The sequence below is a fragment of the Paenibacillus ihuae genome (assembly GCF_001368795.1).
Classification (GTDB): domain Bacteria; phylum Bacillota; class Bacilli; order Paenibacillales; family Paenibacillaceae; genus Paenibacillus_AQ; species Paenibacillus_AQ ihuae.
In genome coordinates, this window is the sequence record NZ_LN831205.1 from 81,112 (window position 1) to 136,244 (window position 55,133).

The following is a 55,133-nucleotide window of genomic DNA, read 5'->3' on the forward strand; positions in this document are numbered from 1 at the left end:
TCCCGAATATCGGAGGAATCATTGACAGTAAGCAATTTGATAAATTTAAAGAAGTACATCCAGATATTAAGCCATTAAAGTATGGACCGGAAATGAAGCGTCAATGGAGAAAAACGTTAGATGAAGTCATTGTACCTTTGAATGATGAGTTGAGATGAAATTGCAGATATTATTAAAGGCATTCAATTCTTATTGAAGCTAACTTATTCTATGAAGAATTAAAAGATTAAACATGGTTTTATGAAAGAGCTAGGAGATAGTGAGAGCTTTAAGTGGGGACGGATTGGGGACGAAAGCCGTCAGTGATGGTCCAATTGCGGCCAAACAGAACAATACAAGGATGAAGAAAACCCTTATATATAAAGGCTTAAGCAGACTTTAACAAATGCCAACAAACAGCCTGATGTTCCCGCATACGGTGCATGTGGAGTGCTGTGTGTCGCTCGTAAGAAAGTAAGATTATAAGAGCCACATTTACCTACTATATTAAACTGTTAGAGCCTAAGCGGAGTCAGCGCTTGGGCTTTCCTTATGAGGAGATACTGTAGTAGAGCCAATTTGAAAGATGTTCAGGAAATGGAAGGGGATTGAAGAAATATGTCGAACTGTTATGAGGGTAATCATTATTTGTAACAATCTGGCACGAGGCTGGAAGTATACTCATGAAGGATTGAGAGGTTTGAGTATGAGTAAATTAATTGATAGCAGTATAACAATATACGAGGCTTTACAAAACATCAAAAACGGCAAGTTTGTTATGCCTGCATTTCAAAGACAGTATGTTTGGAGCATTGAGCAAATTGAAAAGTTGTGGGACTCCATTCTGCTTGATTACCCAATTGCCACATTCCTGTTCTGGCACGTGGATGATGACAATGTGACATGGGATACATACTTCTGCAACTTCCTGTCTGAGGTAACGTTCGATAGCAGAAAACAGGCAGACAGCGTAAATTATGAACTGACCAGCATAGATGTGAAGATTACTGATACTGCGGTGTTGGACGGACAGCAGAGATTGACTTCTCTGTTTCTGTCCTTGTTAGGAGGTGCCTATATTCGGCAAAAACACTCAAGGAAGCAAAATGGTGGTGGATTGGTCACAAAGCTATTGATTGAATTGAATAAGAATAAGCTGACAGTTGATGAAGAGGAATATAATAGTAAAAAGTATGACATCAAGTTCAGTGAAAAGGTAGGTAAGCTGAGTCCGACACAGTTTGAAATTAAGAGTATTCTAGATGAGAAGTTCCAGGATGGATCAACCAGAGACCAAGCAATCGATGAAGCCATTGCCAATGTTCCGGCAGACAGTAAACAGTATGCAAGGGATATTCTAAATAAGCTGTATAATAAAATCTTTGTAGAAAAGCTGATTCGTTTTACAGAAATCCAGGACATGAAACAGGATGATGCCCTTGAGATGTTCGTAAGATTTAACAGCGGTGGCAAGGCACTCCGCAAATCGGAAATTACGATGTCCATCCTTGAGGCATATTGGCCAAGTGCAAAGACGGAGTTCGGAAAACTACTTGTGGAGTCTTATGATGGATTCGGTTCCGATTTTATTATCCGTTCTGCTCTTATGCTTTATGGTGATGTTGTAAAGTCAAATATTAACAAGCAGATAGCAGAGGAACTGAAGAATAACTGGAGTGCTTTCAGAAAGGCACTAAAGGATCTGGAAACTGTGCTGAAGGGCATGAAAATCGGGGTCAGCCGTTTTTCAAGCAGCTGGAACGTACTGTTACCTATAATCTACTTTATTTATTACAACCCAGAATATAATAAAAACCTTGATGGCATTCGTGCTTATTTGATTAGAGCCGTTCTGTTCACGTATTTCCAATCTGGCACAACTAGCAAACTTCAACAGATGAAGAGTAACATCAACAGCTATGATTATGAAATCAATGTGGATATGCTCAACCAGATGAATGAACTCAGAGTAACGGACGGCAAAATTGAAGATGTACTCAATGCAGAAAAAGGCAGTAGAGTTGCTGGAGAGGCACTATATTATCTGTCCCTTGACTGGATGAACAGAAACTTTAAGTATGAGCAAGACCATCTGCATCCATATGACAGATTTGAAGGTAACAAGCCTGTGTCTGTTTCTATGGAAGATTGGAAAAGGTGGCGTGGAAATCGTAATCGACTACCTAATCTACATTTGCTTGAAGGTAGAAGTAACGGGAGCAAAAATAATATGCGACTTGTTGATTATTACAATGATATGAATGATCATCAGAAAGCGGAGTTTCTGAAGCAGGCTATGATTGCAGATGGTGTTTCACTTGAAATTGAGGATTTTGAAAAGTTTTATGAGGCAAGAAAAGCAATACTCTCGGAAAGGGTACGAGAGTTGCTAGGGTGATTAACTTTTGTTAGGTCAAATAGATATATTTACGAGTGGTAAGGTTGAATGTGAAACATATCGTATTGACAAATAACATGGACCCAAACCACTTTTATTTTTAACAATAACTAATACCTCCTTAGGAAAAATTAACCGTTTGGTTCCCGACGTTACCCACTTTTTTAGATCTATTATGTGTTGACACTGTATACTCATCCCATGTGGAGGCTGTTTGTTCCTTGATCTATAAAGGTGTATCCAACAAATAAATCCCTGATATTACAAATATACTCGTGCTAAAAATCGAATAAAGCCATGATAAAACCATCTAATCGCTAAATGGAGCACGGTGTAAACCCAGATCCATGCGATTCCGCAGAGCCGACCGATTTTCAGGATTTTCTCCTGCATTTCGCTCGGTTTTTTTCTCTTTTTCCTATTTCTCAGCCCCCTCGCCTTATCACCCCAATCTTTTTTCACATCCATTTTCCCTCTCTCTTTTTTTTAACTTAACCTCTGGAATCCCTTTCCACACCTGCATTCTCCATTTTTATCGACTCTTTCCCTCCAGTTTTTAAGCATATCTCAAGTGTTTCCTCGGCTTTTTAATCGATCATTTACCCTGATTATGTTCTTCCTAAACCCGGCACTTTACCTATGTTTTCTCCTGCTCTGACGGTAGATGGTTAGGTATTTGACGTAGAGAAGAAAAAAGGCGAGAGAAGGCTGAGATGCTTGTTGGAAGTGGAGTTTGGGCGATTGGAACGGGAGGAGGCGGCCCCTGTTTTTGTAGCAAGAGTTTATTTATTCAGGTAACGGTGGAATGCGGGTTTGAGGATTGTTTTTTAACAGAAGTTTATTCATTTTGACGTCAAGCGTTGAAAATTAAGGGGGTTAAGCACAAGTGAAATGTGGATATTTGAGAGTGTCCCGAATTTTGTGTTCATTACTATTTCTGAAGTAAACACAGCTGTGATGAGCTTATATCCAGTTTACATTTCAGTTTGCTTATTAGTGAGAGTTATAATATTTTTTCCAAGTCGTGGTCAATCTCCTCGAATTTCCTGTACTCATGCAGGATATTCAACGAATCCAAATATAAATGTAAAATTTCATTATCGCAAAATAATATGTCAGCTGTGCCGATATGAATGTCGATTTTTAGTTTACCGCGAATTTTTTCCGCATTTTGCCGTACCAAGCATAAAATATTGTTTTCCTCCAAATACCATTCTTCTCTCATCATATCTTCGTATAACTCGATGACTTTTTCCGGTGCTACCCCCACAGTACGGAATTCTTTGAGATAGAGATGGTGATAGGTTCCTGCGTAAGGGGTTACGGAACCAAACAGCTCGGGGTGCTTAACTGCATAATAAAACGCCATGTTGCCGCCCATCGAAAACCCTGACAGCATTCTGTTCTCACGGGTTGTGTCCGTTCTGTACTGACCGTCGATATGGGGAATCAGTTCCTTAATAAGGATGGACTCAATTTGCAATAAGGCATCGAAATAATTGTCTTCCGACGAAATAGCGTTGATAAAAACAGTAATGACTCGTCTGTTTTTATAGACCTTTTCCAGCGGCCATATCTCGGAAGATTCGTTGCCCGTCCATCCGTGAATGTGGTACGCAACCGGATATTTTTCGCCGCAGTCTTTGTACCCAGACGGAAGATAGATATTATAACCTACTTCATGATTTAATACTTGGCTGTAAAATGTTTTATGAGTAACATATTGAGGTGATTCTGCTGGTGGGTTTACAAAGTTCATTCAACACTCCTCCGATGCCGACTAATATAAATTATTGACCTTAAGAAAACAATTACATCTTAAAAAATATTTCTACTATTTGATTATATTGCTAGACAGACAGTTATTCAAAGAATGAGATAGGACTAAACAAAATGTGACGGTAGCAGAACCCTTCCAGCATGGCGGATGGGTTCTTAGGTTTATATGGTTCTACGAGTTAATGAATTCTATCCAATGACAGCATAACGAAGAGATGTGCGGGAATCCCCACGTCTCTTTTTTTTGTTACCACGCGTGAATTCCGGCTGGAAAATGAAATGAAGGTAATAATTCTATAAAGGTATATTTTTCAAATAAAAACAAAAAAATATGTGCAAGGATTCTTATTGGTCAATCGTATCCAGTATAGAAAGGAGAAGCAATGGCCCAATTACCGATTGATATCAACGATAATATTTCAGCTGCACTCACCAAATATTCTGACCTTGTACGCCGAATATGCTTTCTATATCTACATAATAGCGCAGATGTGGATGATGTTTTTCAGGAAGTGTTCTTAAAGTTGTTGCAGAATAACTCCCGCTTTGAAAGTGATGAACATGAAAAGGCATGGCTAATAAGAGTTACGATCAATAAATGCAAGGACCTCTTAAAAAGCTTTTGGCGAAAGAAAATGGTTTCAATTGAAGGCATAGAATTGCCATTTGAAGATCAAGCCGAAAATGAACTCCTGCAGGTCGTTTTATCGCTTCCGGACAAGTACAAGGATGTTATCTATCTATTTTATTACGAGGAGTATACCGTGCCTGAAATGGCTCAGTTACTAAATAAAAAAGTAAATACCATTTATTCTCACTTACACAGAGCAAGGGAACTTATGAAACAAAAGTTAGGAGGTAAAGAACATGATTTCACGTTTTAAATCTGCGATCAATCAAATCAAAGCCGAAGACGACTTAATAAGCAGAACGGAAGGTTTTCTAAAGGACGCATTAATAAATGAGAATACTAAAAACATTAAATTCAATCATTGGAGGACATTCATTATGAAGAAAAAGTTAGTAGCAGCTTGCATGGCAACCTTATTAGTTGGTGGAAGCGGTTCGGCATACGCCTATTATCAAACACCGGTATCATACCTTAGCCTGGACATTAACCCTAGCGTAGAAATAGGCGTTAACGCATTTGATAAAGTTGTAAAAGTTAAAGGAATGAATGACGACGGCATCAAGATATTGGCTAATGTAAACATAAAGGGTTCTAATGTTACTGTAGCTGTCAGCACACTGGTTTATTCTGCCGTTGATAATGGTTTTATAGCTGATGACGGTTCATCTGTTGTTTCTCTTACCTCTGAAACAGATGATTCAAATACTGCAGCCGAACTTGAAAATGATGCTGAAACCGGAGTAAATCAGGCTTTACAGGAAACTGACACAACAGCAACTGTTATAAAAGATAATGTTGCCCTTGCCCGCAGGGATCAGGCGAGAGCTATAGGTATCAGCCCTGGAAAGCTTAATCTTATAAATAAGCTTCAAAAGGTTGATCCAACCGCTACTGTGGATGAATATAAAGATGCAAGTGTCAAAGATATAATGAAAACTATAAAAGATAGTAAAGACAAGCTTAAGAATAACGCTGATAATAAGGATGAAAATAAAGATCAAACCAATAGTACAACCGACAATAGTACAACCGACAATAATACCAATACTAGCACCACTAACACCGGCACTGCCGCAGACTCAAGCGATGCAAATAATACAAATGCAGCTAAAACAAATAATGCATCTAAACCTAATGAAAAAGAAGATAAGATAAGCGATGAGGACAAGGATAGTAAAGGTAAAGATAATAATGCCGCCAGCGTGACCAATAAATCTAATAAAGCTGAAGATGAAGTTAAGGATAAAAATGAAGTAGAAAACAAAAACCAGGGCGCAACCAAAAGTAATGCTGCAGCTCATGGAAATAATAATGATGCAAATGCAAATAAGAATAGTGATGAAAAAGATAAGAATGAAGATAATTAACTAAAGCAAAATCCTACCTTGAGAAGAAGTATGGGCTATGTTGTTCTGGAAAAAATTTCAATTAAACTTACAGCCAATCAATAGATAGCATAAAAAACTGCCTGATTCTTTTAACCAAAGAGGATTAGGCAGTTTTGTACTTTGAATTAAATCGATACTCCTAACTCAAATCATAACTTAGGAATAAAGCGAGCAATATAGTTTCCAGATTTGGATTTAATTTTACGGGAACAAAAAGTGGACCCTAAGAATTCGAAAGACACGTTTGAATAGTTTCCTTTTCGGTTAGCATCTTTGCAATAAACAATTTTAGTTTTTTGTGGATGGGTGGCAAGTTTGTGATTTCTGAATCTTTCTTGGATTTGGGACAGTAACTCTTTCGCGCTGGATTCACTTTTGCAATGACAAATTATATCATCAGTGTAACGTTCGAAAGGAATATTAGGATGATTCTTTTGCATCCACTCATCAAATATATAGTGCAAATAAAAGTTGTTCAGTAAAAAGTTTAGTTTGTTACCTTGTGCGAGCCCCTTCTTTGTCTTGATTAATGCCCCGTTTTTCGTTTGGACAGGTGCTGTCATCATTCGGTGTGTGTATAACAATACCCATTTATCCCTTATGTGTTTCTCTAACATATTCATTAGTATCTGATGGTCAATGTTATCGCCAAATTTTTCAATATCCAGTACAAGAGCCCAATCATATCGTAAACACCGTTTTCCGGCCAGTTCTATAGCGTCTTCCCGTGCCTGTGATTTTTGCTTATACCCATAAGAGTTCGGATGAAAGAGAACCTCCAATTTGGGGGAAAGTTTATTCTTTAAGACAGTTTGTACAATAAAATCTTTCACAGTTGGAATGCCTATAGGCCTCCATCCACCCTTTTTTTTGCGTATATAGACCCTGCGAACAGGGGAAGGAATATAATTGCCGGATGTCATCTGATCCCACTGTTCATGTACAAGTTTTATTCGATTCCGATTATAGTTTTGTATTGTCTGACCATCTACGCCTACTACTTTGGTTTTTTTTGATTGTTTGAATGCCTCCCAGAATACTTTCTTTGGTATTTGAAATCGTCCAGTTCTCTCCATTTTCCCCCTCCTTATTGATCAATGGATAACTATAAGAATGTTATATGTACTGGTGTTTGTTTTGCTTGTGTAGCAGCCTATCATGGGTTCGTCTTTTTCGTTTAGAGATAAAATTATGATATACTTTGCTTTAACATGCTGTAGGTGAAGAAGCAAGGGAATAAACAGGTTAGTTTACTATTACGGGATAAAGAGTGTCCCGGCATTTATAGAGAGGTTATTAATATGACAAATAATTTTTGGCGTGATTTACCACGTCCTTTTTTCATACTGGCGCCCATGGAGGATGTGACGGATGTTGTTTTTCGCCATGTCGTAAGCATTGCTGCCAGACCAGATGTGTTTTTTACGGAGTTTGCGAATACAGAGAGCTATTGTCACCCGGAGGGGCACCATGCAGTGCGCGGGCGTTTGACTTTTACAGAGGATGAACAGCCCATTGTAGCGCATATCTGGGGAGACAAGCCGGAATACTTCCGTCAGATGAGCATCGGGATGGCAGAGGAAGGCTTCAAAGGCATCGACATCAATATGGGCTGTCCTGTAGCGAATGTAGCAGAGAACGGGAAGGGAAGCGGCCTGATCTGCCGTCCCGAACTCGCAGCGGAGATTATCCAGGCTGCCAAAGCCGGGGGACTGCCCGTCAGTGTAAAAACAAGGCTCGGTTTCACTGACATCGACGAATGGCGCGGCTGGTTAACCCATATTTTGCAGCAAGACATTGTGAATCTGTCCATTCATCTGCGCACCAGAGAAGAAATGAGCAAAGCAGATGCCCACTGGGAGCTGATTCCGGAGATCAAGAAGCTTCGTGATGAGGTGGCACCGGGCACACTGCTGACCATTAACGGGGACATCCCTGACCGTCAGACCGGCCTCAGGCTCGCTGAGCAGTACGGTGTGGATGGGATTATGATCGGACGCGGAATTTTTCATAATCCGTTTGCTTTTGAGCAGGAGCCGAAGGAGCACAGCAGTGAGGAATTGCTTGATCTGCTAAGGCTGCATCTGGATCTCTATGATCAATACGCAGGACAGGCACCACGTTCGTTCAGCCCTCTTCAACGATTCTTCAAAATCTATGTACGCGGATTCCGCGGGGCAAGTGAATTAAGAAATAACTTAATGAACACTAAGTCCACAAGTGAAGTGCGGGCGCTGCTCGATGAATTTAGAAACAAGGAGCATGACATAGCGGAAGAACGTGAGGATTAAGCAGCCAAGTTAAAATGGATAAAAGACGCGAAAAGATTGAGGATCGGCGGAATGGAGAGGGGACAAGCCCGGAGCCAGCAAGCCTTTCCTCTGTATGTTTTGGGGTCCCCGCAAAGTACCTGAGTCATCTTCGAAGCTAAAGCCCCACTTTGTGGGGTTCAGGCTGTCGAGAACGTCTCGACAGCTTTATTTATGTGTAATTAATTTAAGACGACACCGCGTTAATGTTGTATAATATAGGTAACTATTTATAGAACGGATGGTGTGTTGAATGTTGCGTCCCAACCGAGAAAAACAACAATCTTATGAGTTTGTTTCCATCGAAGATTTGGTTCCCGGAGATCACTTGCTCCGCAAAATAGATAAGTATATTGATTTTTCATTTATCGATGAGAAAGTTCGACCCCTGTACTGCGCAGATAACGGTCGTCCAGCCATCGATCCGGTGATCTTGTTTAAGATGATTTTTCTTGGATACTTTTACGGTATTCGTTCCGAACGTCAATTGGAGCGGGAGATCCAAACCAATTTGGCCTACCGCTGGTTTTTAGGGCTGGGGCTGATGGACAAGGTTCCAGATCATACGACCATTAGCTGGAACCGGCGGACCCGGTTTAAAGATACGAATATCTTCCAGGATATTTTCGATGAGATTGTTCTCCAAGCCATTTCACACCGAATGGTCGGCGGACGTGTCCTTGTTACGGATTCGACTCACGTCAAAGCCAATGCGAATAAGCACCAGTACACCAAACAAATGGTTTTGCAAAATACAAAGGACTATGTGGACGAGCTCAACGCTGCTGTGGCCGAGGACCGGAAGGCACATGGAAAAAAGCCCTAAAACCTAGAGAGGAAGTGAATGAAGAAAAGGAAATAAAAGTGAGCAAGACCGACCCCGATAGTGGATATATGATTCGCGACGGCAAACCCGAGGGCTTCTTTTATCTGGACCACCGAACGGTGGATACGAAATACAATCTCATAACCGATGTGCATGTTACGCCCGGAAATGTCCATGACTCCGTGCCCTATTTGTCGCGTTTAGATCGCCAGCAAGAACGATTTGAATTTAACGTTGAAGCCGTTGCGCTAGATTCGGGTTATTTAACGACGCCCATTTGCAGAGGACTACAAAGCCGAAAGATTTTCGCGGTGATCGCTCACCGAAGATTTCATCCCAAGCAAGGATTGTTTCCAAAATGGAAGTTCACCTTTGATGCCGAGCGAAATCTGTATATTTGTCCAGCGAGTCACGAATTAAATTACCGAACCACCGACCGAAAGGGCTACCGGCAGTATGCTTCCGATCCCGAACAGTGCAAAAATTGTCCGCTGCTGGGTCAATGCACGCAGTCCCGAAACCACCGAAAGGTAGTGACGCGGCATGTCTGGGAGGACAGCAAAGAATGGGTGCGAAATAACCGGCTAAGTAAGTCCGGCAAGAAGTTATACCGCAAACGAAAAGAGACGATTGAGCGAAGCTTCGCGGATGCTAAAGAGCTCCATGGGTTTCGCTATTGCCGTTTGCGCGGACTTCCAAACGTCAGGGAACAAGCACTGATGACGGCAGCCGTGCAGAACATGAAGAAGATGGCGATCCACTTGGATCGCCTAGAAAAACGGGGGTAATCCCCTCGTTTTCCGATTGTAACTTCTGCCTGAACGTAAAAAGAAACCCAAGGTCGTAAAAATGACCTGGGTTTCTCGACAATCTGAGCCCCACTTTGTGGGGTTATTTATTTATGGAGGGATCACATGTCCTGGAGCAAATTGAAGCAGCAACTGGAGGGCTTTCTCAGCCCTGCGTTACATGGAAGGGTAGAATACCGCGCACCCGGTTACCGTTATCTGCCTGATAAATCAGGGATTTGTTATATTTCGGTAGATAAAAAGAACGTGCTCAATATGAGTGATAAAAGTAACCCTATCAGATGGTATCAGACTGAGCTGGAGATTAAGAATGATCCGGATATCCAGATTCCTATCGCAAGTAGCGACATTGAAGCGGTCAGACAAGCTACCAAGGGGCCAGTGCCAGAGGACCGCTTAATCGTAATGGCCAGAAGCAGAAAAAGTTCCGAACATGCAAAAGAGCTTTTGTCAGCCCAGGCTGCATTAAGTAAGTCGAATTTTATCGTGGTGGCTAATAAGTTTTTAACTACTCCTATAGAGGAGAGCATAGAGAGCGATGATATGGTGCTGAATATTCTGGCTTTGGTGGATAGACGAGTCGGCAAAAAGCGGATCTTGAGCATGGCTGAGAAGATGAAGTTAAAGCATCCGGTTGTGCAGTATTTTTATGAACTACGGCGTGGTACATTATGAAGTAAATGCGTGAGGATTGAAAGGCTGAAAGATTGATGAATATGGGATGAGGGTTTATGTTATGCCAAAAAACGATAATATGCTGGCCATTCTTTGGATGCTGAATTCGGGTGTGAAATTGACTGCAAAACAAATATCCGAAAAGTTAGAAATAAATATACGGACAGTTTATCGGTATATTGATGCACTATGTGCCAGTGGAGTGCCTATCATATCCGATACAGGTCATAATGGCGGGTATAGCTTGCTGAATAATTTTATCAGAGCACCTCTGCTATTTGATATTGAGGAAAAAAAGGCACTCCTTCATGCTGCTGTTTTTGCAAAAGAAGCCGGATACCCTTTGAGTGAGGCCTTAGGCAATGCAACATCAAAATTGAAAATGTATTCGAATCAGGAGCAGGAAAGTATACTTAGCCGTCATTTAGCCGGATTTGAAGTTATAAACCGTATGGGAGACCCTTCTGTTCAGCCGGTATTGGCGGAATTGGAGCAAGCTGTAGCAAACGAATTCTCTGTAGAAATTGATTATTGCACAAGGCATAAAGAACAACCCGAGAATAGGGTGATAGACCCCTATGGAATGGTTTACTGGAACAATAAATGGTATATTGTTGCATTTTGCCACCTAAGGAATGAGATGCGCTGCTTTAGGGCAGATCGGATTCTACAAATCAAGCGTACTCAAATGATATTTAAGCGTTCCGAAGCTTTTTCGGCCCGTGAATTTTTTAAGCAACATCTGTTACCTGATGTAGTGGGCAAGGACGGATTAATTTCTTTAACTGTCAAAGGCGGGTCAGAGGCATTGGATGACTTATGCCTGCATTGGTTTTTGGGGCATCATCTGAAAGAGAGGACATCAAATCAGGCTATCTTTTTACTTGAGGAACAATCAATTCATACATATGTCCCTTATCTTCTCCTAACCTACGGGAAATCCATTCAGGTAATCGAACCGCAGAGTTTGAAGGAAAAACTTGTTGCTGTTGCGTCGGAGTTAGTGGAATATTATCAACTTTAATAGCTTCACTGACAGTAGATGTCAGTGAAGCTATTTTATAATGAGGATAATCATTGATTACCGATGGATGCCTGGTAGCACTTGATGAGTTGTAAAATAAGGAGAAAATAGCAAATGAATAATACGATATATCTTTATGTCTTTGACACAATGGCAGACTGGGAAATAGGTTACTTAACAGCCGAACTGAACACGGGAAGATACTATAAAAAGGGGCTGGCCCCATCAAAAATAGTTACCGTGGGAATTGAAAAAACTCCTGTAACTACAATGGGCGGACTTACAATACTGCCTGACATCAAGCTGGATGAGTGCAGCATTGAAAGCACAGATACCTTGATTTTACCCGGTGGAGAGACATGGACAGAAACCATTCATGAGCCCATCTTAACAATCGTAGAGAGGTGCTTAAAGGAAGGTACATTGGTTGCGGCGATTTGTGGTGCTACAATGGGACTTGCCCAGGCAGGATTGCTGAATTCACGCCCGCATACAAGCAATGATCTGGAATACCTTAAAATGATCTGTCCCACTTACACAGGCGAAAAGTATTTCAAAATGGGGTCTGCTGTAACTGATGGAAAACTGATCACTGCATCTGGAATAGCTCCGTTGGAATTTTCTGTTCACGTCTTGAAGGCTATGGGTGTGTTTTCTTCACAAACATTAGATGCCTGGTATAGTCTTAATAAGAGTCATGAATCCAAATATTTCTATGAGTTGATGAATTCAATCCAGTGAAGGTATGAGCAGGGAGGGGGGCGCCCCTTCTTTTTTTGAATCTATTGGGTGAGTATGCTTGTCACGGGGTTGTGATATACTTTGCTTTAACATGTTGTAAGTGAAAAGAAGTAAGGGCATGAACAGGTTAGTTTACTATTTCGGGATAAAGATTTGTCCTGTATTTATAGAGCGGTTTTTGATATGACAAACTTTTGGACTGTCCATGCGACAGTTCTTTTTCTTGTGTGTATGTTTGGAAGGGATACATTCCCATATTGTCGAATAACCATACATAATGTAAATCTAGATGATACGAGGTTTTGCTATGTTTAAAGCGCTATTGTCTCTTTTCAAAAGATCCGACACTAAGCCGCCCCAAGCTGTGCGTAAGGCACCAACTCACAAGTCGAAACCGAAGGTTGCTTCCACGCGAATTGGAGAATTAGGCGAGCATAAAATCAATATTCAACTTGACCAGCTCCCTAAAGAGTGTAAATCGTTAAGTGATTTATTGCTCCCTAATCCGAAATCTCGAACAGGCTACGCTCAGATTGATCATATTGTACTTTCCCCGTATTGCTTATTTGTCATTGAAACTAAAAACTATAATGGTGAAATTAAAGGTGGACGAACGGATCAACAGTGGTCAGTGAGTAACCGTTACAAGATGTATAATCCGCTGAAGCAAAACTATGGACATATAAAGGCCATCGAGAGTTTGACAAAAGGTGTAGCGGCAGTGAAATTTGTCTCTATGGTTTCATTCACGATGAGATGTCGGTTCAGTATTGATCCGGAGCTTCGGAAAATCCACTCGGACGAACTGGTTGTCTATGATGTTGAACTAAGTGAGTTTATCTCTAGGAAGCTGATCAGTTTGAAAACGGGAACTCCAGAACCTCCTATTTCTGCAGCGCAGGTACAAACGATATACGATCAGTTGGTTCAGGCTAATATCACTGATGCCGAGATTCGCAAGCTTCATGTACAGAGAATAAAGCAAAAGACCGAGAAGAACCTGTAAGTTACCTATCATTGGACTAAGGAGTTAACAGAAATGATCAAACAACTACGAAGCTGGTGGAAGGATACAGAGATCCCTAACCTAATCGGTCGCAAGAAAGTCGACTTTTCAATTTTTCGCGATGGCACTCATATTCCTGTTGAGTTTCATCCGGATTTTTTGGAAGCTAATCAAGGCGAGCAGCCTAATTTGGGTGAAGGAATAAAGGTTAAGCTCATCTATGATGATCGAAACTATGAAGCCACATTATTCAAAATTGATCAAGTATCGGCTAGTCGGGAAGCTCTTCAACTCCGCTATAACGGAAATCAAACGTTGAAGGATTTGTTAATTGAAACCTTCAAGCATTCCTATTCCTACATTATGCAAGAGAGAACGAATCAACTAGCAGATGATGCGAAGAAACCTCAGGTTGTCGTTCCTGAAGATCAAGCGGAATACATAGATTTTTTTGCGACAGGCGTTCCTTTCGAATATCGTTTAGACTTTATAACGTTTAAGTCGAAGCCTAATGTATGGTGGGTCAATCAGGGAACCACCATTCAAGCGGAGAAGGAAGAGGGAATTCTGTGGGCACCCCTACTGAATACTCAAGGCCGAAAGCTATATCATTGGGAGACGATGAAGGAAGTTAAACAAGGAGATATCATTCTCCATTACTCAAATAAAGCTATTCGTTATGTTAGCCAGGTAACGGATGCGGCGGTGCAAGCACCAAAACCAGGCTCCATGGCCAATACGAACTGGCAAGAAGAAGGACGATTGGTTCGAACGGAGTATGTGGAGCTCAGTCCGCCTATTGCGCTACAACAGTTTAATCAGCAAATTATGCAACTGAACTTAACCCAAGGTCCGCTTCATTCTGGAGGTGGAGTGAATCAAGGGTATTTGTTCCGCTTTTCCAGACAAGGTCTTCAAGTGCTTCAGTCGCTCACGGCAGAATTGAATTGGCCTGACTTTACCATTCTAGATCAAGATGAGGCTACCTCCAATATGGAGAGCTCGCATGAGGTGATTCCTATGTTACCGCCGTCAGATTCTACGATTCCAACAATCCTCCACCAAATCCAATCCCACATCCGCCGCCAAGGCTTCTTCTTCCCTGAGCACCTTATCGAGAACTTTTACCTTTCGCTGAAGGCCAAGCCTTTTGTCATTTTGGCGGGTATATCGGGCACGGGGAAGACTCGGCTGGTGAAGCTGTTTGCAGATGCTCTTGGTGCAACGAGGGATAACGGTCAGTTTACCTTGATCCCAGTCCGGCCGGATTGGAGCGATCCTGCGGATCTGCTGGGGTATAAGGATCTTTCGGGTAGGTTCCAACCTGGTCCGATTACGAAGGTGTTCGTGGAGGCGCGGAAGCCGGAGAATCAGTACAAGCCATATTTTATCTGCCTGGATGAGATGAATTTGGCACGGGTGGAGCATTATTTCAGTGATCTGTTAAGTGTGCTGGAAACACAGGAATGGCGGGAGGGAAGGATTACGACGCAGGACCTTATCGCTCCTACCTTGCTGGATACGCTTGAGGATCAAGTGGAGTATGGCCGTCTTGGCATCCCGGAGAATGTGTTCTTGATCGGGACGGTGAATATGGACGAGACGACACATCCTTTTAGCAAAAAAGTACTCGACCGCGCAAGCACCTTAGAGTTCAATTACATCAATCTGCAGCAGTATCCAGGAGATTTGGGTGAGCAGGTAGAGGCTAGTGAAGGTGCTGACGCTGCCGAGCTGAATCATCTTTTTCTGCGCTCCGATTATTTGCAACTGGTAGATGCCTATGATACCAACAAAGAGCTCGTTGTCCGGACGACAGAGAGATTGGTTAAGATCAATGCCTTGCTTGAGGATATTCATGCTCATGTGGGCTTTCGGGTGCGGGATGCGATTTGCTTCTATATGATTTATAACGATCGGTACAAGCTGATGAGTGAGGAAGAAGCTTTTGACTGGCAGCTGCTGCAAAAGATACTGCCGCGCATCCAAGGGAGCCACTCCTCGGTTCGCCGAGTCCTGTTGAACTTGATTAAGGGTGCTATTGGTAGTGGGGCTGGCGTGACGGTTAATATTGATGATCTCATGGAGGATGCTACTCCGCTCTATATGAGATGGGCTGCTGGGCAAACTCCGCCTACGGCCAAACATCCGCAAAGTGCTCGTAAATTGGCTTTTATGCTCAGGAGGCTGGAGGAAGATGGATTCACCTCATTCTGGCTCTCTTAATGGGACGGCTGAGTTGCTCCGTGTAGAAACGGAGCTTTTTACGCTTTTTCTCCAAGGACGGCCTTATCATCCTACGGTAGAGACCTTGCAGCTTCATCGTTCCTCTAGTCAGGAGTGGGTGAATGCACAGCTTGGGCTTGATTGCTCCGAACGGCTGGGTAATGTGCAGATTAAAGTCTTTTCACCTGAGAGGGGCGGGATGGTGGAGTGGCAGCCGGGGAAGTCTATATTTCCATGTTTTTATGAGACCCAATCGTATGAACTGGTTATCCAGAACAAGAGCGCGGATAGCCTTTCTTTTTATCATGAGAATGTGCTGCTGCGGCAGGCGGTTAAGCCTCTAGGGGACTCTATTCTTGCGGGTGTTCTGAACTTTGGGAATGAGGTTGGGTTGACGGAGTGGGAGGTCCGAAGCAGCGGACAGACTTTACTGCGGGTAGAGATGGAGATTTTCCCCTCTAAGATGGATTACAAGCTGGATTACCAGAATATTTTGAATGAAGTGAACGCGCAGATTTATAATTTGGCCTTTGATTTTTTGCGTCGAACCTATCAGCTAACAGGTCTGAGGGAGACGCAGCATCAGAGCCTGACGGAGTTCTTCACCATACTACAGCATATCTTTAGACAGCTTTTGGATGCGGCCGAGCGGATTAACAAGAATCCTAATTACGCGCTGCTCCAGGATCACCGACTAGTGGATGCCAATCGGGTCAAAAAGGCCGGAAGAGAGAATATCCGTGAGCTCGCGAAGCATCCCGAACGATTGAGAGAAGATCCGAACCATGGGTTCTTGACCATCGGCAGCCGAAATTACACAGCCACACATTTAATAGAGACACGAAAACGGCTCGCTTATGATACGAATGAGAACCGGTTTATCCGCTGGATGCTAGAACGTATTCATGGGAAGCTGAAGGAGCTCAAGGGTCGCTGGAAGATGAACAGTAGAACTCCAGATCCATTACTGATCAAAAGATTAGATGCTATGCTCACCCAGCTAGAGCGAGTGCTCAAAATGGATTTCTTGCGTGAGGCTGGAGTGCTGAAGCAGATGTCCGTTACGCTTGTGCTGCAGATGGCCCCTGGATACCGCGAGGTCTATCGCTGTTATCTGATGCTGCTTAAAGGCCTGTCTATCCAAGGCGACCTGTTCCGCTTATCGATGAAGGATGTTGCTCAGCTCTATGAGTATTGGTGCTTCCTCAAGCTGAATCAGCTCCTGGGGCAGAAGTATAAGCTAGTGAAGCAGGATATTATTAAGGTGAATCGGAACGGTATCTTTGTTACGCTGGATCGCTCGCAGAGCGCTAAGATGGTCTATGAGAATCCAGTCAACGGAGAGCAGTTCATCCTGTATTATAATGCGATTCCCGGCTCGGATAAGACCCCGACGCTCAGTCAAAGGCCGGATAATGTACTGACTCTGAAGAAGAAGGATGCGGGCAGAGTCAAAGAGTATAAGTATGTTTTTGATGCGAAATACCGCTTAAATCCAGCCTATGAGGGCACTTCTTATCGTCAGAAATATGGTCAGCCTGGGCCTGAAGAGGATGACATTAACACGATGCATCGGTATCGGGACGCGATTGTGTACCAGGAGAAGGGCTCAGGAGAATATGAGCGAAGTATGTTTGGAGCCTATGTGTTATTCCCCTATCCGGATGAGGAGCGGTACAAGGCACACCATTTTTACAAAAGCATCGAGCTATTGAATATCGGCGCGTTACCGTTCCTACCGAATTCCACAAGTCTGGTGGAGCAATTCTTGGATGAGATTATTCAGGATAGTCCGGAAAAAGCTTTTGAGCGCTCCACACGTCCACGGGGGACGAGAGAATACTATGCCAATCAGCTTGCGGGTAAAAATGTGCTGGTCGGCTCTGTCCGTGGACCGGAGCAGGTGGAGGTGGCGTTGCGGAAGGCTTTTTATCATATGCCACTAAAAAACCTTTCAGATGTAAAGATACTCACCCAGCTCGAATACGTAGCGATGTGCCAATCCAGAAAGAAGTTTACGGACCCCGCAAAAACAGGCATTCACTGGGTAGGGAAGGTAGCGGATTGGAAGGTGCTGAGGCGTAAGGAGATCAAGGAAGTCCCTTGTCGCCCGGGTACCGAGGAAGAGCTGTACGTGCGATTTACGGTTGATGAATGGAAGAGCTTAGCCGCTCCTATTACATTAGGAGGTCAAGGGATCTACACGGTGCTCTATACCAGTAAATACATCCTGGACCGGGCCCTGGAGATAGCCGAGCTCCGTCTGGAAACGGAGGAAGAGCTGCGGGAATGGCGGGAGAAACGCCGTAAGGGCAGAGTGCAAGTGAAGCTGGATCATGAGCAATATGTGGATTTGGGGAAGGTTGTGGAAGTGAGGAATATATAGAATGGAATATAAGATGAAAGTGAGAGCATAGTTGTGTTATGAGTTGTAAAACATTGTCATCATGGTATAATGAACTCAGAAACAGCGTACAATGGCAAAGAGAGCCGTGCTGGTAACACGACTCTCTGCGCAATAGCCGCTTTTAAGGGCGGAGGCTTTAAACAGGTAAACCAGTCAAAGAATAGACCGCTTCCCTTGAGAAGGGCGGTCTATTTCTTTTTGAGGTAAGTTAGCAGAGCCAGAATGAACATGCCGAACATGAACATCAGGGACAACGCTTGATAAACCTCCACAGGCATCACCTCCCTTCCGGGAGATTAGCCGACCGCCCATATAAGCCTTTCTATTGCTTCTGCGATTATACCATGAATGGAAAATATTGAATACTTGGCGATTCGTGATAATTCGCCTTAAAAAGATGTTTCGGCTGAGTCGGCTGTACGTCTTTTTTCGTTTTCATTCTATCTGCATACCATTGCCATGAGCATCTTGCAAGCAGGTAATTGCAGAGAAACTATAGAACTAAGTCTCTGGAATATTTGAATAAGTTCTTGCTTGTAACCGCAGAAGGCTGGATGATCCGGTAGCTGGGTTATAACTAATAGTATCAACTCATTCCAAGGAAGTGACCCAATGGATAAAAAAGCAAAAAAAATCCTAATGAACACCTTCTGGACTTCAGCTGGTTGGAAGGCTACTCCGGATGCCTTTGCCGGGGAGGATTTCGTCTATGCCAAAAGCAAAGGGTTGATGTTCGATCCGGTATCCATTACTCATGACGAGATCATCCATCGGCTGCATGAACTGCGTCAAACGATCACCAAGGAGCGGGTAGCTGCAGCGTTCCTGCACAGTCTGTCGACGAAAAAAGTCCATTTGCGGAGTGCCCTTTCAAGCTGGGCCCTGACTTCCGGTTTACCTGTGCATACCTATGAGCAGCGTAGTTCAGTTCGGCCCAATTACAGCAGCTGTGGGGATTGTAATTTTCACAGACTAATGTCAGACCGTGAATATGTAAATAATGATTTAAATGTGCTGAATTTTGAACGGGTCAAATGGGGCGGGATTCGTCTGAACTGGCTTTTATATTGCTGGATGGATCTCGAATTATTCAGTAAAGAGGACCATTTCGAGAGTACCGCCGAGGATGCTGCCATACTCTCAGGAATGCTAGAAGCGATTCAAAACTGTGCGGATCATGAGAGTGCACGGATGCTGGAGAAGCGGTGGAAGGACGTGGTTCCCTCCAGTAAGAATGAACGGGATGTGCTGATGGAGATATGGGGCTATGCCGGACTACTGGTACCGCGTGATACACCCCGTAAGGGCAGAGGCGGGAGTTCTGATTTTCGCTCTATGGCGGAGTGGCAGGGGGACGACGGCTATTCTCAGGAAGCGCTGGAGTTTTATTTTGGTGCATTTTTATGATTGTCTAAGCCCGTACCTTCACTATACCTTTTACCTATAACCAGATATCACTTTTAAGTGTTATGTAGATGATAATCCTCCATGCTAGAATCAGAGCAATAGAGCAAGCGATTGAGGAGGAATGTTCATGTGTAATAGATTTCAAATCGTAGGCAGTCTGCTGCGTCCGTCGAATTTATTAGAATTTAAACATCAGATTGAGCATCGTGATGATATCCAGTACCCTTTTTACCAGGACTTTCAGGGGTATGAGCAGTGTGAAGCGGATGCGATTCAGGCTGTAGTCGATAAAGAAATTAACAATGGCTTGTCCGTGCTTACGGATGGGGAATATTCCAAATCGATGTGGCATCTGGACTTTGTCTGGGGCTTCCAGGGGATTGACCGCTATATTGCGGATCATGGATATTTCTTCAGAGATACCGATGGAACTTCCAAATATGAGACCAGAAAAGATATTGGTCTGCGTATTACAGGTGAATTGGGCGGGAAGAACCATCATTTTATTCAGGCCTATAGGAAGCTCCAAGCCCTTGCGGGCGACCGTGAAACCAAGCTGTGCGTGCCTTCTCCATCCCATATTTTTGGGGAGCTGTCGTGGTCAGATAACATTGGCGGCACAGAGGCTGTTTATAAGGACAGACATGAGCTTAGAGACGGTCTGGTTAAGGCTTATAAGGATTTCGTCGGGGAATTCGCTGCTGCCGGAGGACAAATTCTGCAATTCGACGATTGCTTATGGGAGCTATTCGCCGATGATAACCCGAACTCTCCATATACTGGCGAGAATATCAATCAAGAGGAAGTACAGGCGCTGGCTGCAGAATTTATTGATATTAACAATACCATTATTGATTACGGGCATAGCCTAGGCCTCAAAATGTGGACGCATAACTGCCGCGGTAACTATGATTCCCGTAATATGGGCGGCGGCTCCTATGCCAAAATTGCGAATCTGTTCTTGAAGCAGCTGAAGTACGACCGCTTTTTCCTGGAATGGGATGATGACCGTGCAGGCTCACTTGAGGCGCTTGCGGTGTTTAAGGATAAGCCGGAGACGGAAATTGTGCTTGGATTGTTATCTTCCAAAACAAGTACGCTGGACGATGAGGCCCGTGTAGTTCAAATGCTGGATGAAGCCTCGAAAATTATTGATAAGGACCGGTTATTGCTATCTCATCAATGCGGTTTTGCGTCCTGTGATGGCGGTAATGAATTAACGGAAGAGGAACAATGGGCGAAGATTAACCAAGGACAACAGATTGCCCTGCAATATTGGGGTTAATATTGAACTGTTTGAACTTGAAAATGTAAATTAAGGGAAGAGTGGCGGAGGGGAATTTTGGAACTGTAGGAGCGGTAGCGTCCGCCTGAAAGCTTTTCAAAGAAAAGCTCTCTACGGAAGCATAAGCTGTCTTTGGATTTCTACCGCAAATAGCGGTTCGAATCAAGAAATCTGAAGACAACAGCGGCCGGAAGTCCAAACATTCTCTGGAGTCACGGATAACCCAAAATAGAAGAAAAATAATTAGCTCAATCTATATAGTTAAATAGGGAAGCTTCCCGTTCTTAGACTGTCCGAGGTATTGTCGGCAGTCTTTTTTATTTGATAGAAATCTGTATTTAGCACACGGGATTTAAGTTTCACTTAAGTTCTATGTATTATGATTTGAACAAGTCAGGAAGCGATAATGCTTTTTGAATACAAAACAGATGATTGCTACTGAATATAGAGGAGTGTTAATTTATGAAAAACAACAAGCTGAAATCTGAAAAACTGAAAAGCATAAGCGCCGTTACTTTAGCCGCATTACTAGCCCTATCTGTCGCGGGGTGCTCGAAGGCGGAGGTCAGCAGCGAGGTTGCAGTTACAGCTACACAAACAGCAAGTCAGGCCGTAGCGTCAAGCGCACCGTCAGCAAACTCAGCAACATCGTCAACGCCGTCAACGTCAGAAGCGTCGGCAGCGGAAGCCTCCACTACGGACACAACAGAATTATTCAGTGACCGGGATTTGGAACAGTCGGCGGATCTTACGGCGGCAACACAAATGAAATTGGTAAGCAATCAGGATGTGACACTCAGTACGGAAGGCGTCTATGTCTTAAGCGGTGAGGTTGAGAATGTGACGGTAGTAGTAGAAGCTGCCGATGATGCGAAGGTTCAAATCGTCCTTGATGGCGTCAGTATAACGAATAATGATTCACCCGCCATTTATGTGAAAGCAGCGGATAAAGTATTCGTTACATCCACCGGCAGTGAGAACTACATGGAGGTTTCTGGAAGCTATGTGGCAGATGGGGAGACCAATTTGGATGCGGTTATTTTCTCAAGAGCTGATATGACCCTGAATGGAACCGGAACGTTAGATATTGTATCGACTCAAGGGAATGGGATTTCTTCCAAGGATGATCTCAAAATCACTGGCGGCGTGTATACCATTCAATCAGCAGCGGATGCGATAGAGGCTAATGATGCCATTCTGATCAATGATGGAACGATTACAATCGATTCGGGTAAGGATGCCCTGCAAAGCGAAAACGAGGAGGATGCTACTCTTGGTAATATCTATATTGAAGGCGGCACATTGAATATCTCCGCTGTTGATGATGCCATTCGCGGCAACAACCTTGTTCAAATCGATGGCGGTACCATTAACATTGAGACCTCTGAAGAAGGCATCGAGGCCAACAATATCAAGATCAATGAGGGTCAGATCAAGCTGTATGCGAAGAATGATGGCATTAATGCTTCACAAAAAGTGAGTTCCAATGTGTCCATTGAAGTCAATGGCGGTACCATCGATGTAAGTATGGGCAGCGGTGATACGGATGCATTTGATTCAAACGGCGATATTTCGATTAATGGAGGAACGATTAACGTAGAAGCCACTTCCGCCTTTGATGCGGATGGTACAGCTCAATTAAACGGCGGGACTGTTACGGTCAATGGTGAAAAAATCACTGAAATCACGCAATCACGCGGCGGTGGCGGTGGCGGCCGGGGCGGAATGGGCGGCGGTGGAGGAATGGGCCATTAATCTTTAGAAGCCATGGCATAACTCTGATCCAGCTGTATTCCCCATATGCATAGTCAATCATAAGATGAAACGCCCGAGAGATCCTGAATGAACAGGGTCTTTCGGGCGCTTTTGTTGATCTTGGTTCTTATGCACTTTTTCTCGTGTGAATCTCGAATTCCTTGCCTTCTTTACGTTTTTTGGCATATTCGGCTGTTGCGGTGAAGAGTAAGTCAGAAGATGAATTAAGGGCCGTTTCACAAGAGTCCTGCAGCACGCCAATAATAAAACCTACACCAACGACCTGAATCGCTATATCATTCGGAATGCCGAAGATGCTGCATGCCAGAGGAATTAATAAGAGCGACCCGCCGGCAACACCGGAGGCACCTGCAGCAGCTACAGCCGATAAGATGCTTAGAATCAGCGCTGTACCAAAATCCACATCAATGCCAACAGTATGGACAGCAGCGAGGGTCAAGACGGAAATCGTAATCGCTGCACCCGCCATATTAATCGTAGCCCCTAATGGAATGGACACTGAATACGTATCTTTATCCAGCTTCATTTCTTCACATAAGCTCATGTTGACCGGAATGTTAGCAGCTGAGCTGCGGGTGAAGAATGCGGTAATCCCGCTCTCCTTCAGGCAATGAAGAACAAGCGGATAAGGGTTTCTGCGAATATTCAGATAGACGATCAATGGATTAACCACAAGCGCCATAAATAGCATACATCCAATAAGAACAAGAAGCAGTTTGCCGTAATCCTGCAGGGATGAAAGCCCGTTGGCTGTAATGGAATCAAACACAAGTCCCATGATGCCCAGAGGTGCCAGATTAATCACCCATTTGACGATTTGTGAGACGGCATCCGAGAAATTAGAAAGCAAGTTTTTAGTACTATCGTTGGCATTTTTTAGAGCAACTCCAAGAAGGATAGCCCAAGTCAGGATACCGATATAATTACCATTCATGAGGGCGTTTACCGGGTTGTCAACAACGTTGAACAGCAACGTCTTAAGCACTTCTAAAATTCCATCAGGTGGAGTCAGGTCATTGGCTCCCGTTACCAGCGACAAGGTCACTGGAAATACAAAACTGGCAATAACCGCAAGCAACCCCGCCAAAAACGTACTTAAACCATAAAGAGCCAGAATGGACTTCATATTCGTCTGGCGGCCTTTTTTGTGCTGGGAGATAGCTGTCATTACTAAGAGCAGGACCAATAAGGGTGCAACGGCCTTTAAGGCAGATACAAATAAGGAACCGAAAATGGTGATCCCTGTTGCATTGGGAATGGCTAAAGCCAGGACAATACCAGCTATAATTCCCATAAATATTCGTTTTACTAGGCTTACTTGGTTCCACTTGAGCAATAATGCGTTCATGTATTCCCTCCGGTATCAATATGGAAATATAACTAAGCCTAGTCGCTTTACTATGTTGATGCATAGCTGCTTTACTATGTTAAGGCAATTATATTTAGCCTAGTTTATCATGAAACTTACCGGTTGTGTGAGAGTGGAAATAACTGTGCGTAATTATTCACTAGTGGCCAGCCCGTTTATGAGAATGCTGTCTTAAAACAATAAAGGAATCTGTCCATTCTTATCGAATATTATAGAGGTTCAACACATCACGTTGTTACTTCGTGTCAAACTATAGGAGATGGCAAATATGATTAGCAAAGATTCAGTAAAAAAGACAACGCTTTCAAATCTTGTATACCTGCTATTGATTCTCCTCACACAGTGGGCTGTGCTGGATCAAATAAGTCTTTTTATCGGAATCACTGCTACGGGTGCCAAGCTGATCCTGTTTGTCATTTTGGGGTGGTATGGATTTGGTAGAGCCGTATTAGCGGGGGTTATCACGTATACCACTTCCTTTTTCTTTGGCGATGGGGACCTTCTGTATCTCTTGTTGGATCTTACCGAGCTTCTATTCGTTGGCTTCTTATTCCAAAAGCGTTTACAAAAAATGATTTCATTAGATGCGGCCTATTGGTTGATCATAGGATGCCCCGTTAACCTGACTTATTATTTTCTGAGCCAAGGGACACTGAATTCGTTAGACCTAGTGCAGCTGCAAATTCAGATCTTGGCTGGATTTTTTAGCGTCGTTCTCGCAGATATACTGGCAGCCTATATCCCGTTTTCGTTTACGGGAATCGTTCACCTGAACAAACGGAAAACCTTTTCCTTTAGCAGGCTGATGGTTCACCTTTCGTTGTCCGTAATGATCCTGCCTTTTCTGCTGTATATAGCCTTCTCTACTCATAAAGAAGAAGATCAAATGTATAATAATATCGCGCAGCAGTTCAATATCGAAGCCGTCCAGGTGGAGAGGGTAATCAGCGGCTTGTCTGATTCGCAAATGCTGGCCCTTAGACTCAACAGCAGCCTGCAGAAAAAAATGATGGAAACAGAATTGCAACAAATTACTGAACGGTCACAAACCGATGTCGTTGTGCTGGATAAGGAAAAACGCCTGTTAATTTCAACATTTCCAATCCAGAGTAGTCATTATGAATGGAAAAGGGGGGGAGAGGTATTAAATCATCGGGATGATTTAGCTACTTGGCTTCCTGACGGTGAGTACCATTCCAGCCTGTTAAGACACAAGGATGCTTATATCGTTACGGAGAAAGAGGTCGCTCTCCCGAACCAAGAGGCATTAGACATCGTGTTAATGACACCTTTGTCTCCTTATCTGTTAGATCTGGTTGCTCAATATCAGTCGCAATTGTGGGTAATCTTTTTTATCGTAACGTCTGTGCTTATTTTAAGCCTGCTGTTCAATTATATTTTCTTCAAACCGTTATTCCAACTCACAGAGACCACAACAAGCATGCCGGAGAAAATTGCGGGCGGTGTACAAATCAGTTGGCTGGATAGCCGGATTAAGGAAATATCGATTCTGGTTGAGAACTTCCTGAATGTATCCCGTAAATTGGAGAGTATGTTTACACAAGTGCATCATCTGGCTTACTTCGATTCCTTAACAGGACTTCCTAATCGGTTATTTTTTAGAACGGCTGCAGAGCAAAGGCTAAGGGAGTATACGCAGAGCCCGCACGCTGGAGAGAAGTTTGCTCTTCTCTTCATTGATCTGGACCGCTTCAAGGAAGTGAATGATACTTACGGTCATGATGTCGGAGATCAGTTACTCAGGGAATTCTCCAATCGCCTGCCTCATGACAATACGGATCAGCTTCGTGCCTTTCGGATTAGCGGAGATGAATTTGTTATTCTGATGACCATAGATCAGGTTGGCGATGCTGCCTCCATGGCTGAACGGTTACTGAATGTGCTTGCACAACCTGTTAAGTTGCAGAATACCGTGCTACATGCAGCCTGCAGCATTGGCATCGCTCATTATCCCGATCATGGGGATACACTGGACGAGCTCATCAAACACGCAGATACCGCTATGTATGAAGCTAAATTAAATGGACGTAATCAGTACGCATTGTTTAGGCATAAGTCAGATCAATAGGTCAGGTGTAACGAAATGAACTCTAACAATGATATATACAGTAGAAGAATATTTCTAACGATAACGCTCATCCTCTTGCTGGTTGTACAGGTTGGCTGTACTTCTAGTCAGCCCCTTTCCAAGAACGGACCAAAGCCTGGACTAACCAATGAAGGTCCGTCGGGCCAAGCACCCTCTGTGGATCTGACGAAAGTGTCCGGTCCGCTCACGTTATGGTCACATTATGAAATAGGGGATACAGAGAAAGCTCTAATCCGTTCGCGTTATCCTGATGTGGATATTACCTACAAGACTATACCTGCTGATAAAGCTGTTCATGCGTATCTTCAATCCTTTGCCGAAGACAGTGTCGACCTGTTTATTCTAAAAGGCTCCTGGCTCGGGCATTTTAGCGAGATCGACCTATTCGAGGATTTGAGTAAAGCCCCTTACTTCGCTGACCCGTTACTTGATGAATTTCCGGGCCCATTAAGAAGCTCCTATCGTTCATTTGATGAACAAAAGCTGCTGGCCCTTCCGCTGGCGGTAGATCCGATGGTCACTTTTTACCGCTATGATGTTTTTGAGCAAGCGAATCTCCCTTCACGGCCTGAAGATCTTGCTGACTACATGGTGGACCATGCGAACTGGCTGCATGCAGCCAAATCTCTCAAATCAGGCAACCAATGGATCATACCATGGGTAAGCGAGCCGCTTACTCTTGTGACTGCGGGTTCAACCTTTTTTGACAAGAATATGAACTACTCCTTCGACAGGAATCAACTGGTGAACGCCCTGGAAACGGGATGGGAGATTGAAAAATATGGGCTGGCCTCATCCAGTAATATTTATATAGACTCTGGTAAAATCGGGATTAAAGACAATAAGACAGTGATGTTTTATGCAGGGGTGTATTATGCGGAAGAACTCAAAAGAATCGCTCCTGATATGGCTGGTCAATGGAGAATGACTGCTTTGCCTTTTGGCATAAATGCGCTCAGCTATCAAGACCTGATTGCCGTCTCTTCCAGATCAACGAATAAATCTGCTGCATGGGCTGTTGCGCAGTTACTTACCGAGAACCAAAGAACATCTGTAGAGCGGTTGAAAAGTATGCAACTCCATCCTGAACTTGATCCGGGTGACCCCTATTTTGGCGGCCAAAAGACAGGATTGCTGCAATATCGTTTGTTAGACCAAGTGCCAGAAGGTAAGCTGACCCCGATCGATGAAGAATCCAATCAAATCCTTTGGCAAACCTGGAATGAGCACTTTTACGAGCATTCTTTATCGGCACAGGATTTAGCCCACGCCATCGAGCAGGATATTACCAGTGGGCTTGAGCAAGAAATTCAAAGCTTAAAGGATATACTGGCAGACCCGTGAGACGGAGTATATTGGCGACATAACAAAGAGGGGGATGAACCCCTCTTTTTTGTTGAATTAATATAGTGTGGATATTCACCCCAAGGGGCCAATACTTCCCGCCACACTGAATATTCTCAGTCTGTTAATAGAACCTCATATTTTTACCGAAATATAGGTGTAGTCATAATACTTAAGGTTTCGCTCTGACTAGCATTATCTGCAGGGGACAAATGGAGGGGCCAACATTGTCATTAGCATCTGTTTTTTCTTTGGTTTTTTTTATTGCGTTTGCTATTTATTTCATTTTGGGACTATATACTTTGTCCATCAACGCTAAAAACAGGTTAAATAGGGTCTTTTCACTGATTTTTCTAACCCTTTCCGTATGGGCATTTGGTTTCTCTATCTCTAATTCAGCTCCGGACTATGAGACGGCGATTTTTTGGCGCCGGTTGACTTCGCTAGGTTGGGGAACCGTTTATAGCCTACTGCTGCATTCTTGTCTCATTCTGACGGAGAGAAATACAATACTGAAAAGCAAATGGCTTTATGTGCTGCTGTACCTTCCAGCGGTGGTGAATGTTATTGTTTTTGGTTATAGTGATACAGCCAGCAGGCAGTACAATCTAATGAATACTCCAATGGGTTGGGCTAATGTTTCAACGAACGGCTGGGAAAATATTTATTTCAACTTGTATTACGTAAGTTTTATCCTGGCAGTATTATTGCTGCTCTGGAATTGGGGAAGAAAGACGGAAGACCCGGTAAAGAAAAAGCTGGCTTATCTGTTTATGTCTTCATGTGCCATAGCCTCGATATTAGCAACCCTGACAGATGTGATTGTTAACGCCTATACAACATTTAAATTCATCCAAATGGCACCTTTTATTCTGCTTCTGCCTACTACAGCTATCTTCTATGCCATTAAACGGTATGGGCTAATGAGTATGGAGAAGAGTGACCGGGCGGAGCCGGGGAAAATATTGAGTGAAGTCAACTTGGACAGATTTATAAAAATCATGTCCTTTGTGTCCATCATTGGTGGCATGTTAAATTTCGCGGCACAGTATTTTTTCAATCAGAAAGCTCCCCATCTCCACGCTGTTTTATTATTCAGTTTTTTCTTTTTTGCTATAGGGGCGTTATTGACGATTATTAGAATTCTACCGATTAAAGCAGATTTTAAAGAATATTTCTTCATTCTTATCATGCTTGCGTCCATCCTCCTGATCGCGGTCAACTTCATGAATTCTTCCAGTATTACCGTATGGGCGGCACCCTTCATTATTGTGATGCTGTCGGTTCTGTTCAACAAGCGGCTGATGATCTTTTGGATAGGTATTTCAATTCTGACTACACAAATATTTATTTGGGTGAAAGTACCGAGTGCAATGGTCCCGGTTGATGGTTCGGATCATCTTGCAAGGATTGGGATCTTAAGCATCACTCTTTGGCTGGCCTATTTTGTCAACCGGGTCTACCTCCAGCGTCTAGAGGAAAATGAAGCACAAATCAGGTTTCAGAAGATGGTTTCTCAAATTTCCGGTGATTTTGTTAAGGTTACCGAATCCAACCTGGATGAGAAAATCTATGAACTGTTAGAGCTGAGCGGAAGGCACTTTCAGGTAGACCGGACTTTTTTCGTTCATTTAACTGAACAACAACAAACCTTTGAATGGTGCAACGAAGGCGTTGAATCCGCGATAGACATGATTCCTAAGCTGACCCGCGATACATTCCCATGGTGGATGAACGAGATGTTAAACAGTGACCTGGTAAATGTAATAGACGTGGAGATGCTGCCGCCAGAAGCCAGAGAAGAAATAGAGATGTTCAAGTCTCATCAGATGAAGTCGCTGATCTCCATTACGGTAAGAAATAAAGGCGACATTATGGGGATTCTGTTCTTCGCATCCGTCAAGGCGGTGAAATCCTTAGGGGTAAATCATCAGGAGCTGCTGAGAATCCTGGCCAACTTATTGACAGATGCGCTTGTAAAAGTGGAGGCTGAAAAAGAGATCAGTTACATGGCGTATTATGACGCTTTGACAGGATTTCCTAACCATGCCTTGTTTAAAAAACAGCTGGAACAGGCGATCCGTCTAGCCAGGGGAACCGGCAAGCTCATTGGTGTGCTTTTCATTGATCTGGATTCTTTCAAATCCGTGAATGACACTATAGGCCACCTGGGCGGAGATGAGATGCTGCAACAAGTGGCAGCCAGACTATCCGGTTGTTTGCGGGAACATGATATGGTGTCACGTTTTGGCGGAGATGAATTTTTGATCAAGCTTACTGGAATAGACCGGGTAGAGGACGTTAGGAAGATTGCCGGAGAAATGATGAGGTCGATCATTCAGCCCGTGATTGTCAAAGGCCAGGAGTTTTTCATAACCGCCAGTGCAGGGATTGCAGTATATCCAGCAGACGGTGAAAGTACAGAGGAATTGATTAAGAATGCCGATCTGGCGATGTACGCCTCGAAGGAAAAGGGAAAGAACCAGTACACCTTATGCTCACCAGCGATGAAAGAAGAGGTGCTCCAAAAAACGCTACTGACAAACAGCCTCTACAGGGCACTGGAAAGAAATGAATTCATGCTGCACTACCAGCCGCAAGTGAGTGTTTCAACCCGGGAAATCGTGGGGCTTGAGGCCTTGATCCGTTGGAATAACCCGGAGTTAGGCATGATATCACCGGCTACCTTTATCCCCCTGGCAGAGCAGACCGGGCTGATTATCCCGATTGGCCGGTGGGTTCTCGAGACAGCATGCCGGCAGATTAAAGAGTGGCAGGTGATGGGGCTACCACCCATACGCATGGCAGTGAACCTATCGGTTGTACAGTTCCAGGAGCGGAATCTGCTCAGCCTTGTTGGCGGCATACTAAATGAAACGGGCCTCGAAGCCAAATATCTTGAGTTGGAAATCACTGAAAGTGCTGCAGCTGACGGGGAGGACGAGATTGTCCATGTGCTTCATGAGTTGAAGGCGCTGGGAGTGAACATTTCCATTGATGATTTCGGGTCCGGATACTCCTCCTTAAGCCGATTAAAGACATTGCCTGTAGACCGGATCAAAATTGACATGCAGTTTGTACGCGGTATTTCCACAGGGAATAAGGATGAAGCCATAGCTAAGACGATCATTCAGCTCGCCAAAAACTTAGAGCTTCAGGTAATTGCCGAAGGGGTGGAAACCGCACCGCAGTTTGAGTTCTTTAAGGAATATAAATGCGATGAGATCCAAGGGTATTACTTCTATAAACCTATGCCAGCGTCAGAGGTAGAGGGGATTTTGATAAAGAAATAATAAAGAGGGGCTTAGGCCCCTCTGTTTTCTTTTGCCTAGGCTTGACGATTCAGCCACTCTGAACATTACCCCAATTCATATGCCGTACCCTTTTCAAAATTCTCATTTACAAAGCTTATCCACCAATCAACGGTTTGTCTTGGATAAGGGTGGGGGAGCATAATCGTTGTCTCTGCGATTTGACGTTGACTTACTACCTGGAAAATAGATTCTGCGTCCTCTTTTTTGTAACGTCTCAACAGGAGCCTGTTTGTTTCTAAAACTACTTGTTTAGCATCCCCATGTACATCAATCCTTTCAAAAATAGAAGTAACCCAAGGCAGTTTCTATCTGAATATACAATATAACACGATGAATATCATGAAGTATCCCGGCTCCTACAACAGCTGAGTAGTTAGACGATTAACTTCGGCACTCTCCTAAACCGGAGAAAGGCTCCCTGGTGAATACCCGTAGCGATCTGCTATGGGTATTTTTTACGCTGCAAGATACTTAGAAAAATTCGTCCCCATCCTTTATACTGGATAGAGTCATAACTTATTGAAGGAGCCCCGAATCCATTATGAATAAAAAAGAAGTAGCGCACATACGCAAGCAGTTTAAGCTGGATCATGATTTGCTGAGCCTATACGATATCCTTAACGTCTATATTATGAAGGACAGCAGCGAGGTTTATCATTGGGAGCGCCTGCCGTTTGGTATGGTGGATAGAGAGAAGCAGGAGCTCTATATGGGCAACTTCAAAAAACTGCTGACCGGAGAGCTTGACCATAAGCTGTTTGAGCTGAAGTTTCAGGAGGAAGCTGAGGAGCCGACAAAGGTCATGCTTCACCAAGGCCTGGTGACAGGTGATCCGGAGGAATGGCAGGACCTGATGCTGATGCTGGTCGATAAGATGCTGGCCGATACCAAATATGAGAAGGACACGGTGATTACCTTCGTCCGCGGGCAGTATCACCGGCCGACTAAGGCCAGAAATGATGAAGCGGAAGAGAGTGAGAAGAACGAGACATTTGCGCATCAATTTATCCTGTGCAGCGTGAATTCTACGGAACAGCAGCGTAAAAACCTCATGTTCGATTATGTAGAGCGGGAGTTCAAGTATAATGTCATCGTCGATCCGATTGTTAAGCTCAGCTCCCCGGAGCAGGGATTCTTTTATCCAAGTGTGACGGACAACTATTCGGATGTGAACCGCATCCTATATTGTACGGGAAAATCTAATTTTCCGGATCCGCACTTCATTGAGCAGGTCTTGAATGCAGAGACCTCAGTGACTGCGCTGGAAGAGCGGGCCTACTTCGAGGACATCGTGAAGGAATTGGCAGGCGAACAGCTCGATACGACGACCATTGCCCAGGTGTATGAGCAGATCCAGCAGGTTATCGAAGATGCCGCAGGAGAGGAAGAGCCGCCTACGCTGGATTTCAAGGATGTGGAACGCGTCCTTAAGGTGAGCGGCGTAGAGAACGTGACTGCAGAGAAGGTGGAGCTGGCGTTCGAAACGATCATCGACGACAGGAACTACGAAATGAAGGCAAGCAGCGTGATTCCGAAATTTACGACCAAGTCGATTAAGATCGAGACCAAGGTGGCGACCATTTCCGTCAGCCCGCAGGATCTAAGGTATTTGAAGCAGGTGAACTATCAGGGGAAACGCTGCATCATGATCGAGGTTGACGAGGATGTTGTGATCGAGGGCTTTACGCTAAGTACGGAAATTTTGTAGTACATTTTCATAAAATCATTAACCCCCACTGTTATTGCGATAAACGCAATACCATGGGGGTTCTTTTTTGATCGAATCCAAGTATTTCCCAAAAGGGATAAGTTTCTAATATGAGTGTGTTTATTTTTTGCTAGAATGGATGTAACTATCTAGGGTTTGGGAAATGAATAAGGAGAGGGATACGGGCATTGTGGATGATAATTTGGCGGGCTGCCTGGTATAGTGAATATCGGGAAGATCGCCAGGCACAATGATCACTGAGAGGGACATTATAAATTAGATAATAGGTAAATTGCAAAGATACGCTTCGGGATTTTCCCCGGAGCGTATCTTTGTGTCCATTCACAATCCCCCCGCTCCTCACACCCAACCCGTGAACTCCAAGATCGATGCCTTCGCCGATTGCGCTTCGGATTGCGCCCCTTTACGCCATTCCTTGGGCGATGTGCCCATAAGCCGGGAGAAGCAGCGGTTGAAGCTGGAGATGGAATGAAAGCCTGCCTGCTCGGAGATCGAAAGGATGGAAGCATCCGTGCTTTTCAGCTGCTTGCAGGCCTCCTCAATGCGGGTGCTGCTCAGGAAATCGAGGGGGGCCGTGCCCATGATTTCATGGAATTTTCTGCGGAAATGGGTGGTGCTTAAGTGGCATAGCTCGGCCAGGTAATCGATGGTGATGGGGGTCATGTAGTTTTTGGTGATATACTCCAGCGCCGGAGAGATGACAAAATCCCCTTTTAGATGATGCTCGGTATCTTGTTCAGTCAGCGTTTCATTCGTGGAATGGATTCTAAGGAGCTCGATGTAGAGAGACAGCAATAAGCCGTAGGCGCTTTCCTGATAGTATGGATTCTGCTGCTTCAGCTCCTCTACGACCGATGTGGCAAGAGAATGGACCTTGGGATATTGCTCCTTGTTCAGAATACAGTTCTTCCCCTGTATCCGCCACAGGTTCGGCTCGAAGCTGCTGTAGGCGCTTTTAAGAGAGGGTTGAAACAGCTCCTCCGGCGAGAAAAAAAGATAGGACCACAGACTGGCGGTACCGGGCGAGCTGTACGTGGTATGGGGAAGATATCTGGGGAGAATCGTGACATCTCCGGCTTTAAAAGGGACGGCTTCACCCTTGATCTCCATAATCCCGCCATCTGAGTAACAAATGCCAATCTCCAAATGGTTATGGAAATGCAGATGCTCGCTTTTGATATCGGAAATCCTCCAGCGCTCCCCGCTTAACAGCAGGACAGGGAAGTTGATTGGCAGGCTGTAGTGGCGGTACTCGATAACGGGTTTCTTTTTTCTGGGCATATTTCATCTCCCGTTCTCATTACGTTAATTAGAATTGCTTTACAGGTAATGGACAAAAAGTTCTCTTATTTATATTGTGTATGAAATTATACCTTTAGGGAAAAGTGGCGGAGGGGAATTTTGGAACTGTAGGAGCGTAGCGTCCGCCTTTGTCTTCGGATTTCAACCGCCAATGGCGATTTAAATCAAGAAATCTGAAGACAACAGCGGCCGGAAGTCCAAACATTCTCTGTAGTCACGGCCCATCCCAAAAGAGTTAGTACTATTTACTTTTATAAGGATAAATAGTCGAAATTGCGCAGTTTTGCTGCGAATGTGCCTAGATGTATACCATTATACTGCTTACAATAGAAACTATAAAGCGTTTACAATAAGACGGACGGCTCTCAATCGCCTTTGGGGGCGTGTGCGGACGAGAGGGGAATAGGAATGCTTCAATTGGATTATGACAGAGAACAGATTTTAAAGGTAATTGACAAGGTCACCCGCAAAACATTGGCTATGGACTTAACATGGGACTGGCCTTGCGGGGTGGCTTATTATGGGGTCTCAAGAGCTTATAAGACTACAGGAAATAAAGATTATCTGAATATGCTTATCCAGTGGGCGGATGAATATATCGAGCTGGGCGTGCCGGACTGGACGGTCAACACCTGTGCCATGGGCCATATGCTAATCACGTTGTACGAAGAGACCGGCAACCAGAAATATTGGGATATTGTGATGAGCAAGGTGGATTATCTCCAGAATCATGCGCTGAGGTTCGGAGACAATGTGCTCCAGCATACGGTATCCGTGGCCAATGATTTTCCGGAGCAGGCTTGGGCGGATACGCTGTTTATGGCGGCCTTTTTCCTGCTGCGTGTCGGAAGCAAGCTGAATGATCAGGCGATGATCAAGGATGCCTTGAATCAGTATTACTGGCATATCAAATACCTGCAGGACCCTAGCACCGGCTTCTGGTTCCACGGCTACAATAATGTGAAGCAGGATCATATGTCCGGATTGTACTGGGGCCGAGCAAATGCCTGGGGCGCTTATACTATGTCGCAGGTAAAACCGCTGCTGAAGGACTGGTATCTGTATCCGCAGTGTATGGATGTGGAGTGTTCGCTGCGTGATCAGCTGGCGGCGCTGAAGCTTGTGCAGACAGAGAACGGCCTTTGGCGGACAGTACTGGATGACGAGGAATCTTATGAAGAGGTATCTGCCTCCTGCGGGATTGCCGCAGCGATGATCAATAACGGTAATCCGCTGCATACCAAATATGTGCAAAAAGCGCTAAAGGGCATCCTGGAGAATATCAGCGAAGATGGACGGGTGCTGGGTGTGTCGGGCGGAACAGCCGTGATGAAGGACCGCGAAGGGTACCGCAATATTCCTAAAGACTGGATTCAGGGCTGGGGACAAGGCTTAGCACTTGCTTTCTTGTCCGACATGATTAAATAGGAGGGGAACAAGTTGGTCAAACCTACTAAGGGAGCTTTTACTCTGCCGGGTGAATCCGGTTATGAGAAACTGACCCTGGAACTGGCGGAACGCTGGGGTGCCGATGTTATCCGTGACAGTGACGGTACGAAGTTGTCCGATGAGATTATTAATGCAGGATACGGGATTTATTCTACGATCTGTATCATTAGAGATCACAATGAGTGGGCATCGCAGAATCTGGATAAGCTGCAGCAGTGTTTTCTCATTACGAATCCGAAGGTAGCCGTGCAGGATTACTTATCCGTCTATCTGATGGAGGATTTCTTCGCGGAACAGTTCAGAGTCAATGATTCCAAAGAAGCGTTCAAATACTGGCAGGTTATCGACCGGACGACCGGGGAAGAAGTCCCTAGAGAACAGTGGAATTATGACCGCGAATCGGGGAATGTGGTCCTGACCGGAATTGTGCCTTGGCATAAATACACAGTCAGCTTCATGGCCTACCGGATCTGGGAAGAGATCTCCATGTACAACCACACCACGAATAACTGGAACAAAGAGCATCTAATGCAGATTGATCCCATGTATCCGGAAACGCAGGCGTATATGCTGGACTGGATGGAGAATTGGTGCGCTGAGCATAAGGAAACAACCGTTGTCCGCTTTACCTCGTTATTCTATAATTTCGCCTGGATTTGGGGCAGCAGTGAGCGCAACCGCCATCTGTTCTCGGACTGGGGTTCCTATGATTTCACGGTGAGTGCCAGAGCACTTGATATGTTCGCCAAAAAATATGGCTACTCGCTGACAGCTGAGGATTTCGTAAACGGCGGGAAGTATCGCGTCAGTCATATTCCGGCGGAGCAGCGCAAGCTCGACTGGATGGCTTTTATTAATGACTTTGTGATCGTCTTCAGCAAGCAGCTCATTGACATTGTACATAACCACGGCAAACTGGCGTATGTTTTCTATGATGACAGCTGGGTGGGCATGGAGCCTTATAATGACCGGTTTGAGGAGTTTGGCTTCGACGGGATGATCAAATGCGTATTCTCGGGGTATGAAGCACGGATGTGTTCAGGGGTAAAAGTGGACACGCATGAGATCCGGCTGCATCCTTATTTGTTCCCGGTGGGCCTGGGCGGTGCGCCTACCTTTATGGAGGGCGGGGACCCTACCCTGGATGCCAAGAAATACTGGATCAATATCCGGCGCGCGCTGCTCCGGGAGCCGATTGACCGGATTGGCCTGGGCGGATACCTGCATCTGGTCGAGCCTTACCCGGATTTCTGTGACTACATTGAGAAAATTGCCGATGAGTTCAGAGAGATTAAAGAGCTGCATAACCAAGGCAAGCCGTATCAGGTGAAGACCAAGGTAGCGGTTCTGCACAGCTGGGGCAAGCTGAGATCATGGACACTGTCCGGCCATTTCCATGAAACATTCATGCATGACCTGATTCATATCAATGAAGCCTTATCCGGATCGCCGGTGGAAGTGCAGTTCATCGACTTCGAGGATATCCGCCAGGGGGTGCTGCAGAACGTTGATGTTGTAATCAATGCCGGTGCAGCCGGTTCAGCCTGGAGCGGCGGTAAGCACTGGAATGACAGCAAGGTTGTAGACCTTCTGACCAAATGGGTATACGAAGGCGGCATGTTCATCGGGGTTAACCAGCCTTCCGCCGTTGAAGGATATGACACCTACTTCCGGATGGCCCATGTTCTTGGTGTGGATGAGGATACCGGCGCCAGAGTGGTTCATGGCAGATGGGCTTTTGAAGCTAAGGATGAGCTCGGCCTGCTGCCTGAAGGGGCAAGCATTGAAGCCAAGCCAGGTATCTATCTTACCGATGGAGCGGCCTCAGTACTGCAGCAAGCTGGCGGCAGAATTACACTATCCACGAATGCCTTCGGCAAAGGCAAGGGAATCTACCTTCCTTCGTTCGAATTCAATCTGGAGAATACCAGACTGCTGCTGAACCTGATCCGCTATGCAGGTAATGAGCTGAATGACAACAAGTACATCACGGACAACCTCTACACAGAGTGCGCTTATTATCCGGAGAGCAAGATTCTGGTCGTGATTAACAACAGCGCTGAGCCGCAGAAGACTTCGGTTGAGACGGAGTATGGTCTGCAGACACTGGAATTGGCTCCTTTTGATACAGTGATTACTACAATCGGTGAATAACTGGAGCCAATCTCTATAATAACTTTTGACAAGCTCAAGCCCGCGGCTGTATGCTCGGTGCTTGAGCTTTTTGCTATGACCTGCTCTCCGCTGGTACTGATGATAGAAGCCAATAAGAGCGGAAATATGATAGGATAAGGAGACATTTATTTGCCCCGCGGGGGCTAGAAAAGGGAGTATCATGAGAATCATTATTTCGCCTGCCAAAAAGATGAAGACAGACACAGATATTTTTACTGAACGCCAGATGCCGCAATTTCTAAGCGAGTCGGAAACTCTGCTGGCCGCTTTGAAACAACTGAACTACGAGGAACTAAAAGCCATATGGAAATGCAACGATGCGATTGCCACGCTGAATCTTGAGCGGATCCGGGATATGGATTTGACCCGGAATTTGACGCCGGCCCTCTTATCCTACGAAGGGATTCAATATCGATATATGGCACCGGGCGTGCTGCAAATGGAGGAGCTGGAATACCTGCAGGAGCATTTGCGGATATTGTCCGGGTTCTACGGGATGCTCCGGCCGTTTGACGGGGTGGTTCCCTATAGACTGGAAATGCAGGCCAAGCTGGCCGGGCCCGGATTCAATTCACTTTACGGGTTTTGGAACAGAAGACTGGCGGATCAGCTATTCTCGGAGAGTAAGTGCATTTTGAATTTAGCCTCCAAGGAGTACAGCAAGTGTATCTCCCCTTATCTGGGCGAAGATGTCCGGATGGTTACTTGTGTGTTCGGGCAGGAAATCGGCGGTAAGATAGTTGAAAAAGCGACTTTCGCCAAGATGGCCAGAGGTGAGATGGTGCGCTTCATGGCTGAACGGCAAATCCGGCATGTGGAGGAGATTAAGAGCTTTAGCGGATTAGAATTCGCATATGCAGATCAGTTGTCTACTGAGAGCACCTATGTGTTTATACAAAAAACGAGCAAGTAGGATAGATACGGACATCCATTCGAATTAATTAAAAGTAATGGTGTAGGTTACGAAAGGATATGCGGTAGTGGAATCTGGTACCCGTTCTACTACAGTGATCAATGTGCCTGGTTTACGATTGCAGGATTAGCCGATGGCCTAAGGCCAATCGCCAGAGAGATGCCCATAATCATGACAAAGAATGTGGCGGTCAGTCTTTTCATAGATTGTTTCAGCTGTAAATAGAGATTTGCCAGCATCCCGTTTGCTGCGCTACTGCAGAGCCGTCCTTTCTTAGGACGGTTTTTTATTGTGCGATTTATCCAATTAGATGGACAACTCCTATAAAAAATGGGATTCATTCTTTAATTTGCTAACTGTATTGTAAGCGCTTTCGAATTATAATTTACTCGGAAAGGAGGCGGAAGCGAATTTTTGGAAATGGATCAGTAAGTGATGAGCAGTAAGTGGCAACACCCGGTAAGTAGTGTACAGGTAAACAGTAACCAACAACAAAATATTTTAGGAGGTAAGGGTATGTTAAAGTTTAATAAGAAAGTGTTAACGGTCTTATTTGCAGCTTCAATGAGTTTCAGCTTGTTCGCAGGAACTTCAAGTGCAGCGACAGACTATTGGCAAAATTGGACCGATGGCGGCGGGACAGTAAATGCTACGAATGGATCTGGCGGAAACTACAGTGTGAACTGGTCAAATACCGGGAATTTTGTTGTTGGTAAAGGTTGGACTACCGGATCACCTACTAGAACCATTAACTATAATGCAGGCGTCTGGGCGCCGTCCGGCAACGGGTATTTGACTCTCTATGGATGGACAAGAAACTCCCTGATCGAATACTACGTTGTGGATAGCTGGGGTACTTACAGACCTACCGGAAGCTATAAAGGGACCGTAACCAGTGATGGAGGCACATACGATATCTATACAACTACACGAACCAACGCCCCTTCCATAGACGGAACAGCAACCTTCACCCAGTTCTGGAGTGTACGCCAGTCCAAGAGAGCGACTGGAAGTAATGTTGCCATCACTTTTGGAAACCACGTGAATGCATGGAAGAAGTACGGGATGAATTTGGGCAGCAGCTGGGCTTACCAGGTGCTGGCGACCGAGGGATATCAAAGCAGCGGGAGTTCTAACGTAACGGTGTGGTAACCGTTCAGCTGTCAGCAGGGCAGCAGATAGTTTCATTGATATGACCAGGGCCTGCCGGCCACACAGCCGGGGGCCTAATATTTTTACCTTTTCCATTCTGCTTAAAGGGGATCTATCCATGAGAAAATTATTGATTTTCTTTATCATAGCCGTCATAGGATTTAACACCGCTTGTTCGCAGGTAGAGCCTGATAAGAATGAAAAGTCTGAACTCAAGGATAGCCTGGTATTCGTCCAGGGCGGGAGCTTTATAAACACCAAGTCCAATTACTATGGGAAAAATGTAAACCTGGCGGATTTTTATATCAGCCCATATGAGGTAACACAGCAAGAGTGGATGGAGGTTATGGGAAGTAACCCTTCGCACTTCCAAGGCAGTAATCTGCCGGTAGAAATGGTAAGCTGGTATGATGCAGTAGAGTACTGTAACCGCCGGAGTATACAAGAGGGTCTGGAACCGTACTACAATATAAACAAGGATACACAAGATCCGGAGAATAAGAGCAGCAACGATAATATAAAGTGGACAGTAACGATCAACGAGGCAGTGAATGGTTACCGGCTGCCGACAGAAGCGGAGTGGGAGTATGCTGCAGGCGGAGGCCAGTTAAGCAAAAGCTACACCTACAGCGGAAGCAACAATGCCGATGATGTCGCCTGGTATTGGAGAAATGCCGGGGATCAATATTTATCCGGAGAATGGAACTGGCCGATCATAGAAAACAACAATAATGCAACGAAATCTGCCGGCATCAAGAAGCCAAACGAGCTGGGGCTTTACGATATGTCGGGGAATGTAAGGGAATGGTGCTGGAACTGGTACGGGGAATCGGATAGTACGGGAGGTTCTTACCGGGTTGTGAAGGGCGGGGGCTGGATTGGCGGCATCAATAATAACGAGTCCTCTTTCCGGGGCAAGTTTGAGGGAAGCGGCATAGGTCCTGATCAGGGGTTCCGTGTGCTCCGCAGTAAGTAATGTGATAATCCTGCCTAGGTGCTAAGCAATTCGCCTTCTGCTGTTGCCTCCTTAAATATCAAAAAATCCCCCTAGATGCACAAACTGTACATGCAGGTTTCAATTTGTACATAGGAAGCCGCTATAGATTTCATTTATTACCTTTGACCAGGGAGGTCTATTTCTTTTTTGAGGTAGTTCAGCAGAGCAATAATGAACATGCCGAACTTGAACATCAATGACAACGCTTGATAAACCTCCATGAGCATAAGTGTTTTAGTCTGAGCAGATCATATTTTATCGTACAGTGTGTTAACGTGTGGGTGGTGTCTAATTGGAGCCTTCTACTGAAGCTCCATGACAATTTGTTTTATTTTATTGGCGCTTATAGACAGATGACCAAGAGTCTCCAGCCAATGATCTCCTGCACTGATAAATTCTATTTCAGAATCCGCTGTGGGCTGATTGAGCGCAAGAACGGCCCCGGCGCTGTTGCCGCTGTCAAAAAAGAGCAGGCTGCGCTGGATCGCGGCTATGCTGTAATGATTTTGCCGGAGCATATAGATGATGCGGAGCCGTGCCAGCTCGTTATCCCCATAGACCCGGGCCTGGTTATGTTCCCGCGGGATATCGATCAGCCCGTTGCGCTCCCAGTTGCGTAATACTTCCGGTGTGACCCCCAGCAAAGAGGCAGCTTCCTTGTGATTATATACATTTCCTGTGGACGGCAGCTGCCTTTTTTCGGTCCAATTCTTGAGCAGTGATGCGGTTTCCAGGGCAGAGGCGTATTCATTCTCCAGCAGATGCTGATAGGCTGTTGCATGAGTTAAAGCGAGCGGTACGTCCCATGATTTAAGCGCAGTTGTTACCGCGAAAGCAGTGTTACGTAAGGTGCGGTTGGTATAAGGGGTGCCGAAGATTAATCTGCAAATCCGAAGCTGCACAAGATGCCGGTATGTAAATTGACGATAGTGGTTGTTCGAGCGCTCTACCGGTGAGAGCAGCCCGATTTTTTCATAAAATCTGATCGTATTGGGGTGTACGCCCAGCTCCTGTGCGATTTGCCCGGTTGTATAAAGCGGACCGGTCCCTTGTTGGGGGAGCGGTCTTGGCTTCGCGTGGGCTTCGGGCGGAATATACTTCATTACCTCCCCGATCTCACATCCAAGAGCTGTGCAGATTCTGGCCAGCACCCCAAGATCCGGCCGCTTAATCTCATTGGTGATATACAGCTGGAGCTGGCTTCTCTGAACCTGTGCAAGCTGGGCCAGCCTGCCGCTGTCGATTCCTTTCCTGCTCATAGCAGATTCTAGAATCATATCGAAATGTCCCCACTGCTCCGCCATCCTGCATTACCCTCCTGGAAGAAATCTGGATTCATTATATCTTATGTATAAACAGCTATCAAACCTAACCTTCCAACTGAACACCACCCTTCCCCCTTGGTGTTACACTCCTCACATCAGAAGGAGGAGGAGCTTATGGCGTATCATATCCAAGTGAAGGATTTATCGAAAACCTATCGTGTTCCGGTCAGAAAGGCAGGACTCCGTTCGGCAGTCCACAGCCTGATCCGGCCGCAATTCAGCGAGGTCAAGGCTGTTGATAATGTGAGCTTTACCATAGAGTGCGGGGAGATGGTGGGTTTCATCGGACCGAATGGGGCAGGCAAGACTACAACCCTCAAAATGCTGTCCGGACTGCTGTACCCCACGTCAGGCGAAGTCACGGCGGCGGGATTTACCCCATGGCAGCGCAAGTCCCAGTATCTCAAGAAAATCAGCATGCTTATGGGAAATCGTAGCCAATTACAATGGAATAACACCGTATATGATACGATGTACATTTTCAAAGAGATCTACGGAGTCTCAGCAGAGGATTTCAAAAAGCATCTGGGAGAGCTCACCGAAATGTTCGATGTGGGAGACCTCATGAACAAGCGTGCACGCAACCTCTCGCTCGGTGAACGATCAAAGTGTGAATTTATGATTTCCCTTCTGCATAAGCCGGGAATTTTGTATCTGGATGAGCCGACGCTGGGGATGGACGTAACGATGCAATTAAGGCTGAGGCAGTATATGAAGGAATACAATCAGAAATATGGCACAACGGTTATTCTGACCAGTCATTATATGTCGGATATCACCTCCCTTTGCTCCAGAGTTCTGTTAATCAACAGCGGGAACCTGATTTATGATGGCAAGCTGTCCAGCCTGACGGATAAGCTCACGCCGTTCCGGATCATCCGGCTAACCCTTGAGGAAGAGAATCCGCCGCTGTGCGGGGATAGCCTCCAGACGGGCGGGATTCCGGCAGAATTGATCGAAAGTAACGGCAATGAGTATACGCTTCGGGTGAACAAAGAGGATGCGGTAAAAGCAAGTGCAATGCTGATGAGCAGGTATGCCCTGATTGATTTTGGTATCGCGGATCCCCCGGTCGAATCCGTGATTGACAAAATATACGCGGAGGGGATTACCGTATGAATATCCGCGGGGGAATGGCAATGATTCGGGGGCAGCTCTTCAGCTTTTTGTCGGAAAAGGCCTTCTTCTGGACGCTTGCCGTGGGCTGGATGACAGGGCCAATCATCTATATGATGGTTTGGGTGACGGCAGCCTCATCGGGCACCATCGGAGGATATGACAGAAATACTTTTGTTTTATACTATCTGTGCCTTATCCTCATCAATCAGATGACCTATCCGACGACACATTGGTCAACGGCTCAAGCTATACACAATGGTTCTATATCCTCTGCACTGGTGCGCCCGTTGCCGCTAATTTATGGGGCAATCGGACAGGAGGCTGCAGTCAAAATAGTGTGTGTTCCGTTTGTCGCAGCTGTTGTCGTGGTAGTTGGATTTGTATTCGGTGTACAGGTCAGCTTTACATTTGCACACCTGGCTGCAGGCCTGGCGGCGCTGGTGCTTGCACTCCTGATTCGGTTCTTGCTCGCTTATATCCTATCGCTTCTTGCTTTTTGGACGCAGCAATCAGGCGCTCTATTGAACGTCAACGAAACCTTCATCTTTCTCTTTGGCGGACAGGTGGCTCCGCTTGCCCTGTTTCCGGATAGGCTTAGCCATCTCACCTACATATTGCCCTACCGTTACATGATTTCCTTCCCGGTGGAAGCATTAATGGGAACGCTGTCAAGCCGGGAATTGGCTCAGGGCTTTATGATGCAGCTGATCTGGGCGGCTGTTCTAGTGCTTGTGCATTACGTTATAAACCGCTACGGTCAAAAAAAATATTCAGCGGTAGGGGGCTGACTATGAGATATTTCAGACTAATTGTCATCTTCATTCAAGCGGCATTTCAGAATGAATCGGCGTACCGGATGAATTTCTTCATGAATTTTCTGAGCGCAGCTTTAAGTCTGGCTGGCGGTATTGGAGGAATTTATATTCTGTACGTCAACAATGAAGTCCTTAACGGGTGGACGATGCCGGAAACGTTGGCCGTACTCGGCGTTTATATGCTGGTGCAAGCCGTGAAAAATATTGTGATCAGTCCTAGCATGAACAAGCTTGGGGGCATGGACGGCGAAATTGAAAATGGAACGTTTGATTACACTCTATTGAAGCCCATATCCACACAATATTATGTCAGCGTAAGGGAATGGTCAATTTGGTCGGTCATGCATATTGCCGTTGCCGCCGGTGTTATTATTTTTGCGCTAAACGGCATGGACCAGGAAATCGGAGTATCGGCTATTGCCTTGTTTATGATTGCGCTGCTAGTTTCACTGGGCATCCTGTACTCCATCATGCTGATATTGAGCTCCCTCGCCTTCTGGTACAGAGGCACTTACGTGCTGTGGATCATGGAGGACTTTCTGCAGGCAGGAAGGTATCCTTTGGGGATCTATCCGCGCTCCATTCAATTGTTTCTGCTATGGGTACTGCCGGTCGGTTTTATTGTTGCCGTTCCGGCCGAAGTACTTGTACAAAACGCGCAGCCTTTCATGCTGATGGCTGGGTTTATTCTGATGATTGTTCTGTTCGTGTGTGCGACGATTTTTTTTAACCGCAGCCTGCGGAAGTATTCTAGCGCGTCAAGCTGAATGTCAGGAGATAATCCGGGTTTAAAACCCGAATATAGCGAGTTCGGAGACAGGGAACCATTTTTTTGAATCCGTATCTTTAAAATATGCTTGAACCGTGTAGGCGCCCTTCGTACTGAAGGAATACGTATATTCGGCTGATTTGAACCAAAAGTGATTTTCTGTATTTTTAATTGATTGGGTATCTATTGTTTCTATTTTGTCCGCGGGGTCGGTAATCGTAATTTTCACATCCGAAATTTCAGTTACTAAATTATCCACCTGTAATAGAGTAGAAAAGGCAATGCGTCCGGGGATTTTTACCTTACCAAAGATTTCTCCATTCTTATCTGTTAGAATCATGTTTACATTGGGCTTGTAGATTCGAACCGTGTGGTCTGACTCATCCAAAGAGAATAACGCAAACAAATTTTCAGACAATTGTTGAGCTGGTAAGAAAATGTCCCCATCGGAGGACAAGATTCCCGGCTGTTTTTGAACTACATTATTCATATGTACGGAGACTTGAGATTGGCTCGAAGCACCATAAATCATGGTTCCCGGTAACATCATTATGAGAAGTACTAAGACAATCAGTTTGGTTGCTTTTCTCAATGATTTTCCCTCCTATAAACTGTTATGTTAATTATACCCATGGAATGGGATTTAGTTTCTTGGCTAAATGGATTGTAATTATGAACATTTGAATAGTTGTCTTTGCGATGTCTGACAGGATTTTTATGATAGATACCAAATTATAATCTCTGGGAGCGTGAACAAACATGGTGCGGCAGCTAAGAATACAAGATGTCCTGAAAGGTCTGTCCCAGGAAGAATTAATTGCTATTGTCGCTGAGGCCGCTGAACGGGATGGAGCGTTTAAGAACAGCCTCTTATTGAAATATGGCAAAGGGGATCACTCCGGGAAGATCCAGTCATGCAAGAAGCTGATTAAATCAATTGTGAAAAAATATACCGGAAGAGAAGGGTTTATCCCTTACCGGGAAACCAACGGGTTCGCCATGGAGATGCTTGCGCTGCTGGAAGATAAAGTGGGAACACAGAATGATCCGTTAACGCTGGAAATTGCTCTACTGGTACTGGAAGAAGGTGTAGAGGCGTTTCAGTATGCCGATGACTCGAACGGAGATATTGGTATGGTAGTAGAGGAGGTGTTGGATCGGATCGGGGAAATGGCAAGTAGCCAGGAGGCCAGTGATCCGGCTATCCGTAAGCAGTACTTTACACGTTTGTTAACCATGAGCAAGAGCAATGTTTTTGAGGGGTGGGAAGACTTCCGTATTTCATTGCTTGAAATATGCACTGAATTTGCAGATGTGAAGGAACTCAGAGAACAGTTGATTACAACTATCGGGGAGTTAATCGCTTCTAATACCAATAAGGAGTACCGGGAGTACTCGACCGAGGCCTTACTTGAAATTCTTTTCATGCTGGTTCAGGAGTATGGTTCTGAAGAAGAGGCAGCGCAGTTTATGGAAGAGCATCTTCATTTCACTTTCTTTAGGGAAACAGCCATTGAGAAAAGTATGCAGACCGGGGATTACAGACTTGCGATTGAGTTGGCAGAACAAGGGGAACAGCAGGATAGAAAGCTGCCGGGGTTAGTCTCCAAGTGGAAGGAGGCGAGATATGCAGCCTATAAACAGCTTTCACTCAAGCAGGAGCAGAGGCAGCTGGCCAAAGAGCTTTTGCTGGATGGTGAGTATGTCTATTATCAGGAGCTGGAGTCTCTGTTTGAAGGGGATCAAGAAGTCTTCTATCAAGGCATCCTTAAGGAACTGAGAGGGGAAGAGAATTGGAGAAGCCGCGCGGTCTATCTTCAACTCATTTCAGAAAAAAATGATCTTGGAGAGATTTTGGCCTATGTTAAAGCTAATCCTGCCACCATAGAGGAGTATGCCCCGCGGCTGTCAGCGGACTACCAGGCGGAGGTTGAACAGATTTATAGCCAGTATATTTATATCGCTGCCGCCGCTGCTTCAGACAGAAAGCAATATAAAAAGGTGTGCGCCATACTTAAACGCTATAAAAAAGTAGCCGGCCAAGCGAGTCAGTCAGAGATCATTCAACAATTAGCGGAACAATATAACAAGCGGCCGGCTTTTCTGGATGAATTGGCGAAAATCTAATCCAGAGGGCCGGATAGGGCCCTCTTATCTACATCTACTGTTACTGATCCGTCTGCTCCGTCATCAGCCCCCAGCGGAAGCCAAACTTATCAACGACTGAAGCGGTGCAGGAACTGTAGGTCGTGCTGCGCAAGGGATGAATGATGCTGCCGCCGTCCGTTAGAACTTCGTAAGCCTGTTTTACCTGATCCGCAGTTTCAAAAGTTACCGTAAGGAATAGAGAGTTGCTCTTAGGTGCATCCAGCCCGATTTCATCTGCAAGCATGAAACGCTGACCGCCGATATAACCCTCCGAGTGGTATACATACGCTTGCTGTTCTGGGGTTAAGCTGACGTTCCAGTCGCGGGGATCTGCATCAGAGTAATGCAGGATGTAACTCGTTTTTAGGTCAAAAGCCTTTTGGTACAAGCCGATGGCCTCTTCGCATTGTCCGTAAAAGTGCAGCGTAGGGGTCACGATCATTGTTCTTCAGCTCCCTTTTTTATTATCCTGAATCAAATGTTAGGTAAGCAAGAAAGGCTCCTCTTTAAGATACTTTTGACAATAGCGTTCGATGACATAGGGGATGGTGCGGGACAAATCTTCATGCTCCTGCGGATTAACAGAGAGGAAGGCAAAGTTTCTTAGAGTAGCCCAAATGAAATAGCTCTCGAGCTGATTCACATAGTCCGCGGGCAGCTGGTGGTGCTGCTTATAAGCAGAGATGAAGGCTTTCCGGTTGTCGGGCAGGAGATGCAGGAAGGTCTCTGCAATATCAAACAGGTAAAACCCGTAACCGCAGGCGGAGAAATCAATCGGTCTGGGGTCTTCGTGATCAAATACGTAATTGCTCTCATGAAGATCGGAATGGATAATTCCCCAATACTCTGGCGTTAATGGCTGTTTTCCTATAACTTCTGCAATCCTGCGGGCTGTGGATTCGAGACAGGTGAATTGTTCATGGGTTAGCAAGCCGCTAGAGGTTTGCTTATGTAGTTGTGCTATGGAGGACATTAAATTCTCCGCATGATAGACCGGACGGACAAAACCATCGGGAATCTCCCATTGCATTGAGTGTTGATGCAGCGCAGACATTAAGAACGCCAGCTTCGATACCTCTTGGACTGTCGGTTCTCTATCAAGGACTTCGCCATCGACCCAGTGGTAGCAGGTGACGCATAAAGACTCTTCTGTTCCGTATGAGATAACGGTAATTAATTCATTATCCCCATTTCTTACAGGTGCAGGGACGATTAGATCTGTATCGTTAGCTAAGGCTTCCAGCCAGTACAGCTCTGATTCGATGACGTCTTTTGTTCTGTTTGCGCTATCCGAGTAATGAAGCTTTAATAGATAACCCGAATTCTCATCCGAAGTATTAACCCGAAAGGTTACACTATCGCTTTTACCCAGGTAATCCAGCTCAGTGATCCCCAAATCGTATTTCTTCAACGCTTCCTGCGCAATGATTGCATAGTCGCTCTCCGTAAACACTTAACCAGCTCCAATATTATCCGTTTTCAATATTCTACCATATTGTTCCTGAGAAATAGTTGAATTTATAATGAAGAATGGGGGGCGATCGGCATGAGTGCATGGAGAAGAAAGGCATTGGAATTGTTTTATGATGCAAGACGTAATTTTACCGCTAAAGATGACACCATATATACCCTGTTAGTTGAGTTGCGCATTAGAGTAGTAGAGGCCCATGAAAATAATGATACGGCAGAGCTGGATAAGATTTACTGGTATGTAGAATGGTGTTTCAATCAGCAGAAAAGAAGCTTCGACCTATGTAATGCAGCTGCTGTAGGTTTCTATGAGCATTTAGTGCAAGAGGAAATCACCAGGCATGCCATCCCTTACCGGGTGAAGCCAAATATCTTCGAACAAGTACTTCCGTTGTTTGAATGGATGCTACAGCGCAAGGAAGGGCAATATAAGGAGTTAGTGATGGAATATAACAGAGTCAATCATACGGAATTTGAATGTTGAATTTTATAGACTGACTACGAAATGCAGGCGGATAAGTCGCTGATACATTTTCGCTGATAGTCAATCTGCAGGTATATGCTTTTTCCACTTTCTAATTTTTGTCCGGAAGCTCTTAAACGGCGCAGCCGAATTGATGTGAATCCAGCGGGCCATCGGCCAGTTGTCCTTGCTGCCTGTCCACCCGCGGATGCCTTGGGTAAATAATTCTTCTTCGGTTAACGTACCGATCCAAGCCAGCCACTGCTGTTCCGCCTGCCGGAATAATTCCCGGAGCTCAGCTAGTGAATATGCGGCATACTCTGAGTAAAAGGATTGGTACAGACCTCCAAGCTGGTTCCATTTGTAGAGCGGAGACGGCATACATACAGCACGCCCTTCAAGCTCCGCCTTGTCCCAGCCCATCACCAAATGAAGCCAGCCCAGCTGATAGGCGATCATCTCGGCAGGTGTCCGATCCACTTCGGGTATCCGCAAATCTTTGTGGCTGTCATTGATTTCTGCAAATTCGGCGTCCAGCAACAGGTAAAGGGTATGGATGGTTTCCGTTAAATTCTGTTTGGATGTGTATTCATAGCTTGCCATGACACGCACTCCCTCCTGATCTTGATTTAGTTATAACATATGGCTGTGACAGCTGTATGTCCAGTTCGCACTGGCATTCATTTGATCTTCAGGTTGGGTAGTTATAATACGTTTTATAAATCGGAGGATAGATAGATTAAGGGCTTTCGATTGTGCTGGAGGAGGTATTTCATGGTACGGGGAATTCAAAAATCAATGTATGTCATACTTGCATTATTCATAGGACTGTTTATCGGGTCCTCCTTTTTTATCAGGGCGAAGTATAGCTATTTCGTGTATGGAGATACGCCGGTGCTGGAGAAGCAGCAGCTGGGGCTTTTTATTCTGGTGATTGCGGTAGTGCTGGCACTAAGCGTCGCGCTGTATAAAATAGGTCTGAAGCTTAATAAATTCAGCAGAAAAGTCGTCATTCCAGTTGTACTGCTATGTTCCTTTACTGTTCAGCTCGCGATCATCTTCCTGTTCCCCCGCCTGCCGACGGATGATTCGCAGACGGTGCTGTCACTGGCGCTCGATATGCTGTACCGGGGGGACTATTCTTCTTTTGAGACGAGCGGTTATCTGCATATGTTTCCGTTCAACTTCTCGACCGTCCTGTACTTAAAAATGCTGCTGCTGGCATTCCCGGACAATTACCTGACCCTCAAAATATTCAATATTCTGTTTACACTCGTTACAACGCTAATGATCTACCTGCTGTATAAACAACTCAATTACAAATCCAAAGAACAGGACTATGGGATCTTAGTTTTTGCCGCCACTTATATCCCTTCCTTGTTTATGAGCAATTTCATCTATAACGATGTGATCGCAACGGCCTTTCTGACGAGCGCTTTATATTTTTCCGTGAAATTTATCAAAAGAAGATCGCTCAAGGATATTATCTTCGCAGCAATTCTGCTGGCCATAGGGAACTACTTCCGGAGTATCGGCGTTATTTTTCTGATTACGATTCTCCTTAGTCTGCTGTTCAGCATACGTACGATCGGGGTGAAAAAGGGCATCACCGCGTTGTTCATCACGGCTATCGTATTTAATGTTCCCGGCTGGACTCAGAATGCAGTGCTGCAGGCGGCGAATGTCGTGGATGAACCGGTTAATGCAAACTCTGCGCCTGTCAATATGTGGCTGAATATGGGGATCAATCTGGAGACGTTCGGCTTCTGGGACAACCGGGAGAGCTATAGTATCTATCAGCAGGATGCCAACTATAATAAGGCTGTAAGTACGGAGCTGTTTAAAGAGGGAATCAGCAATAAGCTCTCTGGGGCGAGCCTGGGCGATTTAGTGAAAATGTATTACAAGAAAATCATTTGGACCTGGACGGAAGGAACCTATCAGGTGGAACGGTACGGGCTTGGAAATGACGGATCCTCCGGCAGCAGCGGAAGAATGGTTGGAGCCGTTATGGATAGCTACAGTTACACGAATGCTGCTACAGATTTGTTTAAGGGTGACTCCAATTACCGGAGCGGGCTGCTGTGGCTGCTGTATGCCCTGAATTTCCTGATGTACGGCGGTATCCTCGTCCGTCTGGTCGGCGGAATCAGAACCGGAAGGTTTGAGGAGAACCCTATTATTCTAGTGGTTCTTGGATTTATCGGCTTCTATCTGCTGTGGGAAATCAAGTCCCGGTATATTTATCCGGTGTACCCGATGCTGATCGTGTTGTCCTACATGGGCTTCAAAGACGTATACGAGTATATGGTGAGACGATATTTTACGAGATGAATTATTTTCACCCGGAAAGAGGGGGATTTGCGATGCGGACCAAACGGTATCTTGCTTTAATCATAGCCGTGCTTAGCTGTTCCATGGTGCTCGTCTCCTGTGACGCCGTCACCGCCCAGAAAATATCAAGTACCGATTCCGGTTCACGGGGGAACGGGGGCCAGGGCTTTAACGGCGGCCGGGGCATGGATGGCGGCGGTTTTCCCGGCATGAACGGCGGCGCGAGAGGAAACGGTGGGCAGGGGACGGACGGCGGAGGCGGGCCTAGCGGGCGGAATTGAACATAAGCCTCTAAATAGTAGGGGATTATTACCGGCCAGGAAACCTTAATAACCGGGATAACTATAAGGTTCAGGTAGAAGCCTACGGCACCCGGTATACGAGATGGCCAAATAGAAGCAAAAGCCAGGCGCAGCTCTCTTTGGGGGCTGTGCCTGGCTTTTGGTTATTCTTGATCTCGCAGCGCTCGTCCAGCTGGGCGAAATGAACGGGAAAAATCCCGTTGATTCCGGCGCAGACGGGCGATTTGGCGAAATGAACGGGAAAAATCCCGTTGATTCCGGCGCAGACGGGCGATTTGGCGAAATGAACGGGAAAAATCCCGTTGATTCCGACGCAGATGGGCGATTTGGCGAAATGAACGGGAAAAATCCCGTTGATTCCGGCGCAGACGGGCGATTTGGCGAAATGAACGGGAAAAATCCCGTTGATTCCGGCGCAGACAGGCGATTTGGCGAAATGAACGGGAAAAATCCCGTTGATTCCGACGCAGACGGGTGATTTGGCGAAATGAACGGGAAAAATCCCGTTGATTCCGGCTCCCTGCGGCATCATGGTGTTTGGATGTTCCGGGCTAAACAGCCCGGCAACATTGTTTCAGTGGCTCCTTAGGCTTCCATCTTCTGCGCCGTATAGAGCCGGTAGTAAAGGCCGCGGCTTGCGATCAGCTGATCATGGGAGCCGCTTTCCGCGATACCTTTATTTGACACATACATAATGCGGTCGCAGTTCTTCACGGTAGACAGGCGGTGCGCGATAATGAACGAGGTACGTCCCTTAAGCAGTTCGTTAAGGCCCTTCTGCAGCAGCCGCTCAGTCTTGGCATCGATGGAGGAGGTGGCTTCGTCCAGAATCAGAATACGCGGGTCAGCCAGCAATGTTCTGGCAAAGGAGATGAGCTGCCGTTGGCCTTGCGAGAGCTTGGAGCCGCGCTCATTAACCTCCGTCATATACCCGTGCTCGAACTCGCGGATGAATTCGTCCGCACAGACGGTCTTCGCCGCAGCGATTACTTCTTCTTCGGTTGCATCAAGTTTGCCGTAACGGATATTGTCCAGGATCGTCCCGGAGAAGATGAAGCTGTCCTGCAGCATAATTCCCATCTGGCTGCGCAAGGACTTCATGGTGACCTGCGAGATATCCTGGCCGTCAATCAGGATGCTGCCGCCGGTAAGATTATAGAAGCGGGAGATCAGGTTGACGACCGTAGTTTTGCCTGCGCCGGTCGGTCCTACAAGGGCAATGCTCTCGCCTGCCTGGACGCTAAAGGAGATATTCTCCAGGATGTTCAGTCCAGGATCATAGGCAAAGGTTACGTCGTCGAAGGTGACCTGGCCCCGGACTGGCAGCAGTTCCTCCGCACCGGGGATATCGCTTACCGTAACCGGTTCATCCAGTGTTTCGAAGATACGTTCCAGATAGGCGACAGCATTAATGAAGTTGTTATACAGGTTTGATAGATTAAGGATCGGCTGCCAGAAGCGGGCTGCATAGGTACTCATGGCGAGAATGACGCCGAAGGTGACATCTTGCGGGCTTAGCGTGAGCAGGCCTACCAAGAAAATTAGTGTCGTAACGATCGTTGCCAGATTGTCGACAGAGAACGGGATCAGGGCATTAAAGCGCAGGGCCCGCATCCATTCTGTCCGGAAATTGCCGGCCAGACGGGTGAAGATGCCCTCATTGCGCTGTTCCCGTGAGAACATCTGGGTGACGCCGATCCCGCTGATGCTCTCCTGCAGGTAGGCATTCAGGTTGGAGCTCTTATTGGATACCGCCTGCCATGCCCGGCGCTGCCGGGTTTTGATCAGCAGCATGATGCCGAGGAATACAGGGAGTCCGGCCAGCGTAACGAAGGAGAGCCGGACATCGACGGCGAACATGAAGGCGGCAATAAAGACCAGATTCACGATTTCCAGGATAAAGTTGATAATACCATTGGACAGCACATCGGAAACCGAGTTGACGTAGTTGACAACCCGGATGAGGATTTTGCCCTGCGGACGGTCGTCATAATATTTGAAGGGCAGTTCCTGCAGATGCTTGAACAAATCCGTCCGGATGTCAAAAATAATGTCCTGCCCGACGCTCGTCATAATGCGTGAACGGATGGTTGCCAGAATGACGCTGACCACGATGGTCAGCAGCATCAGCACCGACCAGCCGACCAGCGCAAGCTTCGCTTTTGCCGGAATGGTTACATCCACGACATGCTGCATAATCAGCGGGGCCGATAGCGAAATGGCGGCGGATAAGGCGCTCAGAATGAATGCAATAATCATCGGTTTTTGCTTCCGTTTGATGTACACCATTGCACGCCGGAAATGTTTGATATTAAATGGAGATTCCAGATTTTCGTCGACGTCGAATTTATTCCTTGCCATGCTGGCTCACCTGCCTTCCAATGCCCTCGTTCTGCAGCATAAACACCTCGTAATAATAACCCCGCTTCGCCAGAAGCTCGGCATGGGTGCCTTCCTCGATCAGACGGCCGCGGTCCAGGATCAGGATACGGTCCGCTTCACAGGTTGTGGATACCCGCTGTGCAATAATGATCTTCGTGCAGGGGTATTCCAGCCCGCGCAGACTGCGCTGAATATGCTCTTCTGTCTCCAGATCGACCGCAGAGGTCGTATCGTCGAGAATCAGGATCGGACGGCGGACGGCCATCGCCCGCGCCAGTGCAATACGCTGCTTTTGCCCGCCTGACAGGCCGACACCGCGTTCGCCGACAACCGTATCGTAGCCTTCGGGCATTTTGGTAATGAATTCATGGGCGGCTGCGAGCCGGGCGTAATCCATCACCTCTTCCTCCGGAAGCTCAGGATCACCATAAGCGATGTTTCCGTCAATCGTATCGGAGAATAAGAGCACATCCTGGGTAGCCATGCCGATATTGCCCCGCAGCTCATCAAGCTCCAGCTCCCGCACATCAACGCCATCCACGAGCACACGTCCCGAAGTTACATCGTAGAACCGGGGGATCAGATTGATAATGGTTGTCTTGCCCGCACCCGTTGAGCCCATAATGGCTACGGTTTCACCAGACTCCACCGTAAAGCTGACATTGTCCAGGACGACGGCACTGTCATATTTGAAGCTGACATTCTGAAACTCTATACGTCCCTCATAACGGCGTTTATCAACGGGATTGTGCTCATTTACAATCGCCGGCCGGGCATAGTAAATATCGACGATTTTGGATAGACTGGCAAAAAAACGCTGGATATCATTGATAATAATACCGATATTGCGCATCGGGTTCGAAATGGCCCAGATGAGTGAGGAGAAGGCTGCGAATTCACCAAATGTAATCCGGCCGTCCATCAGATAAAGTCCGCCGGCTATCATTAAGATTACGTTGAACGCCTGGGCGAAGGTCTCCAGGTAAGGGAAATAATCAAGCCAGACGAGTGCAGCTTTCTTATTGGCGGCCGAATAGTTCACATTCTTGTCTGTGAATTTCTCAATTTCGAATTCCTCGCGGGCGAACGCCTTGACGACCCGGTTGCCGGAGATATTCTCCTGTGTAGTCGTGTTAAGCTGGGACAGCCGCTCGCGCAGATCGATATACATCGGACGGACGCGCCGCGCAAATATGTAGGCCACAATAAAAATCGGCGGCGAAAGAATCAGCATCCACAGCGTCAGCTCCGCATCAATCGTGAAGAAATAGATGACGGCAGCAGCAAAAATCGTCAGTGATTCGATGATTGTTTTGAAAATCCATGCCATCGAGTGCCGGACCATGTCCAGGTCGCCAGTCATCTTGGTCATAAGATCACCGGTGCGGTTATGGTCGTAATACTCCCTGTCCTGTCCCTGAATTTTGTTGTACAGATAAATACGGATGTTGTACATCATGTTTTGCGAGGAGCGCTCGTACTGCAT

The 55,133-nt window shown here is 45.7% G+C and carries 45 protein-coding genes (1 of these 45 running past the window's edge); 31 read left to right on the forward strand and 14 right to left on the reverse strand.

The features are described 5' to 3' along the window. Window positions 1–158, forward strand: partial view of a type I restriction endonuclease subunit R gene (locus AQR02_RS29030; protein ID WP_054943789.1) — the 3' portion only. It extends 3,001 nt beyond the left edge of the window; only the last 158 of its 3,159 coding nucleotides appear in the window; the start codon falls outside the window, past its left edge; the stop codon is at window positions 156–158. Window positions 159–685: 527 nt separating this feature from the next. Next, the gene (locus tag AQR02_RS29035) at window positions 686–2,377 is read left to right on the forward strand and encodes a DUF262 domain-containing protein (RefSeq protein WP_054943790.1); all 1,692 of its coding nucleotides are present in this window, start codon (window positions 686–688) and stop codon (window positions 2,375–2,377) included. Window positions 2,378–3,380: 1,003 nt separating this feature from the next. Here the strand turns inward: AQR02_RS29035 and AQR02_RS29045 are convergent. Continuing rightward, the gene (locus tag AQR02_RS29045; RefSeq protein WP_054943792.1) at window positions 3,381–4,136 is read right to left on the reverse strand and encodes an alpha/beta hydrolase; all 756 of its coding nucleotides are present in this window, start codon (window positions 4,134–4,136) and stop codon (window positions 3,381–3,383) included. 403 nt (window positions 4,137–4,539) lie between these two features. Between AQR02_RS29045 and AQR02_RS29050 the strand changes: the two genes are divergently transcribed. Together AQR02_RS29050 and AQR02_RS29055 are read left to right on the forward strand one after the other, a co-directional pair. Continuing rightward, window positions 4,540–5,040 carry an RNA polymerase sigma factor gene (locus tag AQR02_RS29050; RefSeq protein ID WP_054943793.1) on the forward strand — a complete coding sequence of 167 codons (501 nt, stop codon included), beginning with the start codon at window positions 4,540–4,542 and terminating at the stop codon, window positions 5,038–5,040. Then, window positions 5,024–6,154, forward strand: coding sequence for an anti-sigma-I factor RsgI family protein (locus AQR02_RS29055; RefSeq protein WP_054943794.1), 1,131 nt, complete (start codon window positions 5,024–5,026; stop codon window positions 6,152–6,154). The genes AQR02_RS29050 and AQR02_RS29055 overlap by 17 nt, the downstream gene beginning before the upstream one ends. A gap of 170 nt (window positions 6,155–6,324) precedes the next feature. On the opposite strand, the gene AQR02_RS29060 is transcribed toward AQR02_RS29055, so the two are convergent. Then, window positions 6,325–7,251, reverse strand: coding sequence for a reverse transcriptase domain-containing protein (locus AQR02_RS29060; RefSeq protein WP_054943795.1), 927 nt, complete (start codon window positions 7,249–7,251; stop codon window positions 6,325–6,327). Window positions 7,252–7,476: 225 nt separating this feature from the next. On the opposite strand from AQR02_RS29060, the gene AQR02_RS29065 reads away from it, so the two are divergent. The 8 genes from AQR02_RS29065 (at window position 7,477) to AQR02_RS29105 (ending at window position 18,177) form a co-directional block, all read left to right on the forward strand. After that, a complete protein-coding gene (locus AQR02_RS29065; protein ID WP_054943796.1) occupies window positions 7,477–8,466 on the forward strand; it encodes a tRNA dihydrouridine synthase in 990 nt (329 codons plus the stop codon). Between the two features lie 271 nt (window positions 8,467–8,737). Beyond that, a protein-coding gene (locus AQR02_RS31695; RefSeq protein WP_245237791.1) for an IS1182 family transposase occupies window positions 8,738–10,098 on the forward strand; the annotation gives its coding sequence in 2 pieces (ribosomal slippage) (window positions 8,738–9,308 and window positions 9,308–10,098; 1,362 coding nt in all). A gap of 126 nt (window positions 10,099–10,224) precedes the next feature. After that, on the forward strand, window positions 10,225–10,794 hold the full coding sequence (locus AQR02_RS29080; protein ID WP_054943798.1) for an SF0329 family protein: 570 nt from the start codon (window positions 10,225–10,227) through the stop codon (window positions 10,792–10,794). 61 nt (window positions 10,795–10,855) lie between these two features. Beyond that, the gene (locus tag AQR02_RS29085; protein ID WP_054943799.1) at window positions 10,856–11,818 is read left to right on the forward strand and encodes a helix-turn-helix transcriptional regulator; all 963 of its coding nucleotides are present in this window, start codon (window positions 10,856–10,858) and stop codon (window positions 11,816–11,818) included. A gap of 114 nt (window positions 11,819–11,932) precedes the next feature. Next, a complete protein-coding gene (locus AQR02_RS29090) occupies window positions 11,933–12,559 on the forward strand; it encodes a type 1 glutamine amidotransferase family protein (RefSeq protein ID WP_054943800.1) in 627 nt (208 codons plus the stop codon). Between the two features lie 307 nt (window positions 12,560–12,866). Continuing rightward, a complete protein-coding gene (locus AQR02_RS29095) occupies window positions 12,867–13,565 on the forward strand; it encodes a nuclease-related domain-containing protein (RefSeq protein WP_054943801.1) in 699 nt (232 codons plus the stop codon). A gap of 33 nt (window positions 13,566–13,598) precedes the next feature. Further along, window positions 13,599–15,791, forward strand: a complete 2,193-nt coding sequence (locus AQR02_RS29100) for an McrB family protein (RefSeq protein ID WP_054943802.1) — start codon at window positions 13,599–13,601, stop codon at window positions 15,789–15,791. Next, complete coding sequence (locus tag AQR02_RS29105; protein ID WP_054943803.1) at window positions 15,763–18,177, forward strand: restriction endonuclease-like protein; 2,415 nt, start codon at window positions 15,763–15,765, stop codon at window positions 18,175–18,177. The genes AQR02_RS29100 and AQR02_RS29105 overlap by 29 nt, the downstream gene beginning before the upstream one ends. Window positions 18,178–18,386: 209 nt before the next feature. Here AQR02_RS29105 and AQR02_RS35390 read toward each other — a convergent pair whose 3' ends face one another. Then, the gene (locus AQR02_RS35390) at window positions 18,387–18,476 is read right to left on the reverse strand and encodes a putative holin-like toxin (RefSeq protein WP_275262654.1); all 90 of its coding nucleotides are present in this window, start codon (window positions 18,474–18,476) and stop codon (window positions 18,387–18,389) included. 334 nt (window positions 18,477–18,810) lie between these two features. On the opposite strand from AQR02_RS35390, the gene AQR02_RS29110 reads away from it, so the two are divergent. From AQR02_RS29110 to AQR02_RS29120, 3 genes are all read left to right on the forward strand, one after another. Continuing rightward, window positions 18,811–19,605, forward strand: coding sequence for a hypothetical protein (locus AQR02_RS29110; protein ID WP_054943804.1), 795 nt, complete (start codon window positions 18,811–18,813; stop codon window positions 19,603–19,605). Window positions 19,606–19,732: 127 nt separating this feature from the next. Next, on the forward strand, window positions 19,733–20,890 hold the full coding sequence (locus AQR02_RS29115) for a cobalamin-independent methionine synthase II family protein (RefSeq protein ID WP_054943805.1): 1,158 nt from the start codon (window positions 19,733–19,735) through the stop codon (window positions 20,888–20,890). 462 nt (window positions 20,891–21,352) lie between these two features. Next, a complete protein-coding gene (locus AQR02_RS29120; RefSeq protein ID WP_054943806.1) occupies window positions 21,353–22,645 on the forward strand; it encodes a carbohydrate-binding domain-containing protein in 1,293 nt (430 codons plus the stop codon). A 127-nt stretch (window positions 22,646–22,772) separates the two neighbouring features. Here AQR02_RS29120 and sstT read toward each other — a convergent pair whose 3' ends face one another. Beyond that, a complete protein-coding gene (gene sstT, locus AQR02_RS29125; RefSeq protein WP_054943807.1) occupies window positions 22,773–24,014 on the reverse strand; it encodes a serine/threonine transporter SstT in 1,242 nt (413 codons plus the stop codon). Between the two features lie 289 nt (window positions 24,015–24,303). On the opposite strand from sstT, the gene AQR02_RS29130 reads away from it, so the two are divergent. The 4 genes from AQR02_RS29130 (at window position 24,304) to AQR02_RS29145 (ending at window position 32,511) form a co-directional block, all read left to right on the forward strand. After that, the gene (locus AQR02_RS29130) at window positions 24,304–26,124 is read left to right on the forward strand and encodes a GGDEF domain-containing protein (RefSeq protein ID WP_054943808.1); all 1,821 of its coding nucleotides are present in this window, start codon (window positions 24,304–24,306) and stop codon (window positions 26,122–26,124) included. Window positions 26,125–26,301: 177 nt separating this feature from the next. Beyond that, window positions 26,302–27,489, forward strand: a complete 1,188-nt coding sequence (locus AQR02_RS29135; RefSeq protein ID WP_054943809.1) for an ABC transporter substrate-binding protein — start codon at window positions 26,302–26,304, stop codon at window positions 27,487–27,489. A 212-nt stretch (window positions 27,490–27,701) separates the two neighbouring features. Next, a complete protein-coding gene (locus tag AQR02_RS29140) occupies window positions 27,702–30,782 on the forward strand; it encodes an EAL domain-containing protein (RefSeq protein ID WP_082452148.1) in 3,081 nt (1,026 codons plus the stop codon). Window positions 30,783–31,344: 562 nt separating this feature from the next. After that, complete coding sequence (locus tag AQR02_RS29145; protein WP_054943811.1) at window positions 31,345–32,511, forward strand: DUF4317 domain-containing protein; 1,167 nt, start codon at window positions 31,345–31,347, stop codon at window positions 32,509–32,511. 360 nt (window positions 32,512–32,871) lie between these two features. On the opposite strand, the gene AQR02_RS29150 is transcribed toward AQR02_RS29145, so the two are convergent. Then, a complete protein-coding gene (locus AQR02_RS29150) occupies window positions 32,872–33,813 on the reverse strand; it encodes an AraC family transcriptional regulator (protein WP_054943812.1) in 942 nt (313 codons plus the stop codon). 429 nt (window positions 33,814–34,242) lie between these two features. On the opposite strand from AQR02_RS29150, the gene AQR02_RS29155 reads away from it, so the two are divergent. From AQR02_RS29155 to AQR02_RS29175, 5 genes are all read left to right on the forward strand, one after another. Next, window positions 34,243–35,262, forward strand: coding sequence for a glycoside hydrolase family 88/105 protein (locus tag AQR02_RS29155; RefSeq protein ID WP_054943813.1), 1,020 nt, complete (start codon window positions 34,243–34,245; stop codon window positions 35,260–35,262). Window positions 35,263–35,274: 12 nt separating this feature from the next. Further along, window positions 35,275–37,437, forward strand: a complete 2,163-nt coding sequence (gnpA, locus tag AQR02_RS29160; RefSeq protein WP_054943814.1) for a 1,3-beta-galactosyl-N-acetylhexosamine phosphorylase — start codon at window positions 35,275–35,277, stop codon at window positions 37,435–37,437. 181 nt (window positions 37,438–37,618) lie between these two features. Continuing rightward, complete coding sequence (yaaA, locus tag AQR02_RS29165; RefSeq protein ID WP_054943815.1) at window positions 37,619–38,371, forward strand: peroxide stress protein YaaA; 753 nt, start codon at window positions 37,619–37,621, stop codon at window positions 38,369–38,371. 516 nt (window positions 38,372–38,887) lie between these two features. Beyond that, window positions 38,888–39,523, forward strand: coding sequence for a glycoside hydrolase family 11 protein (locus AQR02_RS29170; RefSeq protein ID WP_054943816.1), 636 nt, complete (start codon window positions 38,888–38,890; stop codon window positions 39,521–39,523). A gap of 118 nt (window positions 39,524–39,641) precedes the next feature. Then, window positions 39,642–40,499 carry a formylglycine-generating enzyme family protein gene (locus tag AQR02_RS29175; RefSeq protein WP_054943817.1) on the forward strand — a complete coding sequence of 286 codons (858 nt, stop codon included), beginning with the start codon at window positions 39,642–39,644 and terminating at the stop codon, window positions 40,497–40,499. A gap of 137 nt (window positions 40,500–40,636) precedes the next feature. On the opposite strand, the gene AQR02_RS35030 is transcribed toward AQR02_RS29175, so the two are convergent. Continuing rightward, entirely contained in the window at window positions 40,637–40,747 is a 111-nt protein-coding gene (locus tag AQR02_RS35030) for a putative holin-like toxin (RefSeq protein ID WP_342447505.1), read from the reverse strand. 75 nt (window positions 40,748–40,822) lie between these two features. Beyond that, window positions 40,823–41,824, reverse strand: coding sequence for a MerR family transcriptional regulator (locus AQR02_RS29180; protein ID WP_054943818.1), 1,002 nt, complete (start codon window positions 41,822–41,824; stop codon window positions 40,823–40,825). 135 nt (window positions 41,825–41,959) lie between these two features. On the opposite strand from AQR02_RS29180, the gene AQR02_RS29185 reads away from it, so the two are divergent. Genes AQR02_RS29185 through AQR02_RS29195 form a run of 3 tightly spaced genes read left to right on the forward strand, consistent with a single transcriptional unit; the run spans window position 41,960 to window position 44,546 of the window. Beyond that, a complete protein-coding gene (locus AQR02_RS29185; RefSeq protein WP_054943819.1) occupies window positions 41,960–42,964 on the forward strand; it encodes an ABC transporter ATP-binding protein in 1,005 nt (334 codons plus the stop codon). Next, a complete protein-coding gene (locus tag AQR02_RS29190; RefSeq protein ID WP_054943820.1) occupies window positions 42,961–43,752 on the forward strand; it encodes an ABC-2 family transporter protein in 792 nt (263 codons plus the stop codon). Before AQR02_RS29185 ends, AQR02_RS29190 begins: the two co-directional genes overlap by 4 nt. A 2-nt stretch (window positions 43,753–43,754) precedes the next feature. Then, entirely contained in the window at window positions 43,755–44,546 is a 792-nt protein-coding gene (locus tag AQR02_RS29195) for an ABC transporter permease (RefSeq protein WP_054943821.1), read from the forward strand. A 21-nt stretch (window positions 44,547–44,567) separates the two neighbouring features. Here the strand turns inward: AQR02_RS29195 and AQR02_RS29200 are convergent, their stop codons facing one another. Next, window positions 44,568–45,140 carry a hypothetical protein gene (locus AQR02_RS29200; protein ID WP_054943822.1) on the reverse strand — a complete coding sequence of 191 codons (573 nt, stop codon included), beginning with the start codon at window positions 45,138–45,140 and terminating at the stop codon, window positions 44,568–44,570. 167 nt (window positions 45,141–45,307) lie between these two features. Between AQR02_RS29200 and AQR02_RS29205 the strand changes: the two genes are divergently transcribed. Then, window positions 45,308–46,675, forward strand: a complete 1,368-nt coding sequence (locus AQR02_RS29205; protein ID WP_054943823.1) for a hypothetical protein — start codon at window positions 45,308–45,310, stop codon at window positions 46,673–46,675. Window positions 46,676–46,715: 40 nt separating this feature from the next. Here AQR02_RS29205 and AQR02_RS29210 read toward each other — a convergent pair whose 3' ends face one another. Continuing rightward, the gene (locus tag AQR02_RS29210) at window positions 46,716–47,138 is read right to left on the reverse strand and encodes a VOC family protein (RefSeq protein WP_054943824.1); all 423 of its coding nucleotides are present in this window, start codon (window positions 47,136–47,138) and stop codon (window positions 46,716–46,718) included. Window positions 47,139–47,177: 39 nt separating this feature from the next. Further along, window positions 47,178–48,107, reverse strand: coding sequence for a phosphotransferase enzyme family protein (locus tag AQR02_RS29215; protein WP_245237792.1), 930 nt, complete (start codon window positions 48,105–48,107; stop codon window positions 47,178–47,180). 135 nt (window positions 48,108–48,242) lie between these two features. Between AQR02_RS29215 and AQR02_RS29220 the strand changes: the two genes are divergently transcribed. Next, window positions 48,243–48,650 (forward strand): DUF7674 family protein, encoded by a 408-nt coding sequence (locus tag AQR02_RS29220; protein WP_054943826.1) that lies wholly within the window; start codon window positions 48,243–48,245, stop codon window positions 48,648–48,650. A gap of 60 nt (window positions 48,651–48,710) precedes the next feature. Here AQR02_RS29220 and AQR02_RS29225 read toward each other — a convergent pair whose 3' ends face one another. Then, the gene (locus AQR02_RS29225; protein WP_054943827.1) at window positions 48,711–49,232 is read right to left on the reverse strand and encodes a ClbS/DfsB family four-helix bundle protein; all 522 of its coding nucleotides are present in this window, start codon (window positions 49,230–49,232) and stop codon (window positions 48,711–48,713) included. A 171-nt stretch (window positions 49,233–49,403) separates the two neighbouring features. Here AQR02_RS29225 and AQR02_RS29230 point away from each other — a divergent pair, with 171 nt between their 5' ends. Further along, the gene (locus AQR02_RS29230) at window positions 49,404–50,963 is read left to right on the forward strand and encodes a glycosyltransferase family 39 protein (protein ID WP_054943828.1); all 1,560 of its coding nucleotides are present in this window, start codon (window positions 49,404–49,406) and stop codon (window positions 50,961–50,963) included. Between the two features lie 32 nt (window positions 50,964–50,995). Beyond that, on the forward strand, window positions 50,996–51,244 hold the full coding sequence (locus AQR02_RS29235) for a hypothetical protein (protein WP_054943829.1): 249 nt from the start codon (window positions 50,996–50,998) through the stop codon (window positions 51,242–51,244). Window positions 51,245–51,289: 45 nt separating this feature from the next. Here the strand turns inward: AQR02_RS29235 and AQR02_RS31700 are convergent, their stop codons facing one another. The 3 genes from AQR02_RS31700 to AQR02_RS29250 form a co-directional block, all read right to left on the reverse strand. Continuing rightward, window positions 51,290–51,754 carry a DUF1720 domain-containing protein gene (locus AQR02_RS31700; RefSeq protein ID WP_082452154.1) on the reverse strand — a complete coding sequence of 155 codons (465 nt, stop codon included), beginning with the start codon at window positions 51,752–51,754 and terminating at the stop codon, window positions 51,290–51,292. A gap of 96 nt (window positions 51,755–51,850) precedes the next feature. Next, window positions 51,851–53,626, reverse strand: a complete 1,776-nt coding sequence (locus AQR02_RS29245) for an ABC transporter ATP-binding protein (RefSeq protein ID WP_054943831.1) — start codon at window positions 53,624–53,626, stop codon at window positions 51,851–51,853. Beyond that, a partial coding sequence (locus tag AQR02_RS29250) for an ABC transporter ATP-binding protein (RefSeq protein ID WP_054943832.1) occupies window positions 53,613–55,133 on the reverse strand: 1,521 nt, incomplete at its 5' end. The genes AQR02_RS29250 and AQR02_RS29245, both read right to left, overlap by 14 nt.

What these genes read in the sequence shown, in the direction of transcription:
- AQR02_RS29235 (WP_054943829.1), top strand. Translation starts at nt 50,996, where the DNA reads ATGCGGACCAAACGGTATCTTGCTTTAATCATAGCCGTGCTTAGCTGT.
- AQR02_RS29100 (WP_054943802.1), top strand. Translation starts at nt 13,599, where the DNA reads ATGATCAAACAACTACGAAGCTGGTGGAAGGATACAGAGATCCCTAAC.
- sstT (WP_054943807.1), bottom strand. Translation starts at nt 24,014, where the DNA reads ATGAACGCATTATTGCTCAAGTGGAACCAAGTAAGCCTAGTAAAACGA.
- AQR02_RS29035 (WP_054943790.1), top strand. Translation starts at nt 686, where the DNA reads ATGAGTAAATTAATTGATAGCAGTATAACAATATACGAGGCTTTACAA.
- AQR02_RS29230 (WP_054943828.1), top strand. Translation starts at nt 49,404, where the DNA reads ATGGTACGGGGAATTCAAAAATCAATGTATGTCATACTTGCATTATTC.
- AQR02_RS35030 (WP_342447505.1), bottom strand. Translation starts at nt 40,747, where the DNA reads ATGCTCATGGAGGTTTATCAAGCGTTGTCATTGATGTTCAAGTTCGGC.
- AQR02_RS29155 (WP_054943813.1), top strand. Translation starts at nt 34,243, where the DNA reads ATGCTTCAATTGGATTATGACAGAGAACAGATTTTAAAGGTAATTGAC.
- AQR02_RS29145 (WP_054943811.1), top strand. Translation starts at nt 31,345, where the DNA reads ATGAATAAAAAAGAAGTAGCGCACATACGCAAGCAGTTTAAGCTGGAT.
- AQR02_RS29080 (WP_054943798.1), top strand. Translation starts at nt 10,225, where the DNA reads ATGTCCTGGAGCAAATTGAAGCAGCAACTGGAGGGCTTTCTCAGCCCT.
- AQR02_RS29050 (WP_054943793.1), top strand. Translation starts at nt 4,540, where the DNA reads ATGGCCCAATTACCGATTGATATCAACGATAATATTTCAGCTGCACTC.
- AQR02_RS29140 (WP_082452148.1), top strand. Translation starts at nt 27,702, where the DNA reads ATGGAGGGGCCAACATTGTCATTAGCATCTGTTTTTTCTTTGGTTTTT.
- AQR02_RS29175 (WP_054943817.1), top strand. Translation starts at nt 39,642, where the DNA reads ATGAGAAAATTATTGATTTTCTTTATCATAGCCGTCATAGGATTTAAC.
- AQR02_RS29085 (WP_054943799.1), top strand. Translation starts at nt 10,856, where the DNA reads ATGCCAAAAAACGATAATATGCTGGCCATTCTTTGGATGCTGAATTCG.
- AQR02_RS29170 (WP_054943816.1), top strand. Translation starts at nt 38,888, where the DNA reads ATGTTAAAGTTTAATAAGAAAGTGTTAACGGTCTTATTTGCAGCTTCA.
- AQR02_RS29060 (WP_054943795.1), bottom strand. Translation starts at nt 7,251, where the DNA reads ATGGAGAGAACTGGACGATTTCAAATACCAAAGAAAGTATTCTGGGAG.
- AQR02_RS29245 (WP_054943831.1), bottom strand. Translation starts at nt 53,626, where the DNA reads ATGGCAAGGAATAAATTCGACGTCGACGAAAATCTGGAATCTCCATTT.
- AQR02_RS29185 (WP_054943819.1), top strand. Translation starts at nt 41,960, where the DNA reads ATGGCGTATCATATCCAAGTGAAGGATTTATCGAAAACCTATCGTGTT.
- AQR02_RS29120 (WP_054943806.1), top strand. Translation starts at nt 21,353, where the DNA reads ATGAAAAACAACAAGCTGAAATCTGAAAAACTGAAAAGCATAAGCGCC.
- AQR02_RS29210 (WP_054943824.1), bottom strand. Translation starts at nt 47,138, where the DNA reads ATGATCGTGACCCCTACGCTGCACTTTTACGGACAATGCGAAGAGGCC.
- AQR02_RS29105 (WP_054943803.1), top strand. Translation starts at nt 15,763, where the DNA reads ATGGATTCACCTCATTCTGGCTCTCTTAATGGGACGGCTGAGTTGCTC.
- AQR02_RS35390 (WP_275262654.1), bottom strand. Translation starts at nt 18,476, where the DNA reads ATGCCTGTGGAGGTTTATCAAGCGTTGTCCCTGATGTTCATGTTCGGC.
- AQR02_RS29205 (WP_054943823.1), top strand. Translation starts at nt 45,308, where the DNA reads ATGGTGCGGCAGCTAAGAATACAAGATGTCCTGAAAGGTCTGTCCCAG.
- AQR02_RS29045 (WP_054943792.1), bottom strand. Translation starts at nt 4,136, where the DNA reads ATGAACTTTGTAAACCCACCAGCAGAATCACCTCAATATGTTACTCAT.
- AQR02_RS29110 (WP_054943804.1), top strand. Translation starts at nt 18,811, where the DNA reads ATGGATAAAAAAGCAAAAAAAATCCTAATGAACACCTTCTGGACTTCA.
- AQR02_RS29115 (WP_054943805.1), top strand. Translation starts at nt 19,733, where the DNA reads ATGTGTAATAGATTTCAAATCGTAGGCAGTCTGCTGCGTCCGTCGAAT.
- AQR02_RS29090 (WP_054943800.1), top strand. Translation starts at nt 11,933, where the DNA reads ATGAATAATACGATATATCTTTATGTCTTTGACACAATGGCAGACTGG.
- AQR02_RS29095 (WP_054943801.1), top strand. Translation starts at nt 12,867, where the DNA reads ATGTTTAAAGCGCTATTGTCTCTTTTCAAAAGATCCGACACTAAGCCG.
- AQR02_RS29190 (WP_054943820.1), top strand. Translation starts at nt 42,961, where the DNA reads ATGAATATCCGCGGGGGAATGGCAATGATTCGGGGGCAGCTCTTCAGC.
- AQR02_RS29065 (WP_054943796.1), top strand. Translation starts at nt 7,477, where the DNA reads ATGACAAATAATTTTTGGCGTGATTTACCACGTCCTTTTTTCATACTG.
- AQR02_RS29195 (WP_054943821.1), top strand. Translation starts at nt 43,755, where the DNA reads ATGAGATATTTCAGACTAATTGTCATCTTCATTCAAGCGGCATTTCAG.
- AQR02_RS29220 (WP_054943826.1), top strand. Translation starts at nt 48,243, where the DNA reads ATGAGTGCATGGAGAAGAAAGGCATTGGAATTGTTTTATGATGCAAGA.
- AQR02_RS29180 (WP_054943818.1), bottom strand. Translation starts at nt 41,824, where the DNA reads ATGGCGGAGCAGTGGGGACATTTCGATATGATTCTAGAATCTGCTATG.
- AQR02_RS29130 (WP_054943808.1), top strand. Translation starts at nt 24,304, where the DNA reads ATGATTAGCAAAGATTCAGTAAAAAAGACAACGCTTTCAAATCTTGTA.
- AQR02_RS29150 (WP_054943812.1), bottom strand. Translation starts at nt 33,813, where the DNA reads ATGCCCAGAAAAAAGAAACCCGTTATCGAGTACCGCCACTACAGCCTG.
- AQR02_RS29225 (WP_054943827.1), bottom strand. Translation starts at nt 49,232, where the DNA reads ATGGCAAGCTATGAATACACATCCAAACAGAATTTAACGGAAACCATC.
- AQR02_RS29055 (WP_054943794.1), top strand. Translation starts at nt 5,024, where the DNA reads ATGATTTCACGTTTTAAATCTGCGATCAATCAAATCAAAGCCGAAGAC.
- yaaA (WP_054943815.1), top strand. Translation starts at nt 37,619, where the DNA reads ATGAGAATCATTATTTCGCCTGCCAAAAAGATGAAGACAGACACAGAT.